The following is a 51,500-nucleotide window of genomic DNA, read 5'->3' as shown; positions in this document are numbered from 1 at the left end:
GTCCTCGCCGGCATCGGAAAACGCGTGGCACAGGTTGGGCAAATCGCACTCGGGATGCCCGGTCCGAATGCCGCTGGAGAAAGCCAGGCTCCCAATTCATCCAGCGGGTTCGGCATGCTCGATGCCATCAGCAGCATGGGCAAGAACTTGGCTCAGGCCGGTGCCGTCGCGGTTGGCATGACAGGCGCACCTGCGTCGATCGCAGTGGACAATCGGCCCCCGATCGCATCTGTGGCGCCGCAGCCCGTCGTGCAGCCAGCACCGGACCATATCGAAATCAACATTCACCCGACGCCAGGAATGGACGCGGCCGCGATCGCCCGTGCAGTTTCTGCCGAGCTGGATAAACGTCAGAACGCCAAGCGCGCACGAGCACGCAGCGCGCTGTATGACCAGGAGTAATCGACCATGATGATGGCCCTCGGCATGTTCATCTTCAGCCTTGAGACGCTGGTGTACCAGGAGCTGCAGCGGCAGACGGAATGGCGGCATGGTTCGACCTCTCGCATCGGCACAAACCCCGCACGACAGTTCCTGGGGCGCGGTGATGATTCGATAACGCTCCCCGGCGTGCTGCTACCAGCGCTGGCCGGCACGCCACTGAGTTTGGACACCCTGCGTTACATGGCAGACACAGGTAAAGCCTGGCCATTGGTCGAGGGCACAGGGCGAATCCTTGGGATATGGGTGATCGAAAGCATTAATGAGACCCGAACTTTGTTCTTCCAGGATGGCGCGGCGCGCCGGATCGAATTCACGATTGCCCTGAAACGCATTGATGACGGCCGGGTTGACTTGCTCGGGGCCGCTGTCAGCACCTCCGGCAACATCTTGAGGGCCATCCTGTGATAGATCAGGCCCTCGACCAGGTCGACCGTTATCTGAACAGCGCTCAGGATTCGATGCGCGAGGCGAAAGCTTATCCACGACCGATCTGCCGCCTGGTGGTCGACGGTCGCGACATCACCGCGGCTGTGGAAAAGCGTCTGATGGGCATTGAACTCACGGACAACCGGGGACTTGAAGCTGATCAATTGGACGTGACACTTTCCGACCATGACGGGCTTCTGGTGATTCCCCCCAAAGGGGCGATCCTTCGCCTCTGGCTGGGCTGGAGCGACACCGGATTGATCGACAAAGGGTCGTACACCGTTGATGAAACTGAGCACAGCGGTGCACCGGATCAGCTGAGCATCCGCGCGCGCAGTGTCGACCTGCGGGCAGGCCTGAAGGTCAAGCGGGAGCGGAGTTGGCACAGCCAAACGATCGGCGCAGTGATCCAGGCCATCGCCGGCGCATACGGGCTCGCTCCTGTCGTGAGTGCTGTTCTGAACGTCATCGAGCTGGTGCACCTCGACCAGGCCAACGAATCAGACGCGAATCTGCTGACGCGCCTGGGCCAGGAATACGACGCGATCGCCACCGTAAAGGCCGATAGGCTGTTATTCATGCCGATCGGGAAAGCCACAACCGCCAGCGGATTAAACCTGCCACACGTCACGTTGACGCGGCTGGACGGTGACCAGCACCGATTCCTGCAGGCGGATCGCGACAGCTACACGGGGGTGCGTGCGTTTTATTACGACGTGAACAGTGCCGAGAAAAAAAGCGCGATCTCGGGTGGCGGGGAAAACATCAAAGATCTGCGGCACTCCTACACCGATCAGAAGAGCGCCCTGGTCGCGGCGCGCGCCGAATGGAATCGACTGCAGCGCGGGACCGCCACGCTGAGTTACACGCTCGCCCGAGGGCGGCCTGAGCTGACGCCGGAGCTGACCTACTCCCTCACCGGAATCAAACAGGAAATAGCCGACATCATCTGGCTGGGGGGCAACGTCAAACACAGTTTCACCTCGGACGCGTTCACTACCAGCCTTGAACTGGAGTCGAAACTGCCTGATGGGGATGAAGTCGCAGAGCTGGCGGAAGACGGGAAAAACTACACCGGTATCGTTGCCTGGTATCGGGAATCGAAGACGGGCAAACAGCACACCATCACGGAGGGTGACCAGTCGCAACCTCGCCGGCTTACCCACCTGTACGAAAGCAAGGCAACAGCCAAGCGGGCTGTCGAACGGGAATACAAGCGGCTGCAGGCGAAAAACAGCCCATCCGCTTCCGGTGCCCCGGCGTGAACAGCCGGGGCGCGGTTTGCAGACTCGGACCTATTAAGTCCGGGTCAGCATTTCCGCCAGGCGACGCAAGTGCTCTTGGTCAGTTTCCGACATCTGCCGGTACCGGTGGAGCAGCATGCACTCCAGCTTCGTCAACTGCGGATGGGTACAGTCGCTGTTCCGAGCATCCTGCTCAAGTCTCTCCAAAACGCCTCGATCCAACATGCTTAATACTCCTGCGAAACGGAGCGCATCGACGGATCCAGCAGTTTCTGAAGCGCACTGAGTCCTTACTTTCGGCTAACTGCGATGAGTGGAATGATGGGCTGAATGTTGCATGCTTACTCGGCCAACGTCGGAGGCGGCGCGCTGAGGACATTCATTTCTGCAAGCCCCGTAGCGACACGCCGTACTACAGCCTGGTCGGCTGGGCTCAGCGAGCGAAACGCCCCCATCACCTCAGCCTCGCCTTCTGTCTGCGCGCCCATCGCGGCATCGCGCTGACCAAAAAGAACGTACATCACATCGACTCCCACTTTAGAGATCGCGAGCAAATATGCGGTGTCGGGGTTCTGCCGCCCGCGCTCGTAATTACCCTGGGAGTTACGTTTTACCCCTCCAATGTCAGCCAGCTCATTTTGATTGATGCCAAGCCGGTCGCGCTCTTCCCGGAGCCGCTCGCCCAAAGTTTTTTCCAAGGAATCTCCGCATACACAAATTTTTGGCATGCGCCGCTTTACACACACAATTTCTTGGGCATAATGATGGCACACACAACACGATTGAACACACATGAACACTATGCCCGTCCTCCTGACAACCGAGCAAGCCCGCGCAGAACTTGACCGCAACGGGGTAACCATCGCCGAGTTCTGCCGTAAACATGCATTGAACAAAAATTTGGTCAGCGATCTTTTAAACGGTCGTAAGAAGGGCGTTCGTGGTGAGGCCCGACGAGCGGCAGTGCTCCTGCGAATCAAAGACGGCGTGATATCAAACTAATTGCAGTTCTCCCGGTGAGAAACCAGAAGATGAAACGCACCGTTCTAGAAACCCGCCGGCAAGTCGTAAGCGCAGTGATCTGCGCTTACCCAGGCGGACGAGATTGCGCAGCTCCCCGCCTTGGTATGTCGGTAAAGAAATTCGACAACCACGCTTATGAGAACGCCGGCAGCCGCCCGTTGACGGACGAGCAGATCTGCCTCCTTGAAACCCAGACGGGTACCACTCACCTGCCGGATTTCGTTTGCAGCTTGTACGGAGGCGTCTTCGTTCCGGTAGCCGAGGCTGGCGAGTTGGAGAACCTCGATCTGTACGCACGTTCGATCAACACCGCGATCAAGCGCGGTCTGGTCGACGCCATCATCGCCAAGGCCCTCGAAGATGGGGTCATCAAGGATGACGAAGTGCAGGAAATTCTCGCTGCGCACCGTGCGCACGTCGCAGCCCGACATGAAGAGATCACCGCTGTGATCGTTCTGCACCGGGAAGCTCCGGGCAAGTAGGAATCGAAGTAGGCGCAGGAAGCGCCGCCAATTCTCGGCGTCAGCCGAAGGCCGCGACTAGCGGCGGGGAGAAAAAGTGAGCACTTACAAGCTGGTATGTCCGCACTGCCAGGGGCGAATGCGCATCCGAACCAGTGAAGGCACGCATATCTTTTTGCGGATTGCCTACCTGCAATGCACCAACGAAGCCTGTGGATGGTCAGTCCGGGCCCAGTTCGAGATGACTCATGAGATGAGCCCATCCGGTATGCCAAACCCCTCGGTTTGCCTACCTGTCGCGCCCGTCGCGATTCGCCGGCACGCCATGAAAAAGGAAGGCGAACACCAAATGGATCTACTTGGACTGGAGATGGCCTGATGAAAATCTCACTCAAAGCGCAAAACCCTGAACGCGAATATCGCACTACGATGCAAAGCGCGGCCCTGTGCTTTATGCAGCGTCACCAGGCAGAACACCTGGACAATGATCAGCTGCTATTCACACGTGCGGTCACCTATCTGCAGACCACTCTCGAAGTGCCGGTCTACCTCGCAGAAACCCTTGCGGGTCTGGCATATGGCGAACTGCGTTCTTCCGGAGATCAGCGCCGTCTGGATCTGGCCAGCAGCAGTGAGTCCGTGGCAGTGCTCACCGATCCTGTGAGCGGCCACTCTTTCGCGATCCCCGTTGCACTGATCTTTCTGCACCTGATTGACGCTCCCGAGCAGCGACAGACACCCCCAACCATCTGAACGAATAGCACCACCCGAAGCGTGTGGGTTTGGGCGAATTGCGCCCGAAATCAGGAATACAGCCATGAACACAGCACTTTCCATCCGAATGGACCTGAGCAATCCTGCCAGTCCTGACGCAGGCCATCAAAGGCCGGATACAGCAACAGAATACCGAGCGGGATCTGGAACCAGGTGTAAACAATCACCATGCCGTCGCAAGGAGAACAGTTTTAAGCTTTCCAGCAAATTGTAGTGGCGCAGCAGCAGCGTCAGGCAGCCGTTCAGGCCCAGCAAAATGACAAAGGCAAACGCCAGCGGGACGCCGGCGAAGTTGCTGGTCATGTTGGTAAACGACATCAAAAAGCGCTGAAAACGTCCGCTGCCCAGCTGATGCAGCGAATAACCGGCAACCAGCGCAATCAGCAAACCATAAATGCTCGACCAGATGGAGATATCCAGCGACAGGCGAAACGCCTGTAAATAGAAGGGTGAGGTCAGGATATCGGTGTAATTATCCAGCCCCCAGGCTTCATTCATGTCAGCTCCAGAAGCTGTTGATGGCGATCCACAGCAAGGGCGCGAGCTGGAATGCTACCCAAACAGGGCAAAGGGCAGCAACAAAGGTAGCGCGAGGCCTGTACCCTTCGGGACGCGGGCTCCTAGCCAGCAGACCGCTACGGACCGGTTTATCATGCTCAACGCCCAGCAGGGTGCAGACGATACCGCACAGCTCCGTTTGTTATGGTTCCGGATCTGGCTGCTGTGAGAAGCCCTCACCATACACGCACAGCGTGGGCATGAGTCTCTTCCGGCAAAATGCCGCCGTGGCGAACGGTCATCGTTCATGCCAGGATCGGCAGTGACAATCACCTGATAACCGGCGGCCAGCCAGCTCGGCATCCAGTGCGACAGATAACCGTCAGCCATGCGTGAAGCGGATGAGGTACTGTGGCGATACAGGCTATGTTTGTGCCCGGCATCATCGATGTTCATCGGGTGGATCAACAAAAAGTCAGGGTCGTGACGCAGACGCAGGCTTTCCGCGTCTTCAAACAGATGGGAATCCGGATAGCCGTCGTCCCAGTAAAAGTGCCCATATTGAATGGGCAGATCAGGCGCGACCGTATGCCGGTCGCGCGCTGCATTGAAGGGGGTTTGGTTATAGAGTTCACTCACCCAGTGGTAGGCAGCGGCAGCGGTGGTTAAACCGGCGGCGCGCGCGTAATGGAAGATGCTGCGCTCTTTACTCAACCGGCTGACACCGTTATGAATAATACCGCTGCGCACCGGCGTGATACCGGTGAGAATGCATTCATACAGCGGGCGCGACAGTGACGGCAGTTCGCAGGTCAGCGTGTAATATTGACCATTGCCCTGCGCGCATTCGGCAAACAGGTAGCCCATCGCATGTTGTGCGACCTGATTGCTCAACCCATCCAGTACCACCAGGATCGTTTTCATCCCCTTTCTCCTTACTGCTGCATATTGATGATTACGTTCTCCTGCCACAGACGCGGCAGCGCACACGACGTTTTGTCCCAGGCAGCCTGGTCTTTGATCGGGCGGGCATTTTTATATTCAGACTGCGGCAGCAATTTGGCCTGCACGTCTGCTGGCAGCGTCAGGTATTGCGCGCGAATCGGGCGTGCATAACCTTTCGCCAGGTTGGTCTGGCCAGCATCAGAGAAGATATATTCACGCGCCAGTTTGGCGGCGTTCGGGTGTTTGGCGTATTTGTTGATGATGGTGGTGTAACCAGAGGTCACGGAGCCGTCAGACGGGATCACCACTTCATAGCGGTTTTTGTCGATCTGATCGCGATAGTTCAGGCCATTAAAGTCCCACACCACAGCAACCTGGATTTCGTCTTTTTCGATGTTGGCAATCACCGGATCGGTCACGCCCAGGCGGCCCTGTTTGGCGAGATCAGCAAAGAAACCGAGTGCCGGTTTCAGGTTCTTTTCATCACCGCCCAGCGCATAGTTGGCCGCCAGCACGCCGTTGGCAGCCTGAGCAGCCACGCCTACGTCACCGATAGTGACCACATACTTACCTTTCTTCAGATCGGCCCAGCTGTGCGGCACATCTTTAACCTGCTGTTTGTCGACCAGGAAAGCGATGGTGCCGGTATAAGCCAGCATCCAGTTACCTTCTTTGTCTTTCGCCCAATCCGGGACCTGATCCCAGTGTGTTGGCTTATAAGGCTGAGCCAGACCTTTCGCGACCGCAACAGGACCGAAAGCGGCACCCACGTCACCGATATCGGCGCTGGCGTTCTCTTTCTCTGCGGCAAATTTCGCCAGTTCCTGCGCCGAAGACATATCGGTATCGCTGTGCTTCAGGCCATATTTGCTGCTGATGTCATTCCATGTGTCTTTCCAGTTGGCCCAGCTATCTGGCATGCCGACACTGTTGATTTGACCTTCGCTGCGCGCGGCTTTTTCCAGCGCGGCAAGATCGTTGTCGGCAGCTTGCGCGGCGGGCAGCGCAAGCAGTACGGCACTGGCTACTACAGAGGCGATTAACGCTTTCATCTCAGTTGCTCCCGGTGTAAGTTGAGGGACATCTTGGTCTAGTCCAGCAAGAACCGAGCCAATGTAGCCTTTGCATATGAAGGTTTTATGACTACAGCGGTGAAATGTGGTGTGGCGAGCAAATCCACATGCCATGCTGGAGCGCAATGATGTCGGGCATAGCTTGTCACTGAATTGTCATCGAACTGTCATAGTGCAGCTTCGCCCCAAAATGAGGCTTTATAGATGTCGTCGAAAACGGCGGACGTAATTGCAGCCGCGCTGCACAGTCGTATTGATGCAGGGGAGTTCGCCAGCGGGCGCTTGCCGGCTGAACGCAGCCTGAGCGAACAATATTCCACCACGCGTATTACCCTGCGTGAAGCGCTGGGATTGCTGGAGGCGCAGGGCATTATCTACCGCGAGCTGCGGCGTGGCTGGTTTCTGGCGCCGCCAAGGCTGGTATATAACCCGCTGCATCACAGCCATTTCCACGCGATGGCGGCACAGCAGGGACGTATTGCCAGCACCGAAGTGATCGAGGCGCGCCAGGTACCGGTGCTGCAATCGGTGGCGCAACAGTTGCAGCTGGCGGAGGGAGATGATGTTTATCTGATTCGTCGTCTGCGGCGCATCGATGGCCGTGCGGTGTTGTATGTGGAGCACTACCTCAATCCACATTATTTTCCCGGCCTGCTTGAAGAGGATCTCACCCGTTCCCTGACTGACCTCTATAACCAGCGCTATGGCATCCGTTACGGCGGTGCGCGCTTTACTATTTTGCCGGGGCCATTGCCCGCTCGCGCAGCGCCTGCGCTGAATGTTGCCAGTGGCACACCGGGGTTACTGATCACCCGTATCAACCGTGACCAGCATAAACGGGTGATTGACTGTGACTGTGAATACTGGCGCTACGATGCGCTCTGTGTGGATGTTGATGTTTGAGTATATTGTGAATTTGATCACACTATCGCATGATAGCGCCAGAGATAAGGCGTTCTATTAAGGCGAAGAAATGACTGAAAAATCAATGGCGGGGCAACTGATTGCCCGGGGTCTGCAATGGGTGCTGAACCTCGGGTTGGTGATCCTGGCAATCATTCTGGTGGTGTTTCTCGGTAAAGAAACCATCCATCTGGCGAATGTGCTGTTCAGCACTGGCGAACAGGCATCGTCATTCCTGCTAATCGAAGGGATTGTTATCTATTTTCTCTATTTCGAGTTTATCGCGCTGATTGTGAAGTATTTTCAGTCGGGTTATCACTTCCCGCTGCGCTACTTCGTCTATATCGGTATTACCGCGATTATTCGTTTGATTATTGTCGACCATAAAAATCCTTTCGATACGCTGTGCTATTCGGCGGCTATTCTGATTCTGGTGATTACCTTGTGGCTGGCGAACAGCAACCGCCTGAAACGCGAGTAATTCACCTGCTATAGCGGCGCGATGTTTTATTTTGCCTTCGGGTGCCGAAAACCGCGCCGTTACCAATTCGTGCAAGCACGCAGCGGCAGTGGTGCGTTACACTGAGACACTTTTTTCTGTGGAGTGTTTTTATGTCTCAGGATGCGCTGGCGCAACTGCGTGCGCTGCACTGGCTGCCCGCTTCTTCTCCTTTGCTTTCCGCTCCTTTGCTGGACTGGCTTATGGAAGAGGATTCAATGACCCGGCGCTTTGAGCAGCATTGCCAGCAGGTCACTGTCAAGGTTGTGCGTGAAGGTTTTATCCCTGCCAGTGAGCTGGAGGATGAAGGCCAGCAACTGCCAGAGGATGAACGCTTCTGGCTGCGGGAAATTATCTTGTGTGGTGACGGTACCCCCTGGCTGGCTGGGCGAACACTGGTGCCTGAAAGCACGCTAAATGGACCTGAGCAAATGCTACAGCAACTCGGCACGCGACCTCTTGGCCGATATCTTTTTGCTTCTTCAACGCTGACACGCGATTTTATCGAACCTGGCCAGGTTGATGAATTGTGGGGACGTCGTTCACGCCTACGTTTATCGGGCAAGCCGCTGTTGTTAACTGAACTGTTTTTACCTGCGTCACCGCTGTACCACGCGCAGGTTCAAGGATAAAGATTGTGCAAAAGACTCTGGGAATAAATAAATTGCAGGCGTACAGCCGCCTGATGCGTATAGATAAACCCATTGGCACCTTGCTGTTGTTGTGGCCCACACTATGGGCGCTGTGGTTATCGGGAATGGCGATCCCGCCGTTATCGGTACTGCTGGTGTTTGTGTTGGGTGTGATCGTGATGCGTGCGGCCGGTTGTGTGATCAATGACTACGCTGACCGTAAAGTCGATGGGCATGTGAAACGCACTGCCGCCCGCCCGCTAGCCAGTGGTCTGGTGTCTGAGAAAGAGGCAAAGGTGCTGTTTGTTGGCCTGGCGTTGCTGGCATTTGTGCTGGTACTGACCATGAATCTTATGACGATTCTGCTGTCGGTTGTCGGGCTGGCACTGGCCTGGGTCTATCCCTTTATGAAGCGCTATACCCATCTGCCACAGGTGGTCCTGGGTGCGGCATTTGGCTGGGCGATTCCGATGGGTTGGGCCGCAGTTAGTGAGTCCTTACCTCTGGTTTGCTGGCTGGTGTTTATTGCTAACCTGTGCTGGACCGTTGCATACGATACGCAATACGCCATGGTGGACAGGGATGATGATCTGAAGATTGGGGTGAAATCGACGGCGATTCTGTTTGGTCGGTATGACAAGCTGATCATCGGCCTGCTGCAACTGGCGACGCTGGGTCTGATGGTTGTGGTGGGATTACTGCTGAATCTGAATGGTGCATTTTACTGGTCGCTGTTGCTGGCGGCAGGCTTGTTTGTCCATCAACAGAAACTGATTGCCCGTCGCGAGCGTGATCCCTGCTTCCAGGCGTTCCTCAACAATAACTACGTTGGCCTGGTGCTGTTTATTGGCATTCTGTTGAATACCCTGCCGTTTATTGGTTTGATGTAGTCGCGGTAGATCAGATGAAAAAAAAGCCGTCATCGGTAAAGGATGACGGCTTTTTTATTTCTGGCTGGCGTTAATCGTGAACGGTGGCGCTCTCAATCGTCAGGCGCACATCGCTGGTGACCAGCTCTGCCAGCATCAGCCACATAATCTGCGTACGTTGCACATCGGCATCGCCGCTGTCGTTGAGATAGCCCTCATCTCGCAGGGTCATCACCAGTGTCGTGAATACCGCTTTATCGAAGAACTCTGGTGCATTAATGCCATGGAGCACTGACAGGCGCTGTGCCAGCGTGCGGCTCTCTTTCTCCAGCGTGCCCCGGTTGATGCTGGGTTTCGCGCTGAGGATGGAGAAGGTAATGGCAAAACGCTGTAAGGTTTCACGAATACCGGCTGCCAATAGCTGAAGGGTACGAGAGCGTGCAGCACTCAGCTTCAGCAGGCCATCCTGTTGGCTCACCAGACCCTGGCGCGCCATTTCAGCACAAAGATTCTGCAGCAAGCCGGGTAACTCATCGCTGCTCCAGCGCAGGAACAGTTCACTCTTCAGCATTGGATACACCAGACTCACCTGGCGCAGTAACTCCGCTTCACTGATTTCACGGTGCTGCTGCACAATCGCTGCAATCAATGATGGCATAACCAGCATATGCTGGATATTGTTGCGGTAATAGGTCATCAGAACCGCCTGCTCGCGCGGCAGAATGATGATGTCACCAATGTTGTCCTGCTCGGTCTCAAACTTGTTCATGCCCATGGCGTGATCAAGCAGCGCTTCAGCACTGAGGTCCGGCACTGTGGCTTCTGACGAGTAAGGGACATTGCGCAGCAACTGGGTGTAGCATTCCAGTTGCTCAATCAGTTGCTCGCGGGTAAGCGAACGCTGACGAGATGCCAGCAGTGCGGTAACGCACAGGTTCATCGCATTGGCGGCCCCGGCTTCGTTAATTCGCACCATCAGACGGTTCGCGATGTCATTCACGGCGGGGGTCATCCACGCCTGACGCGGTGGTTCAATCGGATCGATGGACTCACGCCATTCCGGCACATGTTTGTTCAGGTAATTCACCAGCGGCAGCGGTTCGCCGAAGTTGACATAACCCTGGCCCAGATTGCGCAACTTACGCAGGCCGCGCACCATCTGCATAAAGCCTTCTTTTTCTTTCACCGCCCCGCGCAGTTCTTTGGCGTAGGTCCCCACCTCCATCACATGCTCGTACCCAATGTAAATCGGCACGAAAGTAATCGGACGGCTGCTGCCACGCAACAGGGCCTGTAACGTCATCGACAGGGTGCCGGTTTTCGGGTCCAGCAGGCGGCCGGTACGTGAACGTCCACCCTCGACAAAGTATTCAACCGAGTAGCCGCGATTAAACAACTCGCCAAGATATTCACGAAAAACAGTAGAATAGAGCTTGTTGCCTTTAAAGGTACGGCGAATAAAGAACGCACCCAGGCGACGGAAAATCGGACCGGCAGGCCAGAAGTTAAGATTGATACCGGCAGCGATGTGCGGTGGTACCAGACCCTGGTGGTAAAGCACATAGGAGAGCAGCAGGTAATCCATATGGCTGCGATGGCAGGGAACATAGACAATCTCGTGACCATCCTGTGCCAGCTGACGTACGCGCTCGCCGCCATTGACGTTGATACCCTGATAGAGTCGGCTCCACATCCATCCCATGACGCGGTCAGTGACGCGGATGGCCTCATAGGAGAAGTCAGCCGCAATCTCTTCCATCATTTCAATGGCGTTCTGCTGTGCCTTCTCATGGGAAATCTTTTTGCTGCGCGCTTCATCTTCCACAGCCTTTTCAATGGCTTTCGATTGCAACAGCTTGTTAAACAGATCCTGGCGGGCGGGTAAACGCGGGCCGATGGCAGCCAGACGCTGGCGGGCGAAGTGAATACGCGCCACGCGGGCCAGTTTTTGCGCAATTGACTTGTCAGTTCCATGCTCGGTTGCCATCTGACGTAGTGACACTGTCGGCGAGAAGCGGACAAAGCTGTCGCGGCCATGCCAGAGAATGGCAAAGAACTTCTGTACACCGTTAAGAATGCGCAGATGTGGCGTCTGCTCACCCTGTACTTCACGGCCTGGTGCGCGTCCAAACATCACCGACACTGGCAGCATTTGCACATCCAGTTCGGGGTTGCTGCGATGCAAATCGAGATAGTCATGAAATAGCTTCACTGACTCCAGATTCGGCACGAAATAAGGGAAAACGCGTGGACCGTCGTGGATAAAGACATAGCGTGGCAACAACGTACCATCAATTTCCAGCGGTGTAAGCGGATCCGGCAGATCGTGTTTCAGACACTGCGAACGCAGTGTGAGTAGATCGGCCTTGGAATCGTAAGGCAGCACATATAGGATTGGCCGCGTTGAATCTAACCCATGTTCAGATACAGGATCCGACGGAATAGCCTTACTCTTTACCAAAATGGAGAGTGGTAAATTCAATAATTTATAATAAAGTTTACGCCAACCTGACATAGACAACTTTAAGCCTCTTGTTAGCAAAGCGCGGCAAGCATACCAGAAAGTGCCGCGAAGATCTGTGGCCGTGCCATTCCCGGCTGCCCAGACATTGACGTCAAAACGAGTAAAGGGTTCAACGACATGGCAAATAACGTCACCGGTATTCTCAGGATAGTGAAAGCTGCCGGTTATTCCTGGCAGGGATTGCGCGCCGCCTGGCAACATGAAGCGGCATTTCGCCAGGAGGCTATCGCCGCACTGGTGGCGATTGTGGTGGCATGCTGGCTGGATGTTGACGCGATCTCCCGCGTACTCATGATCGGTTCTGTGGTGCTGGTGGTCATCGTTGAGATTATGAATAGTGCCATTGAAGCCGTCGTCGACCGCATTGGTCAGGAGCGTCATCCGCTGGCCGGACGCGCGAAAGACATGGGGTCGGCTGCCGTATTGTTAGCTATCTTACTGGCTATTTTCGTCTGGATCGCGCTGCTTTGGTCGCATTTGCGATAAGGATTCCGGATTCATCAACTCGCTGATTTTTCCCTCAGTTTTGGTTTCCATTTCGCCAATACCTGTATATACTCACAGCGACTGTATAAACAACCAGGGGGCGGGATGAAAGCGTTAACCAGCAGGCAGCAACAGGTCTATGATCTGATTCGCGACCATATCAACCAGACGGGCATGCCGCCAACGCGTGCGGAAATTGCTGCGCAACTGGGCTTCCGCTCACCGAATGCGGCAGAAGAACATCTGAAGGCTCTGGCACGCAAAGGCGTGATTGAAATCGTCTCCGGAGCGTCGCGCGGTATTCGTTTATTAATGGAAGAAGAAGCCAGTGAGGGGCTGCCGCTGATTGGCCGTGTCGCCGCGGGTGAACCTTTACTGGCCCAGGAGCACATCGAGGCTCACTACCAGGTTGATGCCAACCTCTTCAAACCCACCGCTGATTTCCTGCTGCGCGTTAGCGGCATGTCGATGAAAGATATCGGCATTATGGATGGTGACTTACTGGCGGTACACAAGACTCAGGAAGTGCGCAATGGTCAGGTCGTGGTGGCGCGCATTGATGATGAAGTCACAGTGAAACGCTGGAAAAAGCAGGGTGCGATTGTGCAGCTGCTGCCAGAAAACAGTGACTTCCAGCCGATTGTGGTCGATACCCGTGAACAGTCACTCACCGTTGAAGGGCTGGCGGTGGGTATCGTACGCAACGGCGAATGGCTTTAATCCTTTAAATCCCCCACTACGGTAGCGCCTCTGCGCTGCCGTGGTTTGATTTGCCAAAATAACTGTAGCGCAGCACAAACCGGGACGGGCTGATGCAGCTGTTTTCCTCCTCTGATAAGACACTCTGGCGGCTGGCGCTGCCGATGATCCTTTCGAATATCACGGTGCCATTGCTCGGCGTGGTGGATACCGCGGTGATTGGCCATCTTGACAGTCCTATCTATCTCGGTGGCGTGGCAGTGGGTAGCACTGCAACCAGCTTCATTTTTATGCTGCTGCTGTTTTTACGCATGAGTACGACCGGACTGACTGCCCAGGCATTTGGTGCCAGCGATAAAACGGCGCTGGCGCGTGCGCTTACCCAACCGTTGTTTATCGCATTGATCGCAGGCGTGTTGTTTATGTTGTTGCGCACACCTGTCAGCAATCTGGCGGCTGCACTAATGGGGGGCAGCGTTGCGGTACAGCAACAGGCGCAACTGTTTATTCAGATTCGCTGGCTCAGTGCTCCCGCTACGCTGGCTAATCTGGTACTCCTGGGCTGGCTGTTGGGTGTGCAGTATGCACGTGCACCCGTTGTTTTGCTGGTGGTGGGCAACCTGGTCAATATTCTGCTGGATCTGCTGTTTGTGCTCGGCCTGCACTGGGGAGTGGCAGGCGCTGCTGCGGCTACGGCGCTGTCCGAATACGTCACCCTGGGTGTCGGGCTATTAATGGTAGCCAGGGTATTAAAGCTACGTGGTATTGATTTCACCCTGCTGAAAGAGAGCTGGCGCGGTGGTGCCGCCCGCCTGTTTCGTCTCAATCGCGACATTATGTTGCGCTCATTTCTGCTGCAAATCTGTTTTGCTTCTCTGACGATCTTTGGCGCGCGCATTGGGCCAGATGTGGTTGCAGTCAACGCGGTTCTGCTGATGTTTCTCACTTTCACAGCCTACGCACTGGATGGTTTCGCTTATGCGGTTGAAGCCTGCTCTGGTGAAGCGGTTGGTGCGAAAGATCGCAGCCAGTTGTTGCTGGTCTGGCACGCGGCATGCCGTCAGGCGGGGCTGGTGGCGTTGCTGTTCGCCATGATGTATGCCCTGTGCGGGGTGCAAATTGTCGGGTTGCTGACCTCGCTGGACGAACTCCGCACAGCCGCTGATCGTTACCTGGTATGGCAGGTGGTAATGCCCCTGGTGGGGGTATGGTGTTATCTGCTGGATGGCATGTTTATCGGCGCGACGCGTGGCAGGGAAATGCGTAACAGCATGGCGCTGGCGGCGCTGGGTTATGGTCTGTCGTTGCTCACCTTACCCTGGTTGGGAAATCATGGTTTGTGGCTGGCGGTGACGGTATTTCTGGCATTACGCGGACTCACGTTGTGGCTGGTCTGGCGCCGCCACTGGCGTCATGATAGTTGGTTTTCGTATAGTGGAATATAACTTGTTGATTACAGATTAATCCGTAAGTGTGCTGCCTGACATTCATTGTCTACTATAATTATCCTTAACAACGCAATTAAGTAGCGTGTTATATCGGTTTTTACCTTCAGGAAATGGGTATGCCGTCAACTCACTGGAAATGACATGGAGAACGGTTATGAACAAAGACGAAGCGAGTGGAAACTGGAAGCAATTCAAAGGGAAAGTGAAAGAAAAATGGGGCAAGCTGACTGATGATGATATGACCGTCATCGAAGGGAAACGTGACCAGCTTGTCGGTAAAATTCAGGAACGCTATGGCTACGCTAAAGACCAGGCCGAGCGTGAAGTGAAAGACTGGGAAAGTCACAACAAGGATCACCGCTGGTAACGGACCCGTTTAAGGACGATTCTCCTAAGCTCCGATCCTGATGATCGGGTTGGCACAAGGAGGTGCCATTTATCCCTTCCTCAACCGCTTTTTGCCTTCAACCTGATGATCATGATCGCAACTTTCATGATGGGTACAGGCTTCCACTTCGGCACAATTTTCACAGAGTCCATGGGCTTCAATCACGCTATGGCGCAACGCAAAACCCGCTTGTTCAGCCAATCCGGAGATGATCTTTTCAACGCCATGCGCATGTTTTTCACTGACGGCTGCACAGCGGTCACAAACCAGCATCACTGAGGTGTGTGCAGGTTCATCAAAATGATGGCAGACCACGTAGCTGTTGTTGGATTCAACGCGATGGATAAATCCCTGCTCCAGCAGAAAATCCAGTGCACGATAGATAGTTGGCGGTTTTGCCTGGGGTTCACTGACGCGCAATTGATCCAGTAAATCATAAGCACTGATCGATCCATTTTGCTCGGCCATCAGGCGTAGCACTTCGGCACGTTGTGTGGTCAGACGCACGCCGCGTTGCAGGCAAAGCGTTTCAGCCTGGTTCAGAAGTTGGTCTGGCGACAAATTTGACATAAGTTTTCTCCGGGTGCCGAGTGATGTTATTTTATCACACAAATTTTTACGCTGCTGTGATTGCTTTTCTCGCTGAAGATTGCCAGGAAAAATCTTGTTTTTCATAAGATTAATATCAGTGTTATTCCTCTTTTTTTCTCATATTGTCATCTGCGTTCCTTATTACGGATTTATTATCAAACCGGCTAATCAGTTTTTGCTTTGCAACTCACCGACTTAGCGTCTAAGGTTCAAAAGGGCTTAAGTAATAGCTGGCCTCAATTTAGATATCGTTTAATTTTTTGCATAAATACACGACAGATTGCTGCGCCAGCAGTCAATTCTGCGAATAGCAGTGCTATTTCCTTTTATTTCACAGCAATAAATCGTTAGCCCAGGTTCACAATAAGGGCTGGTAAATTGTTTCGTCGATGACTTAGTCACGACATTTGAAAGGTGATGGCAGGCTCATGGTGAAGACATTATTCAGGCGCAAAAAAGTTACTTATCTTGTTGTTTTGAATTCAGTATTTCTTTCCTCTTCAGCTCTGGCAGCAGGTACCTGGTACGACGCACGTAATGATGCAATGGGCGGCACAGGTGTTGCGTCTTCCACCTGGAGCTCCGCGGTACTGGCGAACCCGGCATTGATGACCAAAGCAAAACCTGATGATGACGTAAGCATCATTTTCCCTTCAGCGGGTGTGCAGGTTACCGATAAAGACAAACTGATTAATAAAGTCGATGACATTACGGATACTGTCGACCGTTATCAGGATGTCATCAATAACTTAACCTTCCAGGATTATCTCAACGGCTACCCGCAGCTTAAAGCCGCAGCAGGGGATATGGCGAATCAGTTGAGTGACCTGCGGGGCAACAAAGCAGATGGCTCGGCGGGCGTGGCGCTGGCTGTCACCGTGCCAAATGAGACGCTGCCCTTTGCGTTTATCACCAAGGCTTACGGCACTGCGCATGTTCGTGCGAATGTGGCGCAAAGCGATATAGATTATCTGAACGGCGTGGCCGACGGGACCATCATTCCGGTGCCGGGTGATGAAGATAATTTGCGCTCCAGTGCCAATGGGCTTGCGGCGTTAGTGACTGATTACGGTATTTCCGTGGCGCACCAGTTTACTATTGCGGGCCATCCAGTCTCTGTCGGCATCACGCCAAAACTGCAGAAAACCTGGTTGTATAATTACACCGCCAGCATTTACAACTACGACAAAAGCGACATCAACAACAGCCGTTATCGCAGTTCCGATACCGGTTTCAACGTGGATGCCGGTATCGCCACTGATTTTGCCGACAACTGGACTTTCGGTTTGACCGGTCAGAACCTGATTTCGCGCAACATCGATACCAAAGAAGTGGATGGCTATCGCGATACTTACCAAATCCGTCCGCTGGTCACTACCGGTCTGGCCTGGAACTACGGTCCTGTGACCCTGACTGGCGATGTCGATCTGACGCAAACTAAGCGTTTTAAATCAGAAGACAGTAGCCAGTATATCGGCGTCGGTGGCGAGTACCGTGTGCTGGACTGGTTGCAGCTGCGTGCCGGCTATCGCGCCGATATGAAGTCGAATGATACCAACGTTTTCACTGCCGGTTTTGGCCTGTCGCCGTTTAACAATACGGTACATCTGGATCTGGCCGGTTCGGTTGGCGCAGACAATACCTGGGGTGCGATGGTACAGCTCGGATTTAACTTCTGATTGATGTTCTTCACACCGACGGGCGGCTGTGTCGCCCGTCAATCCTGTGGTATGATTGCGCAGATTCTCATCACTTAACCCCGGATTTACTGCGTTTCATGACCGATACCTTCTCTTCGCAACGTTTTTCCATTGCTCCCATGCTCGACTGGACTGACCGTCACTGTCGTTATTTTCACCGCAAGTTAAGCGGCGATACGCTGCTTTACACCGAAATGGTGACCACCGGCGCAATCATTCATGGTAAGGGCGATTATCTGGCCTTTAGCGAGGATGAGCATCCGGTCGCACTGCAACTGGGTGGCAGCGATCCGGCGGCGTTAGCGCAGTGTGCGCAGCTGGCAGAAGCGCGTGGCTATGACGAGATCAACCTTAATGTAGGGTGTCCGTCCGATCGTGTGCAGAATGGTCGCTTCGGTGCCTGTCTGATGGGAGAAGCTGCGCTGGTCGCGGATGGTATTAAAGCAATGCGCGATGTGGTGAGCATTCCGGTGACGGTGAAAACCCGCATCGGCATTGATGATCAGGATAGCTACGCATTCCTGTGCGATTTCGTTGGTACTGTGGCGCAGCAGGGGGGTTGTGACACCTTCATTATACACGCGCGTAAAGCCTGGCTTTCGGGTCTGAGTCCGAAAGAAAACCGTGAGATCCCGCCACTCGACTATCCACGCGTCTACCAACTGAAGCGCGATTTCCCGCAGTTAACTATGGCTATCAATGGCGGTATCAAAACGTTGGAAGAGGCGAAAATCCACCTGCAACATATGGATGGTGTGATGATGGGACGCGAAGCCTATCAGAACCCCGGCATTCTGGCGCAGGTTGACCGTGAACTGTTTGGGCGTGATACCCCGGTGGTGGATCCTGTGGCGGTGGTGCGCAGTATGTACCCTTATATCGAAGCGGAACTGGCGAAGGGGACTTACCTTGGCCACGTCACACGCCATATGCTGGGGTTATTCCAGGGAATCCCGGGCGCACGCCAATGGCGTCGTTATCTGAGCGAAAATGCGCACAAACCGGGAGCGGATGTGCGTGTGCTGGAAGCCGCACTGGCACTGGTGGCGGATAAAATCCCACAGGAAGCCTGATTGGATTCGTAACGGCGCGATTTATCGCGCTATTACACCAGATCTATGATCTGGCATCACAGAACACGGTTTTGTTTACACCACAAGTTAGTGAATTTCACCATTTCATCTGCACGTAATTCGCACGACCTCCAACAATATCAGCGAGTTAGCGCAATTCTCATTCTGGCACGTATCTTGTAACGCCTCTCCTGTTACCAACACAGGAGAGCCTTCGTGGAAATATTATTTATTATCGGCTTTTTTCTCATGCTGCTGCTGACCGGCGTGTCATTGCTGGGTGTGATTGCGGCGCTGATTGTTGCAACGGTGCTGATGTTCCTCGGTGGGTTGTTTGCGCTTGTTATCAAATTGTTGCCGTGGCTGGTGCTGGCCGTGGTCGCCGTCTGGTTATATCGAGCCTTCACCACACCTGATGGTGAAATAAAGATGCAGCGACTGAAAAGAAAAATCAGTAAGTTAGAGAAGAATGGCTGGCGCTAAATGCGGGTGTGATCACAGAGTTAATCATTGCTTAGTACAAATACGCAATTAAACATATTTTTTACTTATGTTTTCTGCCAGGATAGCTGCCGTTGAGTCAACAATGAATTCATCGCCGCTGTCCCTACACCAGCGCGAACTATAAAAAAGAAAAAGGGGCTTCCTACGGGAAGCCCCGTTTGCTTTCTGGCGTCAGGGAATCAGCAGGCTGGATCCCAGCGTGGCGCGGCTTTCCAGCACCCGATGAGCCTCTGCCGCATCGCTCAGCGCAAATTTTTGCTGTTCCGGCACGGTGATTTTAATCGCATGGCTGGCGATCAGAGAAAACAGTTCAGCACTGGCGCTGTCGAGTTCTTCACGGTTAGTAATGTAGCCGAACAGCGAAGGGCGAGTGACAAACAGCGACCCTTTCTTATTCAGAATCCCCAAATCGACACCGGTTACTGCACCGGAAGCATTACCAAAACTCACCATAAGGCTATGACGGCGCAGGCTATCGAGTGAAGGTTCCCAGGTATCTTTACCGACTGAGTCGTACACCACCGCCACTTTTTTACCGTTCGTCAGCTCGCTAACACGCTGCGCAATATCCTCGTCGCGATAGTTAATGGTGGCCCAGGCTCCGGCATCTTTGGCCATCTGCGCTTTTTCGGCTGAGCCGACGGTGCCAATCAGGTGCGCACCTAACGCTTTCGCCCACTGGCAGGCAATCAGGCCAACGCCGCCAGCCGCCGCGTGAAACAGGAACGTCTCATCCGGTTTGACTTTATAGGTCTGGCGCAGCAGATATTGCACCGTCAGGCCTTTCAGGAACGAGGCGGCTCCCTGCTCAAAACTGATTCGTTCCGGCAAAATCACCAGACGATCTTCGTGCACATTGTGCGCCTCGCTGTACGCGCCGAGGGATGACTGGCAGTAGACCACGCGGTCGCCCGCCTTAAAACGCGTCACCGCAGAACCGACTTTTTTCACCACGCCCGCCGCTTCGGTGCCCAGCCCGGATGGCTTCGCCGCGACCGGATATAATCCGCTGCGCACGTAAGTGTCGATGTAATTGATGCCAATCGCCCGGTTTTCTACCTGCACTTCATGTTCAGCGGGATCGGCAAGATCAAAATCCACCCATTGCAACACTTCAGGGCCGCCGTGTTCGTTGAACTGAATACGCTTTGCCATTCTGACTCCTGTGATTGTTCAGCCTGTGACGTTATACTTGCGCGTCACTACTTAAGATCGGTAATGCATTCACTATGGCAGGAAATAAACCCACCAACAAATCGAACGAACCCCGCGACCGTCAGCTGGAAGGTGTGAAAATGCCGCCGCATTCCATTGAGGCGGAGCAGTCGGTACTCGGTGGGTTGATGCTGGATAACGAGCGCTGGGACAATGTGTCCGAGCGTGTGGTCGCGGATGATTTTTTCAATCGCTCACACCGGCTGATCTTCTCCGAAATGCAACGGCTGCTGGAAGCCGGCCAACCTATCGATCTAATTACGCTGTCGGAATCGCTGGAAACACGTGGTGAGCTGGATATGGCGGGGGGCTTTGCCTACCTGGCCGAACTGGCGAAAAACACCCCAAGTGCCGCGAACATTGGCGCTTATGCGGATATCGTACGTGAACGTGCGGTGGTGCGAGAAATGATCTCGGTGGCGAACCAGATCGCCGATGCCGGTTATGATCCGCAAGGGCGCAGCAGTGAAGATCTGCTCGATTTCGCCGAATCTAACGTCTTTAAAATCGCGGAACAGCGTGCCAATAAAGATGATGGCCCGAAAAACATTGAGCAAATCCTCGAAGCCACGGTATCGCGCATTGAATCGCTGGTTGCCACGCCGCACGATGGTGTTACAGGGGTGGATACCGGTTATCAGGATCTGAACAAAAAAACCGCCGGTTTACAGGGCTCGGATCTGATTATCGTTGCAGCTCGTCCGTCGATGGGTAAAACCACGTTTGCCATGAACCTGTGCGAAAACGCCGCCATGCTGCAGGAAAAACCGGTACTGATCTTCAGTCTGGAGATGCCCAGCGAACAGATCATGATGCGTATGCTGGCTTCATTATCACGCGTTGATCAGACCCGCATCCGTACCGGCCAGCTGGAAGATGAAGACTGGGCGCGTATTTCGGCCACCATGGGTATCCTGCTGGAAAAGAAGAATATGTATATCGATGATTCTTCTGGTCTGACGCCGACGGAAGTGCGCTCCCGTGCACGCCGTATCTATCGTGAAAACGATGGTCTGAGCATGATCATGATCGACTACCTGCAATTGATGCGTGTGCCATCGCTGTCCGACAACCGTACGTTGGAAATTGCGGAGATCTCGCGCTCGCTGAAGGCGCTGGCAAAAGAGTTGAATGTGCCGGTCGTGGCGTTATCGCAGCTGAACCGATCGCTGGAGCAGCGTGCTGATAAGCGCCCGGTCAACTCGGATCTGCGTGAATCCGGCTCGATCGAGCAGGATGCTGACCTGATCATGTTTATTTATCGTGATGAGGTTTATCACGAAAACAGCGATCTGAAAGGTATCGCTGAGATCATCATCGGTAAACAACGTAATGGACCGATCGGTACAGTACGTCTGACCTTCAATGGTCACTGGTCGCGTTTTGATAACTACGCAGGCCCGCAATACGACGACGAATAATCCTCTTTCCCCCTATGCATGCACGATTTGTGCATGCATTTCACGTCATCACAAAATAGTGTTGGACAACCCCGTCTTTAATCAGGTTATCTGTAGCAAAGCGCACCCTATTACGCTGTGGAAGCAGAATGACTCAGGTAGACGATTACGACCTTAAGATACTGACATTATTACAATCTAATGGCCGCCTCACGAACCAGGAACTCAGTGATTTGGTGGGCCTTTCGGCGTCCCAATGTTCACGCCGCCGCATCAATCTGGAACAGGCAAACCTGATTCTCGGCTATCACGCCCGGTTGTCGCCCGATGCTATCGGCCTCGGCATGGTGGGTTTGATTGAAGTGCGGCTGATTAATCACACCCCCGATTACGAAGAAAGTTTTCACCGGATGGTGGAGCAGGAAACCGCCATCGTCGATGCGTTTAAAACCACTGGCGACGCCGATTATCTGCTGAAAGTTGCCGTGTCTGACCTGGCTTCATTGAGTGCGTTAATCAGCCAGCTGGTGTCGGGTCATCAAAGCGTGGCCCATGTGAAAACGTCGGTGGTATTAAGCCGTTTAAAAGAGAACGGTTTGATGATAATTCCCGAGCACAAAACGCGCCAAAAAAGTGCGTGATGTGCTAGTCTGGTGCAGTTAATGCCATTCAAATGCAAAAAACGCGCACCAGATAACAGATTTGTGCATGGGTTTATGGATTAGTCATTCGTCAGTGCACAAAAACCTGCAATAAAGCGCCTTAGTTATCAATTGGATAATCACTGGCACCCATCGGCGACGAGCAGACGTCGCCGATGTGGTGCGTTTTTTGCATTTGAACCGCATCAATTGCAATGAGAAAAATCCATGGATAACGTTGTTCAACCTACCAAAATCCCCCATTCCCGCATTGAAGATGCTCTGGCGATTGTGCTGGGTACGCTGATGGTCTCCTTTGGTGTCATTATGCTGAAGCAGGCCGGTGCGCTCACCGGCAGCTCTGCCGGGATAGCTTTCTTAATTAGCTATCTGACGCCGCTTTCGTTTGGCAGCGCGTTTTTCCTGATTAACCTGCCGTTTTACTGGCTGGCAGTGCGCCGTATGGGCTGGGAATTTACCCTGAAAACCTTCTGTGCCGTGGCGCTGGTGTCACTCTTTACCCATCTGCATCCGCTGTTCATCCATTTTTCTGCGCTAAATCCGTTTTATGCGACATTGTTCGGTAACGTGGTGATGGGAATTGGGTTTATAGTGTTGTTTCGTCACAAGGCCAGCCTTGGTGGCGTCAATATTCTGGCGCTCTGGCTGCAGGACCGCATTGGTCTGCGCGCCGGAAAACTGCAAATGGCGGTTGACACCTGTGTGGTGCTGGCGTCGTTATTTGTGGTCTCTGTACCTATGTTGCTTGCCTCGATAGCGGGCGCGGTGGTCCTCAATCTGATCATCGCCATGAATCACCGCCCCGGCCGCTATATGGTTTGATGATGCATCGTTACCTGACTTTTATGACCAATCATGGAGATCTGCACCGTGTTTCAAAATGTTGATGCCTATGCCGGCGATCCGATTCTGTCGTTGATGGAAACCTTCAAACAGGATCCGCGTGACAACAAAGTGAATCTGAGCATCGGCCTCTATTACAACGAGCAGGGCATCATTCCTCAGTTGCAGGCCGTCGCCGCAGCGGAAGAACGCCTGCAGGCGGCACCGCATCAGGCTTCGCTCTACCTGCCAATGGAAGGTTTCGGTCCTTATCGTAACGCGATTGCCCCGCTGCTGTTTGGCAATGAGCACCCGATGCTGAAAGCCGGTCGCATTGCATCCATTCAGACGCTGGGTGGTTCAGGTGCGCTGAAAGTGGGTGCGGACTTCCTGAAGCGTTACTTCCCGAATTCAAATGTTTGGGTCAGCGATCCAACGTGGGAAAACCATATCGCTATCTTTAACGGCGCGGGTTTCGAGGTGAATACTTATCCCTGGTATGACGCAGAAACCAACGGCGTGAAATTTGATGCCTTTATCGCAGCGCTGAAAACCCTGCCGAAGCAAAGCATTGTGCTGCTGCATCCGTGCTGCCACAACCCGACCGGTGCCGACCTCACTGATGCACAGTGGGATCAAACCGTTGAGGTGCTGAAGGCGCAGGAACTGATTCCTTTCCTCGATATCGCTTATCAGGGCTTTGGCGCAGGCATGAACGAAGATGCCTATGCGATTCGCGCGGTTGCCGCAGCAGGTCTGCCGGCGCTGGTCAGCAACTCCTTCTCGAAAATCTTCTCACTGTATGGTGAACGCGTCGGCGGACTCTCTATTGTTTGTGATAGCGCAGAAGAAGCGGGCCGTGTGCTGGGGCAGCTGAAAGCGACCGTGCGTCGCAACTACTCCAGCCCGCCTAACTTTGGTGCGCAGGTGGTTTCCTGCGTACTGAATGATGAAGCGCTGCTGAAAAACTGGCTGGCGGAAGTTGAAGCGATGCGTGTGCGCATTATCGAAATGCGTCAGGCGTTAGTCGCGGTTCTGCGTGAGAAACTGCCGGGCCAAAACTTCGATTATCTGCTGAAGCAACGCGGTATGTTCAGCTACACCGGCCTCAGTGCACAGCAGGTTGATCGCCTGCGCGACGAATTCGGCGTGTACCTGATTGCCAGCGGTCGTATGTGTGTGGCGGGTCTGAACAGCCGCAACGTCCATCAGGTCGCAGAAGCCTTTGCTGCCGTGATGTAACGCCTGTCTCTGGCCGAATCTGAACCGCCATGCCTTCGGGCTGGCGGTTTTTTTCGCACATTTCCAGTCCGCTTTTTCCTTTACCTTTTGCCGACATGCTGCACACTTAAACGGTGTGTTTAATTCAGGATTCCAGTATGTGGCACCAGCAAACCTTAACGCTTAGCGCTAAACCCCGTGGTTTTCACCTGATCACTGACGAGGTCGTCGGGCAAATTCGTGCGCTATCAGATGTGCGTATCGGCCAGCTGCATTTGTTGCTACAACACACTTCAGCCTCGCTGACACTCAATGAAAATTGCGACCCCACGGTACGTAGCGATATGGAACAACATTTCCTGCGCCATGTGCCGGAAAATGCCCCGTATCAGCATGATTATGAAGGTGCAGATGATATGCCTGCGCACATTAAGTCATCGTTACTCGGCGTATCCTTGTTACTTCCGGTCAGCCGGGGACGGCTGGTATTGGGTACCTGGCAGGGGATTTATCTCGGTGAACATCGGGTACACGGCGGATCGAGGCGCATAGTCGCCACCTTACAAGGGGAGTCATCATGAACACTTCGGATTTACTGACGTATTGCATGAGCAAGCCGGGCGCGGAACAGAGCGTACACAGTGACTGGAAAGCCACGCAGATTAAAAGTGAGGGTATTTTGTTTGCCATGGTGCATGACGTTAAGGGGCGTCCAGCGGTATCGCTGAAAGCCACGCCTGCGCTGGCAGAGTTACTTCGCGAGGAGCATAGCGATGTGTTCCCAAGTGAGCATCTCAATAAAACCCACTGGAGTACCCTGTGGCTGGATGGTTCACTGAAGGATTCGCAGATTTACTATCTGGTGGATGCTTCCTGGCAACAGGCTGACGCCACGCGCGCGGCGGGCGTCAGCCATAACGAGGATTAAGCTGCAGCTTCCTCACGCAGGGTGTTGATATCAATTACAAAGCGGTACTTCACGTCGCTTTTCAGCATACGCTCGTAGGCTTCGTTGATTTGGTTCATGGCGATCAGTTCGATATCGGAAGTGATACCGTGCTTGCCACAGAAATCCAGCATTTCCTGGGTTTCCGCAATGCCACCAATCAGCGAGCCAGCGATGCTGCGACGCTTGAAGATCAGGTTAAACACCTGTGGTGCCGGGTGATCATGTTCCGGTGCACCCACCAGTGTCATATTGCCATCGCGTTTCAGCAGGGCAATAAACGGGTTGAGATCGTGCTGTGCTGCCACGGTGTTGAGGATGAAGTCAAAGCTGTTGAGGTGCTGTGCCATCTGATCGGCATCTTTCGAAATCACCACTTCGTCAGCGCCCAGACGTTTACCATCTTCGATTTTTGACGGTGAAGTGGTAAACAGCACCACATGCGCACCCATCGCATGTGCCAGTTTCACACCCATATGGCCCAGGCCACCCAGGCCGACAATCCCCACTTTTTTACCCGGACCGACGTTCCAGTGGCGCAGCGGCGAGTAAGTGGTGATGCCGGCACACAGCAGCGGTGCGACACCGGCCAGATCGAGGTTTTCCGGTACGCGCAGCACAAAGTTTTCATCCACGACCATGCTGGTGGAGTAGCCGCCGTAGGTGATGGCTTTGGTTTCGCGATCTTCACCGTTATAGGTGCCGACAAATCCATTTTCGCAATATTGCTCCAGTCCTTCCTGGCAGCTCGGACAGCTGCGGCAGGAGTCAACCAGACAACCTACACCTACCAAGTCACCCACTTTGTATTTGTGGGTGTGTGCGCCAACCGCAGTGACGCGACCAACGATTTCATGGCCCGGCACCACCGGGAAAATGGTGTTTTTCCATTCATTACGCGCGGTATGAAGGTCAGAGTGGCAGACGCCGCAGTACAACACTTCAAGCTGCACATCATGAGCGCGCAGTTCGCGCGGCTTATAGTCGAACGGGGCGAGTTTGGATTTCGCGTCCTGTGCGGCATAGGCATGCGTAATATTCATGGTGTCTCCAGTTACGATGTGTCGAGAGTTTTTTGCGGGATCCCGTCAACCGAAGCGGGCGGGATAAAGGCACGTTAAGCGTGCCAAAAAGGAACTGTGTAAGGATAGTCAGCCAGGTGGAAAGCGTATATGCCTGAAGTTGTCTGATTCTTGCCTGTTTCTGCATTTCGCTGCGGAATCCGGCAGAAAAAATCAGGCCCGCAATCGCGGGCCTGGGAAGGGAATTATTTAGTTAACATCGGTTTAAGGAAGCGTGCCGTGTGGGATTTTTCACACTGCGCCACGGTTTCCGGTGTCCCTGCTACCAGGATTTCACCGCCGCCGCTGCCACCTTCAGGGCCGAGATCGACAATCCAGTCCGCGGTTTTAATCACGTCAAGGTTGTGCTCAATCACCACGATGGTGTTGCCTTGGTCGCGCAGCTGATGCAGCACTTCCAGCAGTTGCTGGATATCGGCGAAGTGCAGACCGGTGGTCGGCTCATCGAGGATATAAAGCGTCTGGCCCGTACCGCGTTTCGACAGCTCGCGCGCCAGTTTAACGCGCTGCGCCTCACCACCGGACAGCGTAGTGGCAGACTGACCGAGGCGGATATAGGACAGACCCACATCCATCAGCGTTTGCAGCTTACGCGCCAGCGCAGGCACGGCATCAAAGAAGTCACGCGCTTCTTCAATGGTCATCTCCAGTACTTCGTGGATGCTTTTGCCTTTGTACTTAATTTCCAGCGTTTCGCGGTTATAGCGTTTGCCTTTGCACTGATCGCAGGGGACATAAATGTCCGGCAGGAAGTGCATTTCCACTTTGATCACGCCATCGCCCTGGCAGGCTTCACAGCGTCCGCCGCGTACGTTAAAGCTGAAACGGCCCGGGTTATAACCACGGGAACGCGCTTCCGGCACACCGGCAAACAACTCACGAACCGGGGTGAAGATGCCGGTATAGGTGGCCGGGTTAGAACGCGGAGTTCGGCCGATCGGGCTTTGATCGATATCGATCACTTTGTCGAAATGCTCAAGGCCGGCGATCTCGCGATACGGAGCCGGTTCGCCGCTGGTGGCACCATTTAACTGACGCTGAGCAATCGGGAACAAGGTATCGTTGATAAGCGTAGATTTACCGGAACCGGAGACGCCGGTGATACAGGTAAACAAGCCAACCGGCACCGTCAGCGTCACATCTTTCAGGTTATTGCCGCGTGCGCCAGTCAGCTTCAGCACTTTGGCCGGATCACCTTTGACGCGCTCCTTCGGTATGGCGATTTCACGTTTGCCGCTCAGGTACTGGCCGGTGAGGGAGTCTTCATGCGCCATGATGGCATTGACATCACCTTCCGCCACCACCTGGCCGCCGTGCACTCCGGCACCTGGGCCGATATCAATAATATGGTCGGCGGCACGGATCGCATCTTCATCGTGTTCGACCACAATCACCGTATTGCCGAGATCGCGCAGGTGAATCAGGGTGCTCAGCAGACGTTCGTTATCACGCTGATGCAGACCAATGGAGGGTTCATCCAGTACATACATCACGCCAACCAGCCCTGCACCGATCTGGCTTGCCAGGCGGATACGCTGTGCTTCACCACCGGAAAGTGTCTCGGCGGAACGCGACATGGAAAGATAATTCAAGCCCACGTTGACCAGGAAGCTCAGGCGATCGCCAATTTCTTTCAGCACTTTTTCCGCGATTTTGGCGCGCTGGCCGCTCAGTTTGAGTTCGCGGAAGAAATCCATCGCGTGACCGATGCTCATATCCGAGATGGTCGGCAGATTGGTATTTTCCACGAAGACGTGACGTGCTTCGCGGCGCAGGCGGGTACCTTCGCAGCTGGCACAGGCACGGTTGCTGATAAATTTCGCCAGTTCCTCGCGGACTGCGTTGGATTCCGTTTCTTTATAACGGCGTTCCATATTGTGCAGCACGCCTTCAAACGGATGGCGACGTACTGAGGTATCACCACGGTCGTTGATATATTTGAACTCGATGCTTTCCTTGCCGGAACCGTACAAAATCACCTGCTGTGCTTTGTCGCTCAGGCTGTTAAACGGGGCTTCGACATCGAAATCGAGATGCTCTGCGAGCGAGCGCAGCATCTGGAAATAGTAGAAATTACGGCGATCCCAGCCGCGAATCGCGCCGCCAGCCAATGAGAGTTCCGGGTTTTGTACCACGCGGTCAGGATCGAAATATTGTTGTACGCCGAGACCGTCGCAGGTCGGGCAGGCTCCCGCCGGGTTGTTAAACGAGAACAGACGCGGCTCCAGCTCGCGCATACTGTAGCCACAGATCGGGCAGGCAAAGTTGGCGGAGAACAGCAGTTCTTCGACGCTGCTGTCGTCCATATCCGCGACAATCGCCGTGCCACCGCTCAGCTCCAGCGCGGTTTCGAAGGATTCGGCCAGACGGGTGGCAAGATCGTCACGCACGCGGAAGCGGTCAATCACCACTTCGATAGTGTGCTTCTTCTGTAGTTCCAGCTTCGGCGGGTCGGAGAGATCGCAAACCTCGCCATCGATACGGGCGCGGATGTAACCCTGGGTCGCCAGGTTTTCCAGCGTTTTGGTGTGTTCGCCTTTGCGATCTTTCACCACCGGAGCCAGCAGCATCAGGCGGCGGCCCTCTTCCTGTGACAGTACCTGATCCACCATCTGGCTGACAGTCTGTGCCGCCAGCGTGACATCATGATCCGGGCAACGTGGTTCACCGACGCGGGCAAACAGCAGACGCAGGTAATCATGGATTTCCGTGATGGTACCAACCGTCGAACGCGGGTTATGGGAAGTGGATTTTTGCTCAATGGAGATGGCGGGCGAGAGACCTTCAATATGGTCAACGTCCGGTTTCTCCATTAAAGAAAGAAACTGGCGCGCATAGGCAGAGAGCGACTCCACATAGCGACGCTGACCTTCCGCGTACAGCGTATCAAACGCCAGAGAGGATTTACCGGATCCTGACAGGCCGGTAACCACAATGAGTTTGTCGCGAGGGATGATCAGGTTGATGTTTTTCAAATTATGGGTGCGGGCACCACGAACTTCGATCTTATCCATTCACCTTTCCCGGATTAGAAGCACTCGCCGCGCCTTGCCGACGGCGGCCAGAAGAAACGCGTATTATGGCACAAAAAATAGACTGAATAAATATCCAGTATTTTGTGTTTTTTTTGTCTATTATGGAAGCGCGCTCGAAAGTGGGAACAGCCGCCATGACGTGTTAGAATTGATCGTTTAGAATTGACGCATTAACTCATCGGGAGACAGCAACATGGCCAGTCGTGGCGTTAACAAAGTGATTCTTGTCGGGAATCTGGGTCAGGATCCGGAAGTGCGTTATATGCCGAATGGTGGTGCAGTTGCCAACATTACACTGGCTACGTCAGAAAGCTGGCGCGATAAGCAAACCGGTGAAAACAAAGAGATTACTGAATGGCACCGCGTTGTGCTGTTTGGCAAGCTGGCGGAAGTAGCCGGTGAATATCTGCGTAAAGGTTCGCAGGTCTATATCGAAGGTCAGCTGCGCACCCGTAAATGGCAGGACCAGGGTGGTCAGGATCGTTACACCACTGAAATCGTGGTCAACGTTGGCGGCACCATGCAGATGTTGGGTGGACGTCAGCAGGGCGCTAATACCGGTGGTGCGCCGATGGGCGGCCAGGGCGGCGGCAACAATAACGGCTGGGGCCAGCCGCAGCAACCGCAGCAGAGCAGCGGTAACCAGTTCAGCGGCGGCGCACAGCAGCGTCCGCAGCAGCAGAGCGCACCGGCAAACAATGAACCGCCGATGGATTTTGATGACGACATTCCGTTCTGATTCGATTTGCAGGCGTTATAAAACCCCGCTGGTCGGGGTTTTTTATCGCCCAAATCCCGCATACGAAAAAGGCCGCCTTGCGGCGACCTGTCCCGGTACTTCCCTGTACGACCATCCGTTATTTATACAGTTCTGCGGTCATATGAACACGATTATTGGTGTTCGCTTCGGTGATTTTGTACTGAGCACCCTGTTGCGCTGCCTGAGCGGCGATTTTGGCTTCTGCACCGTCCAGAGTTGAAGCGGAAGCGGTGATGCTCTGTGCGAAGCTGCCGAAAGAAACCAGTGACAGGGCCGCAACTGCAACGAAAGTTTTGATAGATTTCATGGTCATTTCCTCAGAGATAATTTTTAGTTGGTGGGGCGTTGTGCCCCGATGTGAGAAAGAATAGACCTGTAGCCCGGTAAGTAAAAGCTGAGGGTTTTGCTGAGAACATTCAAAAAAATTGATTAAATTCCATGTGCATCGCGACACGACAACGGAGTGCGATATATCACGAGATAGTCTTTCATTTAACCTTTTGCCACATGCCCTCTGAAGTGGCACAAAAAGCCGTTCATGCGCCATGCCGCTCCGCCATCCTGTCTGACCAATTATCCCGGCTGAATAAGGAGCGTGAGTGAACCTCAACCGCCGTACATTTTTATTAGCCCTCAGTGCGCTGGGCGTGGTGCGCAATGTTCAGGCGTTCACTGCGGAAGATCCTTTGCCACTGGATGTCGCGTTAGTTTCACCGTGGATGGCGAATCAGGTGGCACTGACGCGTAATAACCTGTTGTTTCTTGGCTTGCCGCGCTATGCCAAAGATAAGCCGACGCCGTCACTGGCGCGACGTGAATCCGATGGCACCCTGCGACCCTTTCCGGGCAATAGCTGGAATGAATGGCAACCCGGCAAGGATGGACGCAATGCGTTTGTTTACCTGAATTCCGTGCATATTTTTGCCGATGATACGGTGTGGTGTGTCGATCAGGGTTCACTCAGCGCGGGGGTATTCTCGCCAGAAGATGCGATACCGCAACCAGGGGCGCAGAAACTGGTACAGCTGGATGCCCACAGTGGCGCAATCCTGCAAATCCTGCGTTTTGACGATGAGATCCTGCCGCCAGGCGCGCAAATGAATGATTTGCGATTCCACGGCAACGCGCTGTATATCAGCGATTCCGGCCTGGGCGGCATCATCGTGCATGACATGGTCAGTGGCAAAACGCAGCGCCGCCTGTCAGGTATGCGCGTGGTGAAAGCGTCAGATAAAGCCCCGCCCGCGATGTTAGCCGGGGTCAAAGGGGGTAAAACCTTCCATCCGCCCAATAGCGATATGATCGAAATTACCGCCGATGGCCAATGGCTGTATTGGGCTGCACCGACCGGCCCGCTATATCGAGTCGAGACCCGCTGGCTGCAACAAACTGAGCTGAGTGATGAGCAACTCATCAGTCATGTTGAGCAGGTATACGACAATAATTTCTCCGGAGGTTGTTGCATGGACTCGGCGGGAAATGTCTATTTTTCCGAAACCGTGACCCACAATATTCGGGTCCTGGCTCCCTCCGGTGAGACACGGGTACTGACCAGTGATAAGCGGCTACTGCGGCCGGACGGTACCTTCATCAGTCATGACCGGCAGTTCTACATCCCGGTAAAACAACCGCTGGCAGCGCAACCCGGCGCAGCTGCGTGCTTCGCCATTTATAAGCTGTCACTGCCAGATGAGTTTCAGGGGATCAGCCTCGGCGGCGCGGTTACGGGTTAACGGCTTCCACCTGCCAGCTGGCAAGCAGTTCGGCTGTCGGGCGAACCTGTACGGGATTGCCCGGCAGAATCAGATCTGCCCAGACTTCGTTATGCTGGTTGATGAGCTGTTCGGCAGAAACAAAGGTACGATCGGCAGTGGTGTGCGCGTCGGCTGCAACGGTGATGCGATAGCCGAGGCTGGCACCCACTTTGAGCGTGGTATCGACACAATAATCGGTCGCACAGCCACAGATCACAAAAGAAGTAATGCCATGCTGTTCCAGCTTTGCCGCCAGGTCGGTCTGCCAGAAGCCGTCACAGGCGGTTTTATTGACGTAGAGAGCGTTAGCCGGTTGGTGAAGCTCCGGTACGATGCCCCAGCTTGCGCTATTGGCTTCCAGCCCGGGGCCGACGTGCTGAATGAAAATCACCTGGTCGGCGGCGGCGATTAGCTGATTAATACGTGCGCAGCGTCCGGCACGATCAAAACGCGGTGTCGCCAGCACACCGTCCTGCATGTCCACCACCATCACTACATTGTTGCCCATCATTGCCTCCTTTATATGCCTGCGTGCCAGTGTGGCGCTGAAACTCATCACAGGCAAAGCAAATCTGTTTTGCATTTCACCCGGCAGGCGGGGCATGCTGGTTATCTGATTAACGATGGAGGTGTGCTGTGTCTGTGGTCCCTGCAATTTTCCCCTGTGAGCGCGATCGGGCGCAGTTCCAGCAATTTGCTGAACTACCGGGCATTGAGCTGTATCAGGCGCACATCTCCCGCTATGCCTTTGAACCGCATACCCACGAAGCCTTTGGCATCGGTACTATTGAGTCTGGAGCGCAGCGCTTCCGTTATCGCGGTACCCACTACACCGCGCCGCAGCATTCTCTGGTGATGATGAATCCTGATGAGTTGCATACCGGCGAGTCAGCCTGTGAGGAGGGCTGGCGCTACCGGATGATCTACATTCAGCCGGATGAGATGGAGAGACTCACCGGTGACCGTAGCTGGTGGTTTAGCGACGCGTTGCGCACCGATGTACGCCTGGCGCAGCCCTTTTCTTTGCGGCTGGCGGCCTTATGCCAGGCTGGAACGGCTCTGGAGCGTGAAGGTTTGCTGATCGAGTTGCTGGAGTTGTTGCGTCCGCTGGCACGGCGCGGGCAATCCCGCCAGGCCGAGGGGGGACACCGTTTCGATCAGGTGAAAACCTATCTGCGGGATAACCTTGCTGAGCCGGTCAGGCTGGATGAACTGGCGGCGTTGGCGGGGCTATCACCGTGGCATTTTCTGCGCAGTTTCCGCCAGCAGTTTCATGTGACGCCACATCAGATGCTGATGGCATTTCGTCTTTATGACGCCAAATTGCGTCTGGCTCAGGGGGAGAGTGCGGCGGCGGTGGCTGCTGCCGTTGGCTTAACCGATCAGGCCCACCTGACGCGAGCCTTCGCCCATCGTTATGGTATTACCCCTGGCCGCTACCAGAAACAGGTCTTTCCCGCGCGCTAACAGCAATCTGCTACAAGCCTTTGCTGCGCTGTTCCGTCACACTGTGGCGGAATTGTGATAAAGGAAGAGATTATGTTAGCTGGAATATTGTTCGCGCTGGCGGCGGGATTGATGTGGGGGCTGATCTTTGTCGGCCCGCTGCTGGTGCCGGATTACCCCGGAACGTTGCAGTCCGCAGGGCGCTATGTTGCGTTTGGACTGATTGCGTTACCCCTCGCCTGGCTGGATCGGCGGCGTCTGCGTCAGCTGGCGCGCAAAGACTGGGTGGAAGCGCTGAAACTGTCGCTGGTGGGTAATCTGATGTATTACGCCTTTCTTGCCAGTGCCATTCAGCGTACCGGCGCACCGGTCTCCACCATGATTATTGGCACCTTACCGGTGGTAATGTCGGTAACCGCTAACCTCTGCTATGGGCATCTGGAAGGGCGCTTGCCATGGCGGCGTTTAACGCCCGCCTTGCTGATTATTTCTTTGGGGCTGGTATGCGTCAACGCCGCCGAGTTACAGGCGCAGGGGGCGGCGCTGGACTGGCCACGTTATCTTACCGGCCTGTTGCTGGCAGTGCTGGCGGTGGGCTGCTGGACCTGGTATCCGTTACGTAATGCTCGCTGGTTGCGCAGCCATCCTCAGCACAAACCCGGCAGCTGGGCGACAGCGCAGGGGCTGGTCACGTTACCTCTGGCGCTGGTGTTTTATCTGCTGGTGTGTGGGCAGATCCACTGGCAACAGCCGGGATTCGGGCTGCCGTTTGGCCCGCAACCCGAGGTGTTCCTGCTCCTGATGCTGGCGATTGGCCTGTTCTGTTCATGGCTTGGGACACTGTGCTGGAACGCGGCCAGTCAGCGTCTGCCTACGGTCATCATGGGGCCATTGATTGTGTTTGAAACCTTGTCCGGGCTGTTCTGGACTTTCCTGTGGCGACAAAGCTGGCCACCCGTGTTAACTGCGGTAGGGATCTGCTGTCTGATCATGGGGGTTATCGCGGCAATGCGTATCAAACCGCAGCCTGTGGTGACATCGTTGGAAATTTAAGCGCATGAGGATGCCGGCTCCGATGCTGGCATCCTGAAATACCAGCGTTTTTAAGAATAAGACCAGCCCGAAATCCTCTCTGTTTGCCAATTCTGCGCTAAAAAAACCGCGTCTTATAACAATCTCCCGCCTCTGTGTGACCATTTCTACATTTAAATGGCATATCCGTACACTGATATCAGGTTGAAATTTGTCCTGATGTTGGCTGTATTTACCCGGTAAAAGGGTTGGTGAGCGTACCCGCGCGTGCGAACCAGGGATAAAACCCGCTGTCATCAGGGGCTTTTTAGCGCCTTTTGGCACTGATATTGCGCTGCCGGAACCATCATTTCCTTAAGGCGTTGCAGATTCGTTGAGATTCTTGCGCCATCGCTGCGCGGGAAACTGTTTAAGTTTAACGATGAATAGTGAGGTGATATTAATGCTACAGGCAAAGGGGATCACTTTATTGTTTAGTATTGATAACGTTTCTCTTCAGGATAATTCCTGGCATTGAAAGCACGAATAGTTCTTTGGCAGTGGAAGGGGGTGATCGCCAGATTCTGACGTAGATCCAGTTTAAAAAAGAGTATGGTGAGAAGGATTTCACAGGGGTTGTTCATCAATGCTAAACAGAATAGTCTGCATTCAGTGCAGAGCATTAATGTTGATTAAGTAATAATGAAAGCCCCAATCTCACCGTAATGAGATTGGGTCGGGCGTAAATAGCTTGAATAGCGAGATTTTTGCTGATGTGAATCAATTTTACCGCAAAAAAAGAAGCAATTCCCTGATGAAACTCATCAGGAAAGCATGGTGCGAATTGTTATGTTACGAACACTGAATTAAATGACCTTCATCTCTTCTGGTAAGAACAAATCCCAGCATTAAATCAAATTACAACGGTCGCGATAGTGTTAGCGATTATCTGTACCTGAGGGATAGTGATAAACGCTACGGCTAATATCCAGCAAACGGCAGCTGCGACGGGTTCCAATGTCGAAGGTGGTTTGCAGAAAGTTAACCGCCTGGCGCTTTTCATTGGTGGTGAAGAAGTTTTTCAGTACGCTTTGCAGCATCTCCTTATCAGAACTGAGTGCCTGTAGTTCGCGGGTGAGTATCTGGAGCTTGTCCTCCAGTTCTTTGATTTTTCTACCTTCTTCGGAAGAGAGTCCGGAGAACTTTTTCTTCCAGCTATAGAAAGTGGCCTCGGAAATGCCAAGCTCCTCACAAATCTCCCTGACTTTCACTCCCGTTTCAGAAGCTTTAATGGCATTTGTGATTTGCTCTTCGCTATATCGTGACTTTCTCATAAATGCTATTACCTTTCTTATCAATTAGTGGATGAGAATTACTGTATTAATATCTGGTACTGCAAAAACACTATTAATTCAGTATTAAAGTGCGCGATTAGAATTGCGAGGATTAAATTAAGTTATTTGTAATAAATATCATCATGGGATAAGTCTTATTTTATTCTGATTGCTGTTGAACACCTTCCTGGTATTGGGTTTTTGATATAGATTTATTTCATCCCAACTGCGGAAAAATTCTACATTCATTGGAAAATCAGCATGACCTGCTTGCAAAAGTGACAGGATGTGCCAGTAAGCTTTTAGTCGAAATTGAGACTGAAATCGTTTACATCCGCAGGGTTTCGCGCCGGATTTAATCGGAATTTTCCTGAATTCATTCTCTGAATCCTGATGCGAGTCTCATTTTTCGGACCAGCATGGTCTGAAGTTATTAATTTAAGTCAGGCCCACTAAGACTTGTTTAATTCTTTTCAAGGACGTTGTACCGCTTGCAGTAGCAGTAAGTAATACTAAGGACGAGTTGATGAAATTAAGCGTAATGTCAAATGCCGCCTGGATGATGTCTGAGAAGATCGTCTCTGTTTTTGGCGTCATATTTGTTACCTCCTACGTGGCAAAATCCTTTGGCCCAACGGTGTTTGGTCAAATGGCGTTTTCGACCTCACTTTTCTCTATGGTGCAGACCGTAGCGATGTTTGGCACCGAAACGATACTGTTCAAAACCATCAGTAAGAGTGCGCCAAAAGGCGTACGTCTGATGAACGTGGCACGTACGTTGCGGTTAGCGTTATTGGTGCTGACCTCGCTGCCGGTATTGATTTGGGTCTGGTACAACATGCAGGAAAACTTCCTTGCGTTTGCGCTGGCCTCGTTCATCGCCTCGGTATTTGTCACCCAGGACACCTTCAGCGTGTATAACAATGCGCGTCTGGCTTCACGTCTCAATACCATTGCGAACTCTGTCGGTCTGCTCCTCGGCTTCGCGCTAAGTTTCGGCATTGCCTGGTTCCGGCTGAGCCCGTTATGGCTGACCCTGTCGATCGTGGCCGTGACGCTGGTTCCCTATGCTATCAAGCGCTACAACTTTTACCGCGAGAACCAGGAGCAATCACCGTCGCGCGTGAAACGTGGCCCTTATCTGCGTTATCTGCTGTATGCCGGCCTGCCATTGGCGATCTCCAGCATCTTTATTTCGGTACAGGTGAAAACCGCGCAGATGTTTCTGGTCGGTATCGCTTCAGCACGCGATCTGGGGTTGTTCGCTGCGGCCAATACCATTTCGGCCTCGTGGACCTTTATTCCACTGGCCATCATCACTTCCAGCTTTTCGGAAATATTCAGAGAGCGCGGCGAAGCGGCAATTAAGCTCACGGCGCGTCTGAATGGGTATGTGTTGGGTGTCTCACTGATTCTGTTATTTGTCATCGCCTTATATGGTGAAAAAATAATCATTGCTTTATATGGTCACGATTACACGCAGTCAGGAAGTCTCATTACGTTGCTGTCGATAGCCTCCAGTTTTTCGGCGATGGGGACCGTCGCGTACCGCTATATCGTTAAAGAAGGTGGATTTAATTATCTGCTCAGGAAAATTCTCTGCCTGGTCGCCATCGGCCTTCCGCTGTCGTGGTGGCTGATTCAGGGGTACGGCATTATGGGCGCTGCCTGGAGCGTTTTCCTGACGGAACTTCTGTCCCTCACCGTAATGAATTACTTCTTCAGAAACGGCGTCATTTACAAGATTCAGGTTTCCTCACTCAACTACAAAACCTACAAATGAGGTCAGATATGCTTAAGTTGAAAGATGAACTGAGAAAAAGTGTGCGGTATTTCATCAGGAAAATGCCCTGGGCTTATCAGGATCGGATTTTTTACTTTCGTAAATTCCGGCGCTTACCCAATCTGCGCGAACCGAAAGTATTTAACGAGAAGATCCTGTACCGTAAGTTTGTTTATGGCGATTACCAGAATTATGGGCGCCTGTCGGATAAATATTCGGTACGTGACTACGTCGCCGAGAAGGTCGGCAGTGAATATTTGATTCCATTGCTATATGAAACCAGCGATCCGCATTCACTGCATACGCTGCCGAGCTGGAAGAACACGGTGATCAAGCCGAATCACGGCTCCAATATGGTGGAAATCCTGTTGGAAGAACCGGATGCGCTGAAAAAGCAGCAGATCATCAGCAACTGCCAGCGCTGGCTGAAAAAAGACTATGCCGATGAGGCGCGTGAGATTCATTACCGTTACATCAAGCCGCGCATTCTGGTGGAGAAATACATTGGTGATGGCAAAACCGCGCCGGTTGATTACAAGTTCCATATGTTTAATAAACGCGATGGCAACTTCGAGTTTGTGTTGCAGGTGATTTATAATCGATGCAATCCACTGATATCAATGAATTTTTATGTGAATAACTTGAATGAGGCCTATCATAAAATTCGTGATACCGGATTGGATATCTCATCGCAGTTGGCAGCACTGCAACATGCCTTAGCGTTGAGTAAGAAACTGGCGAGTGACTTCGATTATGTTCGTGTTGACTGGTATATCCACGAACATCAGGTTTATTTTGGCGAGCTGACTTTTACGCCTGGCGCTGGGATGGTTACCGGACTGGATCGTGGGCTTAATCAGATGATGGGTGATATGTGGATTCAGGACCGTCTCGGTGCGAAGACGCCGGGCGGTACGGTGGGGGATGTCAAGATCCCGGCCGTGTTGAAGAAAATTTGAAATCACACAGCAAAATAAAAAACCCCGCGATGCGGGGTTTTTTATTGGCGGAAATCAGGGCATTGGCCAATCGGCAGGGGTCTGGCTCATCACCTCGACGAAGGCGTTTTTGGTGATTTCCATAAAGTTATGCAGATTTTCCATGCTCAGGGTGATTCCCAGCAGGCCGGTGACAAACCAGCAGGACATGCCCAGGCCGATTCCGCCGCACATCAGCGCCATCACATGGTGGCTGTTCTGACGAAAACGAATTTTCAGGGTGCTGGCGAAAAACATCATTATTGCGCTCAGCAATTCCCAGCGCATAACGATAAGACTGGTGGTTAAAGTAGCCATCTGCAACGAACCTCTATGAATCAGTAACATCCCTGACATTCATCGGACATCACTGGCGGCAAAGAAGGAAGGTCAGGGAGGCCCTTCAGGCCGTCGTATTACGCATTATTTTGTGACTTGGGTCACATTATATCATTCGATTTGAAATTTTGAACAAAATTTATACCTGGTATGGTAGAAAAAATTTTATCGAAGTCAGATGCGGCATTTATGCGGATTGTGCAAATAATTGCACGGGTGGGTAGCGGCGCGATTTATCGCGCGCCTGGCAGGCAGGGTGCGCCCGCAGGGGGGCGCGCAGACAGGATTAGCGGATCGGGCAACACTCGCCGGTGGTTCGCTGGGTAAAGCTGGCCAGGTTTTCGTTGCAATCAAAGCTCACCAGGCGTGGACGCTGGATCATCGCCTGACGACGCATGGTGTGGCGATAGGCAGTCGGTGTTTGCGAGAACTGACGACGAAACACGCGGGAAAAAGTCTGTTGCGAGTCATAGCCGTACTGCATCGCGATATCAAATACCGGGCGTTGCGTCTGGCGCAGCGCTTCTGCTGCCAGCGTTAAACGCCGCTCGCGGATATAGCCGCCCAATGTTTGTTTCGTCACGGTACGGAACATACGTTGCAGGTGCCATTTTGAATAACCTGATTTGGCCGCTACTTCATCAATTGACAGGGTTTTATCCAGATTCTGATCGATCCAGTGCGTCAGTGAATGAATGATTTCCTCTTGCATCATAACCACATCCTTCTGAGTAGAGATTCGAAGTTTCAATGGGGAGCGAGTATAATTCCTCAAGTTAACTTGAGGTAAAGAGCCAAATGAAAAAAGAACGCAACTACCCGAAGCCGGTGCTGACGCCGGGCGAAGTAGCGAAACGCAGCGGCGTGGCCGTCTCGGCGCTGCACTTTTATGAGACCAAAGGATTGATCTCCAGTACGCGCAATAACGGCAATCAGCGGCGTTACAGCCGCGATGTGCTGCGTCGCGTGGCGATCATTAAAATTGCGCAACGTATCGGCATTCCTCTCGCCACGGTAAGCGATAGCCTGATGCATGTACCCGCCAACAAACGTATGTCGACCCAGGAATGGGATGCGCTGACCCAGCACTGGCGCGAGGAGCTGGATAAACGCATCGAAACACTTACGCGGCTGCGTAACGATCTCGACGGGTGTATTGGTTGCGGCTGTCTGTCGATGCGCGATTGTCCGCTGCGTAACCCCGGTGACCGTTTGGCAGAGCAGGGGTCGGGTGCTGTGTTACTCGATCCGCAACAGGACGAGCAGAAACGCTGAGACGCCATCATCTATACTTGCCGGGTCAATCCATTGGTCAGGAAGCCATGATGATCACCGTTCACCATCTTGAAAATTCCCGTTCACATCGGGTGCTGTGGCTGCTGGAAGAGTTATCGGTGCCTTATCAAATCAAACGCTACCAACGTGAAGGCACCTTGCTGGCACCGGAGTCGCTGAAAAAAGTCCATCCGCTGGGCAAATCCCCGGTGATCACCGATGGCAATCGGGTGGTGGCGGAGTCCGGGGCCATCCTCGAATATCTGGCAGAAAAATATGACGCCGAGTATCGGCTGAAACCTGCCGATGAGGATGCGCAGATTCAGGCCCGCTACTGGCTGCATTACGCCGAGGGGTCGCTGATGCCGTTGCTGGTGATGAAACTGGTGTTCGGCCAGTTGGGCAAAAAGCCGGTGCCCTGGCTGCTGCGTCCGGCGGGCAGGGTACTCAGCGCGGGTATCCAGAAAGCCTGGCTGAACAAGCAGCTGGCGCTGCATGGCGGCGTGATTGAGCAACATCTCAGCCAGCATCCTTACTTTGCCGGTCATCGTTTCACCATCGCCGATATCCAGATGAGTTTCCCGTTGCTGGCAATGCGCGCGCGTACCGGTCTGCGCGATATGCCCGCCAGTCTGCGCTGGCTGGAAGGGATGGAACAGCGGGCAGCCTGGCAGCGGGCGCTGGAGCAGGGCGGCCCGATAAATTTCAGCGGTTAAATCCGTTATGCCAGATTATCAGTTGAAAACCGCCGGTCATTCACCGGATAATCGTTTGCCTTTTTTCTGAGTTTCCCCTTTTACGACCAGAAATACGCGGCTACGTAAACGTTTGCTTTGTTTCTTCACCGGAGAGACGTGCACCAGGACGGCAGGCAAACGGTAGCCGTGCGGCCACTCACAACACAAAAAATGCAGAGGATTAATTATGTCTGGCGATTCTCGCCCGGCCAGTGGAAAACTGGACGCCTGGTTTACTATTTCAGCACGCGGTAGCAGCGTGCGTCAGGAAGTGCTGGCAGGGTTAACCACCTTCCTGGCAATGGTTTATTCCGTCATTGTGGTGCCGGGGATGCTCGGTAAAGCAGGTTTTTCTCCGACGGCGGTCTTCGTCGCGACCTGCCTGGTGGCAAGCTTCGGTTCCATCCTGATGGGGTTGTGGGCCAACCTGCCCATGGCTATCGGTTGTGCTATCTCGCTGACCGCCTTCACCGCCTTCAGCCTGGTGCTGGGGCAGCATATCAGTGTGCCGGTTGCCCTTGGGGCAGTGTTCCTGATGGGGCTGCTGTTTACCGTGATCTCTGCCACCGGCATTCGTGCGTGGATTCTGCGTAACCTGCCGATGGGTGTCGCGCATGGCACGGGCATCGGTATCGGCCTGTTTCTGCTGCTGATCGCTGCCGATAGCATTGGCCTGGTGGTGAAAAATCCGGCGGCGGGCTTACCGGTAGAGCTGGGGCACTTCGCCTCCTTCCCGGTGATCATGGCGCTGGTCGGGCTGGCAGCCATCTTCGGTCTGGAAAAACGCCGTGTACCGGGCGGCATCCTGCTGACCATTGTTGGGATCTCGATTGTCGGATTGATTTTCGACCCGGCGGTGAAGTACCAGGGGCTGTTTGCCATGCCGAGCCTGAAAGATGCCAGCGGCCAGTCGCTGGTGTTTAGCCTCGACATCATGGGCGCGCTGAAACCGGCAGTGTTGCCAACGGTGCTGGCGCTGGTAATGACCGCCGTGTTTGATGCCACTGGCACCATTCGTGCGGTGGCCGGGCAGGCCAATTTGCTGGATAAAGACGGGCAGATCATTAACGGCGGTCGTGCTCTGACCACCGACTCGGTCAGCAGCTTGTTTGCCGGCCTGGTGGGCGCATCTCCGGCAGCGGTGTACATCGAATCGGCGGCAGGTACGGCGGCGGGTGGCAAAACCGGTCTGACGGCGATTGTGGTTGGCCTGCTGTTCCTGGTGATTCTGTTTATGTCGCCGCTGGCGTATCTGGTCCCTGCTTACGCCACCGCGCCTGCGCTGATGTACGTGGGTTTGCTGATGCTGAGCAACGTGGCGAAGATCGATTTCAACGATTTTGTTGATGCCATGTCCGGCCTGCTGACGGCGGTGTTTATCGTGCTGACCTGCAACATCGTTACCGGCATCATGCTTGGCTTTGCTGCGCTGGTGATTGGTCGCCTGTTTGCCGGTGAGTGGCGTAAGCTGAATTTCGGCACCGTGGTGATTGCTGTGGCGCTGGTGGCTTTCTACGCCGGTGGCTGGGCCATCTGATCTGAAAATCTCCTGAAGTCCGAATTATTATCTTTCCTTGCTGTGCCGCACGTCGGGTTTTCCTGTCGTACGGCATTTTGTTTTACACTTTCCGTTGCTACAACATCGCTTTAACGATTACGATTCGCCTAAGGAAAGCATGGAAATCTTCTTTACTATTCTCATCATGACGCTGGTGGTGTCGCTCTCCGGCGTCGCGGCACGAATTTTACCGTTTCAAATCCCACTGCCGCTGGTGCAGATTGCTGCCGGTGCGATGCTCGCCTGGCCCACCTTTGGTCTGCATGTCGATTTTGATCCCGAACTGTTTCTGGTGCTGTTCATTCCGCCCTTGCTGTTCGCAGACGGCTGGAAAACGCCGATCAACGAATTCCTGCACCACGGGCGCGAGATCATCGGCCTGGCACTGGTGCTGGTGCTGATCACCGTCGTCGGGATCGGTTACCTGATTTACTGGCTGGTGCCGGGCATCCCGCTTATTCCCGCCTTCGCCCTGGCGGCGGTACTGTCACCCACCGATGCGGTGGCGCTCTCCGGTATCGTCGGTGAAGGGCGTATCCCGAAGAAAATTATGTCGATTGTGCAGGGCGAAGCCCTGATGAACGATGCATCCGGCCTGGTGTCACTGAAATTTGCCGTCGCCGTGGCGATGGGCACCATGGTGTTCACCTGGGGCGGAGCCAGCGTTGAGTTCCTCAAAGTGGCGGTGGGCGGCCTGGTGGCGGGTGTCGCAGTCTGCTGGTTGTATGGCCGTTCGCTGCGTCTGCTGAGCCGCTGGAGTGGTGATGACCCGGCGACCCAGACCGTGTTGCTGCTGTTGCTGCCGTTTGCCTCATATCTGATTGCTGAACATCTCGGCGTGTCGGGCATCCTCGCGGCGGTGGCGGCGGGTATGACCATCACCCGTTCCGGCATTATCCGCCAGGCTCCGCTGGCGATGCGTCTGCGTGCCAACAGCGTCTGGCAGATGCTGGAGTTCGTGTTTAACGGCATGGTGTTCCTGATGCTGGGCCTGCAATTGCCGGACATCCTCGAAACCTCCGTGGCACAGGCCAACGCCGATCCCAATGTTCAGCTGTGGATGCTGTTCACCGACATCGTGCTGGTGTATGGCGCGCTGATGGTGGTGCGTTTTGGCTGGCTGTGGCTGATGAAACGCGGCAGTCAGCGTTTCCTGAAGAAAAAGCCGCTGGAGTTTGCCAGCTATTCGCTGCGTGAGCTGCTGATTGCCTCTTTCGCCGGGGTACGCGGTGCGATCACCCTCGCCGGTGTGCTGTCAATTCCACTGTTTCTCACTAACGGCGATGCTTTTCCGGCGCGTTACGAGCTGGTGTTTCTCGCCACGGGTGTGATTCTGTTCTCGCTGCTGGTGGGTGTGGTAGTGCTGCCGCTACTGCTACGCGGTATTCAGGGCACTGACAAAGTGGGACATCGTCGCGAGGTGCAAAGCGCGCGTGCGGCAATGGCCACGGTGGCAATTGATAGCCTGCATAAGATGGAAGAACGGCTGGAAAAAGACACCGAAGAGAACATCGACCCGGAGCTGTTGAAAGAGGTGAGCCTGCGGGTGATTGGTAACCTGCGTCGTCGCGTCGTCGGGAAAGACGAGCTGGAGCAGGCGCTGTTTGCCGAAAATCTGGAACGCCGCTTCCGTCTCACGGCCATCAGGGCAGAACGCGCCGAGGTATACCATCTGCGCGCGACCCAGCAAATCTCCAATGAAACCATGCAGAAATTGCTGCGCGATCTCGACCTGCTGGAAGCCCTGCTGATCGAGAAAGAGGAGTAACGGAGGGGCCGCGCATCACACTGAGATGCGCGGTGCATTATCCGGCCAGTGCTCACGGCAGCAGGCAATCCACGCCTGGGCACTGCGTGACAAATAGCTGCCTTCCCGCCAGATCAATCCCAGGCTCCACTTCAGCTCCGATTCCAGCGGTAGCCACAGTAACGATTGTTTATCCAGACGCTGACAAATCGGCTCCGGCAGAATCGCCAGCCCCATTTCTGCCTGTACCATCGCCGCCAGAAAATCCCACTGACCGCTGCGCACCGCGATATTCGGGGCTAGTCCCAGGCGATGAAACGCCTTCATCAGCTGCCGATTCAGGGAAAACTCTTCGTTGAAAATCAGCAGCGGATGTTCCGCCAGTTCGCCTAAGCCAAGGTGGGTACGATTAAGCCAGGGCGCGGTGCGGGGCAGCAGTACACACAAGGGATGGTGCATCAATTCCAGCGTGTTGAGAGGGAGGTCGGGGTCAACCGGCAGAGCGGTCAGCGCGATATCGAGGCTGCCATCCAGCACTGCCTGCTGCACAGTAAGACCACCAAATTCGGCGATCTTCAGTTCAACACCCGGATAGCGGCGGCGAAACGCCGAGATGGAACCGGCAATCTGCATCCCGACCATCGGCGGAATGCCAAGGCGCAGCTCGCCGGTCTTCAACTGGTTGATGTCACCAATTTCGGCTTCCAGCTGATGAAATTCCTGCAAAATTGCCAGCCCACGCTGATACACCGCCTGGCCGCTATCGGTAAGGTGCAGTTTGCGCCCGTCGCGCAGCAGCAGGGTGCAGCCCAGTTCCTCTTCGAGCTGGCGCAGCATTTTGCTGATGGTCGGCTGGGTTACGTAGAGCTTCTGCGCAGCGCGGGTGAAACTTTGCTGGCGCACCACTTCGGTAAAGTAGCGCAGAGCGCGGACGTCCATAAAGTATTCCTTATTGGCATAGATTGAATAATATTAATTCATTTTTTTCACACTCTGTCTGCGATTTATACTGAACACCTGATTTATTTACCGGGGAGAGGGGAAGATGGCGTTCGCATTGAGTCCGCGCAGAACGGACATGCTGCAGCGTATTTTCGTCCCGCTACAGCTGGTGCTGTATGTGGGATTGTTTATGGCCAGCGACAAACTGGTGGGCTGGTTGCATTTGCCGCTGCCTGCCAACGTCGTCGGTATGGTGTTGTTGTTGGTATTAATCATGACGCACGTAATACCACTGCGTTGGGTGAAAGCCGGGGCGAACTGGCTGCTGGCCGAGATGCTGCTGTTCTTTGTTCCGGCGGTGGTGGCGGTGGTGAACTACAGCGATCTGCTGCGTAGCGAGGGCTGGCGTATCTGTGTGGTGATCGCGCTCAGTACCCTGATGGTGCTGGCTGCCACCTCGCTGGTGGTCGACCGTGTTTACCGCTTTGAAATGGCGCGCGCTGCGCGTAAGCAGGCACGTCATGAATGACCTGATTATCAGCCTGATCTGTCTGGTGCTGACGCTGCTGGTGTATTACCTCAACAAACGGCTCTACCGTCGCTGGCGTACCCTGATGCTGATGCCGCTGGTGATGACGCCGCTGGTATTGGTGGTGTTGCTGCTGGTAACCCATGTGAGCTGGAAAGACTACATCGCCGAAAGCCACTGGTTGCTGTGGTTGCTCGGCCCGGCAACTCTCGCCTTTGCCGTGCCGGTGTATGAAAACCAGGAGATTATTAAACGCCACTGGTTATCGCTCAGCCTGGGTGTGGCGACGGCGACGCTGGTTTCCGTTTGTAGCTCGGTGTGGCTGGCACGGCTGCTGACCTTGCCGGAATCCATCCAGCGCAGCCTGGCGGTACGCTCCATCACCACGCCGTTTGCACTGGCGGCGGCCAAACCCATCGGTGGCCAACCGGACCTGGTGGCGTTATTTGTGGTGATCACCGGGGTGTTTGGCATGGCGGTCGGGGATTTTCTGTTCCTGCGTATCGCGATTAAGCAGGGTGTGGCGAAAGGGGCGGGTTTTGGTGCCGCGTCGCACGGTGCCGGTACGGCACGTGCTTACCAAATCGGCCAGCAGGAAGGTGTCGTTTCCAGTCTGGTGATGATGCTTTCTGGTGTGGTGACGGTGATCCTCGCGCCACTGCTCGGCCACCTGATGTGGCAGGCTTAACGGCCCGTAAGGGCCGTTTTACTTGCCATCGACATCCTTGTTTACGTAAAGCTTGCCAAATAAAGTTGTTTCCTGCCGCCTGGCTGTTTACCCTTTCCGCCGAATTGATTGTCCTTCATGGAGTGGAATTACATGTTAAAGCAACTTGTTACAGGAAGCGTACTGGGTCTGGCACTGCTGAGCAGCGGCGCGCAGGCGATTGAGGGCAGTGTTGACGTGGGTGAGCACACCACCAACCTCAACCTTGGCCTCGGTACGACCTCACCGGGTCTGTTCCTCAATGGCAACTGGCTGCGCAGCGATCACGACGGCAGTAGCTACGGTCTGGGACTGGGTTATAACGTCGATTTCGGCGGCCTGCGTCTGGCACCGACAGCGAAAGCGCTGTTCACTCACCCGGAAGATGGTAAAGACGGCTTTACTGTGGCAGTGGGTGCGGGTGCGCAATATAACTTCAACCGTATGTGGGGCCTGTATGGCGGCTACTACTACGCACCAGAAGCGTTTTCTGATCACCTCGACAGCTACAAGGAAATGTCTGGTGGCCTGAGCTTCACCCCGATCTCGCTGCTGAACGTGCGTGTCGGTTATCAGTACATCGAGCTGAACAACAAGGGCAGCCGTAAAGACAACGTACTGGCCGATGGTCCGTATGTGGGCGCGTCACTGCGTTTCTGATGTGCAAACCTGGCCGCGATGCGGCCAGGCTTTCGTTTTGATTAGTGCGATTTTCCCTGCTGAATCCCCACCCCAGTCTGCGAACGAATAAACTGCCCGCGGAAACGTCGCCGTTCAGCGGCTCCCTGCTCTGAACTGTCGGTGATGGAAAACAGCCAGGTACCGATAAAGGCCGCCAGCATCGAGAACAACGCCGGATACTCATAGGGATAAATGGGTGTCGCATGTCCCAGCACCTGGACCCAAATGGTCGGGCCAAGGATCATCAGCACCACCGCCGTCAGCAGACCCAGCCAGCCACCGATCATGGCACCGCGCGTGGTCAGTTTTGACCAGTACATCGATAGCAGGATAATCGGGAAGTTACAGCTGGCCGCAATCGAGAACGCCAGGCCGACCATAAAGGCGATGTTTTGCTTTTCGAACAAAATCCCCAGTGCAATCGCGACCACACCGAGCACCAGCACCGTAATTTTCGATACGCGCAGTTCCTCCCGCTCGGTGGCCTGACCCTTACGGATCACACTGGCGTACAGGTCATGGGAAACCGCAGAGGCACCTGCCAGGGTCAGACCGGCCACCACCGCCAGAATGGTGGCGAAGGCCACCGCAGAGATAAAGCCGAGGAACAGGCTGCCGCCTACCGCATCCGCCAGATGTACCGCCGCCATATTGGTGCCGCCAATCAGCGCACCGCTGGCATCTTTAAATGCCGGGTTGGCCCCCACCAGCAGGATCGCGCCAAAGCCGATAATAAAGGTGAGGAAGTAGAAATAGCCCATAAAGCCAGTGGCCCAGAACACACTTTTACGCGCTTCGCGTGCATCTGCCACGGTGAAGAAGCGCATCAGGATATGCGGTAAACCGGCGGTACCAAACATCAGCCCCAACCCCAGCGATAGTGCGGAGATCGGATCTTTCACCAGCCCGCCAGGCTGCATAATCGCCGCGCCTTTCGGGTGCACCGCCATTGCCTCAGTAAACAGCGTATTGAAACTGAAGTTGGTGGCCTTCATCACCATAATCGCCATAAAACTGGCCCCGAACAGCAGCAGCACCGCTTTGATGATTTGTACCCATGTAGTCGCCAGCATGCCGCCGAACAACACATACATCACCATCAGGATGCCCACCAGCACCACCGCGATATGGTAGTTAAGGCCGAACAGCAGCTGAATCAGCTTACCGGCACCGACCATCTGCGCGATCAGATACAGCGCAACCACCACCAGCGAGCCGCAGGCGGAGAGGGTACGAATCGGTTTCTGTGCCAGACGATAAGAGGCAACGTCGGCAAAAGTAAAACGGCCCAGGTTACGCAGGCGCTCGGCAATCAGAAACAGGATCATCGGCCAACCCACCAGGAAGCCGAGTGAATAAATCAGGCCGTCATAGCCTGAGGTATACACCAGCGCCGAAATACCGAGGAAAGACGCGGCGGACATAAAATCCCCCGCCATCGCCAGCCCATTTTGGAAGCCGGTAATGTTGCCGCCTGCGGTATAGTAGTCACTGCGTGAACGGGTACGTTTCGAGGCCCAATACGTGATGCCCAGCGTCGCGGCAACAAACACCACGAACATGATGATGGCTTCATAGTTGGTGGCCTGTTTCTGTACTTCACCGGTGATGGCATCGGCAAAGGCGCTGAGTGGCGCAGCGGCGAGGAGCAGCGGGAGCAGGCGCTTCATTGTTTCACCTCGCGCAGAATCTGTTGGGTCAGGCGGTCAAATTCGCCGTTGGCGCGCCACACATAGACGCCGGTCAGCACGAAGGAGATGACAATCAGGCCCACGCCGATGGGGATACCCCGCGTCACATTGGTGCCGGGATGGAGTGGCGTGCCAAGCCAGGCGGGGGCAAAGGCGATCAGCAGGATAAAACCAACGTACAGCACCAGCATGATCAGGCTGAGCAGCAGCGCAAAGGCCTGACGTTTATGCACCAGTTCCTGAAAGCGCGGATTGCTCTCGATTTGCTGCCACACAGCTTCCTGAGGGTTTACGGCTTCGTTCATCACAGTTTCTCCAGAGGCAAGGCAGGCAGTAACCTCACCAAAATGTGATGTTAACTGCCTGAGTGTTATAATTATTTAATAAATGTGATGTTGTGTAGCGGCGCGATTTATCGCGCGCCGTTGACGTTATTGCTGCTGATGAAATGCGCGATAAATCGCGCCGCTACGAATATATTCGAAGACTATTTACGGCATTTTGATGGATTGTTTCTCTTCCAGCAGCTTCTCTACTACGCCAGGATCGGCCAGAGTGGAGGTATCGCCCAGATTGCTGGTATCGCCCGCGGCGATCTTGCGCAGAATACGGCGCATGATTTTGCCGGAGCGGGTTTTCGGCAGTGAATCGGTCCAGTGCAATACATCCGGGGTGGCAATCGGGCCAATCTCTTTGCGTACCCAGTTGCGCACTTCGGTATAAAGCTCGGGCGACGGTTCCTCACCGTGGTTCAGCGTGATGTAAGCATAGATCGCTTGACCTTTGATGCTGTGCGGAATGCCCACCACCGCCGCTTCGGCAATCTTCGGATGAGACACCAGCGCGGATTCAATCTCCGCCGTACCGAGGCGGTGACCGGAAACGTTCAGCACGTCATCCACACGACCGGTAATCCAGTAGTAACCATCTTCATCACGGCGGGCACCGTCACCGCTGAAGTAGCGATTTTTGAAGGTGGAGAAGTAGGTCTGCTCGAAACGCTCGTGATCGCCAAACAGGGTGCGCGCCTGCCCCGGCCATGAATCGACAATCACCAGGTTGCCTTCGGTTGCGCCTTCCTGGGTATTGCCTTCGTTGTCCACCAGCGCGGGCTGCACACCAAAGAAGGGTTTGGTGGCGGAACCGGCTTTCAGCTCAATGGCCCCCGGCAATGGGGTGATCATGAAGCCACCGGTTTCGGTCTGCCACCAGGTATCAACAATCGGGCAACGTCCGTCGCCAATCTTGTTGTAGTACCACTCCCAGGCTTCCGGATTAATCGGCTCGCCCACCGAGCCCATAATGCGCAGGCTGGTACGATGGGTGCCCTCGATGGCTTTGTCACCTTCGGCCATCAGTGCACGAATCGCCGTCGGGGCGGTGTAGAGCAGCGTGACCTTATGTTTATCCACCACCTCCGCCATACGGCTCGGCTTCGGCCAGTTCGGTACGCCTTCAAACATCAGCGTGGTGGCGCCACAAGCCAGCGGGCCATAAATCAGGTAGCTGTGACCGGTGATCCAGCCGACATCGGCGGTACACCAGTAAACATCATCAGGATGATAATCAAACACATACTTAAAGGTGGTTGCGGCATACACCAGGTAACCGCCGGTGGTATGCAGCACGCCTTTCGGCTTGCCGGTGGAACCGGAGGTATAAAGGATAAACAACGGATCTTCCGCGTTCACCGCCACCGGTTGATGCTGATCGGAGGCGTCAGCCATTAGATCATGCCACCACAGGTCACGACCTTCGCGCCAGCCGGTGTCTTTCCCGGTGCGCTGAAACACCACCACGTTCTTCACGCTGGTGACGCTGGGGTTGCTCAGGGCATCGTCGACATTTTTCTTCAGCGGAATGCCACGTCCGGCGCGCACCCCTTCATCGGCGGTAATCACCAGCCTGGCGCTGGAATCGACAATGCGGCCAGCCACCGCTTCAGGCGAGAAACCGCCGAAAATCACCGAATGCACCGCGCCGATACGGGCGCAGGCCAGCATGGCAATCGCGGCTTCCGGCACCATTGGCATATAGATAGCGACTACGTCGCCTTTCTTCACGCCGAGGCCGCTCAGTACGTTGGCAAAACGGCACACTTCCCCGTGCAGCTGGCGGAAGGTCAGGGTTTTGCTTTCTCTGGCGTCATCACCTTCCCAGATAATGGCGGGATGGTCACCACGGGTTTGCAAATGGCGATCAAGGCAGTTGGCCGCGAGATTCAGCGTGCCATCTTCATACCAGCGAATGGAAATATTGCCTGGGGCAAAGGAGGTGTTCTTCACTTTGCTGTAGGGCGTCATCCAGTCGAGAATTTTGCCTTGCTCGCCCCAAAAGGTTTCGGGATCGTCAACCGACTGTTGATACATCTCTGCATATTGCCCGGCATTGATCAGGGCATTTTCTGCAATCGCAGCAGGAACGGGATGTTTGTGAATTTGGCTCATGGCTGACCTCCTTGAAGATGTTAATCATATGTCAATCAATAGTTAATTGAAGCCCGGTGCGAGAGCTTTGTTTCGGTTTTGCAGTCTGGATCACGGCCTAAGCGTGTGGCTATTCATGCGGTAAATTTCGTTGTGTGATCAGTAAGGATGGCAGGGCGTTGCACGCGAAGTCTGAGAAAGTTCTGAACAAAATAGC

General features: G+C 54.3%; 52 protein-coding genes and 3 pseudogenes. 37 read left to right on the top strand and 18 right to left on the bottom strand.

From position 1 onward, the window contains the following. The 3 genes and pseudogenes from PW844_RS26655 to PW844_RS26645 all read left to right on the top strand — a co-directional run. A pseudogene (locus PW844_RS26655) lies at nucleotides 1-402 on the top strand (hypothetical protein); the annotation flags it as partial. Between the two features lie 6 nt (nucleotides 403-408). Next, a complete protein-coding gene (locus tag PW844_RS26650) occupies nucleotides 409-849 on the top strand; it encodes a phage tail protein (RefSeq protein ID WP_299458284.1) in 441 nt (146 codons plus the stop codon). Further along, the gene (locus PW844_RS26645) at nucleotides 846-2,135 is read left to right on the top strand and encodes a phage late control D family protein (protein ID WP_299458282.1); all 1,290 of its coding nucleotides are present in this window, start codon (nucleotides 846-848) and stop codon (nucleotides 2,133-2,135) included. Before PW844_RS26650 ends, PW844_RS26645 begins: the two co-directional genes overlap by 4 nt. Nucleotides 2,136-2,455: 320 nt before the next feature. On the opposite strand, the gene PW844_RS26640 is transcribed toward PW844_RS26645, so the two are convergent. Beyond that, nucleotides 2,456-2,812 carry a helix-turn-helix transcriptional regulator gene (locus PW844_RS26640; RefSeq protein WP_299458280.1) on the bottom strand — a complete coding sequence of 119 codons (357 nt, stop codon included), beginning with the start codon at nucleotides 2,810-2,812 and terminating at the stop codon, nucleotides 2,456-2,458. A gap of 94 nt (nucleotides 2,813-2,906) precedes the next feature. On the opposite strand from PW844_RS26640, the gene PW844_RS26635 reads away from it, so the two are divergent. From PW844_RS26635 to PW844_RS26625, 4 genes are all read left to right on the top strand, one after another. Beyond that, the gene (locus PW844_RS26635; protein WP_299458278.1) at nucleotides 2,907-3,116 is read left to right on the top strand and encodes a DNA-binding protein; all 210 of its coding nucleotides are present in this window, start codon (nucleotides 2,907-2,909) and stop codon (nucleotides 3,114-3,116) included. A gap of 29 nt (nucleotides 3,117-3,145) precedes the next feature. Continuing rightward, nucleotides 3,146-3,619 (top strand): YmfL family putative regulatory protein, encoded by a 474-nt coding sequence (locus PW844_RS26630; RefSeq protein ID WP_299458277.1) that lies wholly within the window; start codon nucleotides 3,146-3,148, stop codon nucleotides 3,617-3,619. Nucleotides 3,620-3,695: 76 nt separating this feature from the next. Continuing rightward, entirely contained in the window at nucleotides 3,696-3,977 is a 282-nt protein-coding gene (locus PW844_RS29510; RefSeq protein WP_367187772.1) for an ogr/Delta-like zinc finger family protein, read from the top strand. Continuing rightward, entirely contained in the window at nucleotides 3,977-4,351 is a 375-nt protein-coding gene (locus PW844_RS26625; RefSeq protein WP_299458275.1) for a hypothetical protein, read from the top strand. Before PW844_RS29510 ends, PW844_RS26625 begins: the two co-directional genes overlap by 1 nt. 101 nt (nucleotides 4,352-4,452) lie before the next feature. Here PW844_RS26625 and PW844_RS26620 read toward each other — a convergent pair. The 3 genes and pseudogenes from PW844_RS26620 to PW844_RS26610 all read right to left on the bottom strand — a co-directional run. Then, nucleotides 4,453-5,026 (bottom strand): annotated as a pseudogene (locus tag PW844_RS26620) (ABC transporter permease); the annotation flags it as partial. Further along, a pseudogene (locus PW844_RS26615) lies at nucleotides 4,989-5,794 on the bottom strand (alkaline phosphatase family protein); the annotation flags it as partial. The pseudogenes PW844_RS26615 and PW844_RS26620, both read right to left, overlap by 38 nt. Before the next feature lie 11 nt (nucleotides 5,795-5,805). Then, nucleotides 5,806-6,867 carry an ABC transporter substrate-binding protein gene (locus tag PW844_RS26610; protein ID WP_299458273.1) on the bottom strand — a complete coding sequence of 354 codons (1,062 nt, stop codon included), beginning with the start codon at nucleotides 6,865-6,867 and terminating at the stop codon, nucleotides 5,806-5,808. A 225-nt stretch (nucleotides 6,868-7,092) separates the two neighbouring features. On the opposite strand from PW844_RS26610, the gene PW844_RS26605 reads away from it, so the two are divergent. From PW844_RS26605 to ubiA, 4 genes are all read left to right on the top strand, one after another. Further along, nucleotides 7,093-7,791 carry a UTRA domain-containing protein gene (locus PW844_RS26605; protein WP_299458270.1) on the top strand — a complete coding sequence of 233 codons (699 nt, stop codon included), beginning with the start codon at nucleotides 7,093-7,095 and terminating at the stop codon, nucleotides 7,789-7,791. Nucleotides 7,792-7,861: 70 nt separating this feature from the next. Next, nucleotides 7,862-8,272: a phosphate-starvation-inducible protein PsiE gene (gene psiE / locus PW844_RS26600; protein WP_084871824.1), complete on the top strand. Its 411-nt coding sequence runs from the start codon at nucleotides 7,862-7,864 to the stop codon at nucleotides 8,270-8,272. A gap of 131 nt (nucleotides 8,273-8,403) precedes the next feature. Beyond that, nucleotides 8,404-8,922 (top strand): chorismate lyase, encoded by a 519-nt coding sequence (gene ubiC, locus PW844_RS26595; RefSeq protein ID WP_299458267.1) that lies wholly within the window; start codon nucleotides 8,404-8,406, stop codon nucleotides 8,920-8,922. A gap of 5 nt (nucleotides 8,923-8,927) precedes the next feature. Beyond that, a complete protein-coding gene (gene ubiA, locus PW844_RS26590; protein ID WP_299458264.1) occupies nucleotides 8,928-9,812 on the top strand; it encodes a 4-hydroxybenzoate octaprenyltransferase in 885 nt (294 codons plus the stop codon). A 70-nt stretch (nucleotides 9,813-9,882) separates the two neighbouring features. Here the strand turns inward: ubiA and plsB are convergent, their stop codons facing one another. Further along, entirely contained in the window at nucleotides 9,883-12,306 is a 2,424-nt protein-coding gene (plsB, locus tag PW844_RS26585; RefSeq protein ID WP_299458341.1) for a glycerol-3-phosphate 1-O-acyltransferase PlsB, read from the bottom strand. Nucleotides 12,307-12,432: 126 nt separating this feature from the next. On the opposite strand from plsB, the gene PW844_RS26580 reads away from it, so the two are divergent. The 4 genes from PW844_RS26580 to PW844_RS26565 all read left to right on the top strand — a co-directional run bounded on the left by PW844_RS26580 (nucleotide 12,433) and on the right by PW844_RS26565 (nucleotide 15,315). After that, a complete protein-coding gene (locus tag PW844_RS26580) occupies nucleotides 12,433-12,801 on the top strand; it encodes a diacylglycerol kinase (protein WP_299458262.1) in 369 nt (122 codons plus the stop codon). 105 nt (nucleotides 12,802-12,906) lie between these two features. Then, a complete protein-coding gene (gene lexA / locus PW844_RS26575) occupies nucleotides 12,907-13,521 on the top strand; it encodes a transcriptional repressor LexA (protein WP_013507486.1) in 615 nt (204 codons plus the stop codon). Between the two features lie 92 nt (nucleotides 13,522-13,613). After that, nucleotides 13,614-14,945: an MATE family efflux transporter DinF gene (gene dinF, locus PW844_RS26570; protein WP_299458258.1), complete on the top strand. Its 1,332-nt coding sequence runs from the start codon at nucleotides 13,614-13,616 to the stop codon at nucleotides 14,943-14,945. A 157-nt stretch (nucleotides 14,946-15,102) separates the two neighbouring features. Further along, complete coding sequence (locus PW844_RS26565) at nucleotides 15,103-15,315, top strand: CsbD family protein (RefSeq protein WP_299458256.1); 213 nt, start codon at nucleotides 15,103-15,105, stop codon at nucleotides 15,313-15,315. A 69-nt stretch (nucleotides 15,316-15,384) separates the two neighbouring features. Here the strand turns inward: PW844_RS26565 and zur are convergent, their stop codons facing one another. Further along, complete coding sequence (gene zur / locus PW844_RS26560; protein WP_299458254.1) at nucleotides 15,385-15,906, bottom strand: zinc uptake transcriptional repressor Zur; 522 nt, start codon at nucleotides 15,904-15,906, stop codon at nucleotides 15,385-15,387. Between the two features lie 449 nt (nucleotides 15,907-16,355). Here zur and PW844_RS26555 point away from each other — a divergent pair, with 449 nt between their 5' ends. The 3 genes from PW844_RS26555 to pspG all read left to right on the top strand — a co-directional run bounded on the left by PW844_RS26555 (nucleotide 16,356) and on the right by pspG (nucleotide 19,183). Then, nucleotides 16,356-17,606 carry a conjugal transfer protein TraF gene (locus tag PW844_RS26555; protein ID WP_299458252.1) on the top strand — a complete coding sequence of 417 codons (1,251 nt, stop codon included), beginning with the start codon at nucleotides 16,356-16,358 and terminating at the stop codon, nucleotides 17,604-17,606. 98 nt (nucleotides 17,607-17,704) lie between these two features. Continuing rightward, entirely contained in the window at nucleotides 17,705-18,700 is a 996-nt protein-coding gene (gene dusA, locus PW844_RS26550; RefSeq protein ID WP_299458250.1) for a tRNA dihydrouridine(20/20a) synthase DusA, read from the top strand. A gap of 216 nt (nucleotides 18,701-18,916) precedes the next feature. Continuing rightward, the gene (gene pspG / locus PW844_RS26545; protein ID WP_299458248.1) at nucleotides 18,917-19,183 is read left to right on the top strand and encodes an envelope stress response protein PspG; all 267 of its coding nucleotides are present in this window, start codon (nucleotides 18,917-18,919) and stop codon (nucleotides 19,181-19,183) included. Between the two features lie 192 nt (nucleotides 19,184-19,375). Here pspG and PW844_RS26540 read toward each other — a convergent pair whose 3' ends face one another. After that, nucleotides 19,376-20,359 carry a quinone oxidoreductase gene (locus tag PW844_RS26540; RefSeq protein ID WP_299458245.1) on the bottom strand — a complete coding sequence of 328 codons (984 nt, stop codon included), beginning with the start codon at nucleotides 20,357-20,359 and terminating at the stop codon, nucleotides 19,376-19,378. A 74-nt stretch (nucleotides 20,360-20,433) separates the two neighbouring features. Between PW844_RS26540 and dnaB the strand changes: the two genes are divergently transcribed. The 6 genes from dnaB to PW844_RS26510 all read left to right on the top strand — a co-directional run bounded on the left by dnaB (nucleotide 20,434) and on the right by PW844_RS26510 (nucleotide 25,452). After that, nucleotides 20,434-21,840, top strand: coding sequence for a replicative DNA helicase (gene dnaB, locus PW844_RS26535; protein WP_084871836.1), 1,407 nt, complete (start codon nucleotides 20,434-20,436; stop codon nucleotides 21,838-21,840). 128 nt (nucleotides 21,841-21,968) lie between these two features. After that, entirely contained in the window at nucleotides 21,969-22,460 is a 492-nt protein-coding gene (locus PW844_RS26530; protein WP_084871837.1) for an Lrp/AsnC family transcriptional regulator, read from the top strand. Nucleotides 22,461-22,688: 228 nt separating this feature from the next. Then, on the top strand, nucleotides 22,689-23,303 hold the full coding sequence (locus tag PW844_RS26525; protein WP_299458239.1) for a YitT family protein: 615 nt from the start codon (nucleotides 22,689-22,691) through the stop codon (nucleotides 23,301-23,303). A 48-nt stretch (nucleotides 23,304-23,351) separates the two neighbouring features. Then, a complete protein-coding gene (locus PW844_RS26520) occupies nucleotides 23,352-24,545 on the top strand; it encodes an amino acid aminotransferase (protein ID WP_299458237.1) in 1,194 nt (397 codons plus the stop codon). Between the two features lie 137 nt (nucleotides 24,546-24,682). Continuing rightward, nucleotides 24,683-25,105 (top strand): secondary thiamine-phosphate synthase enzyme YjbQ, encoded by a 423-nt coding sequence (locus PW844_RS26515; RefSeq protein ID WP_084871840.1) that lies wholly within the window; start codon nucleotides 24,683-24,685, stop codon nucleotides 25,103-25,105. Next, nucleotides 25,102-25,452: an MmcQ/YjbR family DNA-binding protein gene (locus PW844_RS26510; protein WP_299458235.1), complete on the top strand. Its 351-nt coding sequence runs from the start codon at nucleotides 25,102-25,104 to the stop codon at nucleotides 25,450-25,452. The genes PW844_RS26515 and PW844_RS26510 overlap by 4 nt, the downstream gene beginning before the upstream one ends. Here the strand turns inward: PW844_RS26510 and PW844_RS26505 are convergent. Both PW844_RS26505 and uvrA read right to left on the bottom strand, forming a co-directional pair. Beyond that, a complete protein-coding gene (locus tag PW844_RS26505; RefSeq protein ID WP_299458232.1) occupies nucleotides 25,449-26,513 on the bottom strand; it encodes an NAD(P)-dependent alcohol dehydrogenase in 1,065 nt (354 codons plus the stop codon). The two genes, PW844_RS26510 and PW844_RS26505, sit on opposite strands and share 4 nt — an antisense overlap. 224 nt (nucleotides 26,514-26,737) lie before the next feature. Then, entirely contained in the window at nucleotides 26,738-29,566 is a 2,829-nt protein-coding gene (gene uvrA, locus PW844_RS26500) for an excinuclease ABC subunit UvrA (protein ID WP_299458230.1), read from the bottom strand. 214 nt (nucleotides 29,567-29,780) lie between these two features. Between uvrA and ssb1 the strand changes: the two genes are divergently transcribed. After that, nucleotides 29,781-30,326 carry a single-stranded DNA-binding protein SSB1 gene (gene ssb1, locus PW844_RS26495; protein ID WP_299458228.1) on the top strand — a complete coding sequence of 182 codons (546 nt, stop codon included), beginning with the start codon at nucleotides 29,781-29,783 and terminating at the stop codon, nucleotides 30,324-30,326. Nucleotides 30,327-30,444: 118 nt separating this feature from the next. Here ssb1 and PW844_RS26490 read toward each other — a convergent pair whose 3' ends face one another. Continuing rightward, the gene (locus PW844_RS26490; RefSeq protein WP_013512484.1) at nucleotides 30,445-30,654 is read right to left on the bottom strand and encodes a YdgH/BhsA/McbA-like domain containing protein; all 210 of its coding nucleotides are present in this window, start codon (nucleotides 30,652-30,654) and stop codon (nucleotides 30,445-30,447) included. A 292-nt stretch (nucleotides 30,655-30,946) separates the two neighbouring features. Here PW844_RS26490 and PW844_RS26485 point away from each other — a divergent pair, with 292 nt between their 5' ends. Further along, a complete protein-coding gene (locus tag PW844_RS26485; protein ID WP_299458220.1) occupies nucleotides 30,947-32,080 on the top strand; it encodes an L-dopachrome tautomerase-related protein in 1,134 nt (377 codons plus the stop codon). Here PW844_RS26485 and PW844_RS26480 read toward each other — a convergent pair. Beyond that, on the bottom strand, nucleotides 32,070-32,609 hold the full coding sequence (locus tag PW844_RS26480; RefSeq protein WP_299458339.1) for an isochorismatase family protein: 540 nt from the start codon (nucleotides 32,607-32,609) through the stop codon (nucleotides 32,070-32,072). The two genes, PW844_RS26485 and PW844_RS26480, sit on opposite strands and share 11 nt — an antisense overlap. Nucleotides 32,610-32,737: 128 nt before the next feature. Between PW844_RS26480 and PW844_RS26475 the strand changes: the two genes are divergently transcribed. Together PW844_RS26475 and PW844_RS26470 are read left to right on the top strand one after the other, a co-directional pair. Continuing rightward, nucleotides 32,738-33,568: an AraC family transcriptional regulator gene (locus PW844_RS26475; RefSeq protein WP_299458219.1), complete on the top strand. Its 831-nt coding sequence runs from the start codon at nucleotides 32,738-32,740 to the stop codon at nucleotides 33,566-33,568. Nucleotides 33,569-33,640: 72 nt separating this feature from the next. Continuing rightward, nucleotides 33,641-34,600: a DMT family transporter gene (locus PW844_RS26470; RefSeq protein WP_299458218.1), complete on the top strand. Its 960-nt coding sequence runs from the start codon at nucleotides 33,641-33,643 to the stop codon at nucleotides 34,598-34,600. Between the two features lie 896 nt (nucleotides 34,601-35,496). Here PW844_RS26470 and PW844_RS26465 read toward each other — a convergent pair. Beyond that, on the bottom strand, nucleotides 35,497-35,892 hold the full coding sequence (locus PW844_RS26465) for a transposase (protein ID WP_084871852.1): 396 nt from the start codon (nucleotides 35,890-35,892) through the stop codon (nucleotides 35,497-35,499). 526 nt (nucleotides 35,893-36,418) lie between these two features. Between PW844_RS26465 and PW844_RS26460 the strand changes: the two genes are divergently transcribed. After that, a complete protein-coding gene (locus PW844_RS26460; RefSeq protein ID WP_299458213.1) occupies nucleotides 36,419-37,675 on the top strand; it encodes an oligosaccharide flippase family protein in 1,257 nt (418 codons plus the stop codon). Nucleotides 37,676-37,683: 8 nt separating this feature from the next. Then, a complete protein-coding gene (locus tag PW844_RS26455) occupies nucleotides 37,684-38,634 on the top strand; it encodes an ATP-grasp fold amidoligase family protein (RefSeq protein ID WP_299458211.1) in 951 nt (316 codons plus the stop codon). A 54-nt stretch (nucleotides 38,635-38,688) separates the two neighbouring features. On the opposite strand, the gene PW844_RS26450 is transcribed toward PW844_RS26455, so the two are convergent. Beyond that, complete coding sequence (locus PW844_RS26450) at nucleotides 38,689-38,970, bottom strand: YjcB family protein (RefSeq protein ID WP_084871855.1); 282 nt, start codon at nucleotides 38,968-38,970, stop codon at nucleotides 38,689-38,691. Between the two features lie 307 nt (nucleotides 38,971-39,277). After that, nucleotides 39,278-39,706, bottom strand: a complete 429-nt coding sequence (gene soxS / locus PW844_RS26445) for a superoxide response transcriptional regulator SoxS (protein WP_084871856.1) — start codon at nucleotides 39,704-39,706, stop codon at nucleotides 39,278-39,280. Nucleotides 39,707-39,789: 83 nt separating this feature from the next. Between soxS and soxR the strand changes: the two genes are divergently transcribed. The 4 genes from soxR (at nucleotide 39,790) to PW844_RS26425 (ending at nucleotide 44,329) form a co-directional block, all read left to right on the top strand. Next, complete coding sequence (gene soxR / locus PW844_RS26440; protein ID WP_084871857.1) at nucleotides 39,790-40,266, top strand: redox-sensitive transcriptional activator SoxR; 477 nt, start codon at nucleotides 39,790-39,792, stop codon at nucleotides 40,264-40,266. A 50-nt stretch (nucleotides 40,267-40,316) separates the two neighbouring features. Beyond that, a complete protein-coding gene (locus PW844_RS26435) occupies nucleotides 40,317-40,982 on the top strand; it encodes a glutathione S-transferase (RefSeq protein ID WP_299458337.1) in 666 nt (221 codons plus the stop codon). A gap of 208 nt (nucleotides 40,983-41,190) precedes the next feature. Next, nucleotides 41,191-42,540 carry an NCS2 family permease gene (locus PW844_RS26430; protein ID WP_299458203.1) on the top strand — a complete coding sequence of 450 codons (1,350 nt, stop codon included), beginning with the start codon at nucleotides 41,191-41,193 and terminating at the stop codon, nucleotides 42,538-42,540. A 139-nt stretch (nucleotides 42,541-42,679) separates the two neighbouring features. After that, a complete protein-coding gene (locus PW844_RS26425) occupies nucleotides 42,680-44,329 on the top strand; it encodes a Na+/H+ antiporter (RefSeq protein WP_299458201.1) in 1,650 nt (549 codons plus the stop codon). 15 nt (nucleotides 44,330-44,344) lie between these two features. Here PW844_RS26425 and PW844_RS26420 read toward each other — a convergent pair whose 3' ends face one another. Then, nucleotides 44,345-45,247: a LysR family transcriptional regulator gene (locus PW844_RS26420; protein ID WP_299458199.1), complete on the bottom strand. Its 903-nt coding sequence runs from the start codon at nucleotides 45,245-45,247 to the stop codon at nucleotides 44,345-44,347. Between the two features lie 106 nt (nucleotides 45,248-45,353). Between PW844_RS26420 and PW844_RS26415 the strand changes: the two genes are divergently transcribed. From PW844_RS26415 to PW844_RS26405, 3 genes are all read left to right on the top strand, one after another. Further along, nucleotides 45,354-45,779 carry a CidA/LrgA family protein gene (locus PW844_RS26415; RefSeq protein WP_299458197.1) on the top strand — a complete coding sequence of 142 codons (426 nt, stop codon included), beginning with the start codon at nucleotides 45,354-45,356 and terminating at the stop codon, nucleotides 45,777-45,779. Next, nucleotides 45,772-46,467 (top strand): LrgB family protein, encoded by a 696-nt coding sequence (locus PW844_RS26410; protein ID WP_299458194.1) that lies wholly within the window; start codon nucleotides 45,772-45,774, stop codon nucleotides 46,465-46,467. The genes PW844_RS26415 and PW844_RS26410 overlap by 8 nt, the downstream gene beginning before the upstream one ends. A gap of 132 nt (nucleotides 46,468-46,599) precedes the next feature. After that, nucleotides 46,600-47,145 (top strand): YfaZ family outer membrane protein, encoded by a 546-nt coding sequence (locus PW844_RS26405; protein WP_084871864.1) that lies wholly within the window; start codon nucleotides 46,600-46,602, stop codon nucleotides 47,143-47,145. A gap of 41 nt (nucleotides 47,146-47,186) precedes the next feature. Here PW844_RS26405 and PW844_RS26400 read toward each other — a convergent pair whose 3' ends face one another. The 3 genes from PW844_RS26400 to acs form a co-directional block, all read right to left on the bottom strand. Next, nucleotides 47,187-48,836: a cation acetate symporter gene (locus PW844_RS26400; protein WP_299458192.1), complete on the bottom strand. Its 1,650-nt coding sequence runs from the start codon at nucleotides 48,834-48,836 to the stop codon at nucleotides 47,187-47,189. Next, on the bottom strand, nucleotides 48,833-49,162 hold the full coding sequence (locus PW844_RS26395) for a DUF485 domain-containing protein (RefSeq protein WP_084871866.1): 330 nt from the start codon (nucleotides 49,160-49,162) through the stop codon (nucleotides 48,833-48,835). Before PW844_RS26395 ends, PW844_RS26400 begins: the two co-directional genes overlap by 4 nt. A gap of 186 nt (nucleotides 49,163-49,348) precedes the next feature. After that, nucleotides 49,349-51,304, bottom strand: coding sequence for an acetate--CoA ligase (gene acs, locus PW844_RS26390; protein WP_299458189.1), 1,956 nt, complete (start codon nucleotides 51,302-51,304; stop codon nucleotides 49,349-49,351). Nucleotides 51,305-51,500: the final 196 nt, after the last annotated feature.

This window comes from Pantoea sp. (assembly GCF_028283705.1).
GTDB lineage: Bacteria > Pseudomonadota > Gammaproteobacteria > Enterobacterales > Enterobacteriaceae > Pantoea.
Note: the sequence above shows the minus strand (reverse complement) of the source record. Positions and strands in the feature narration are given on the sequence as shown.

Bases quoted from the DNA above. Each gene is read 5' to 3' on its own strand.
- PW844_RS26435 (WP_299458337.1), top strand. From the start codon at position 40,317: ATGATCACCGTTCACCATCTTGAAAATTCCCGTTCACATCGGGTGCTG.
- PW844_RS26430 (WP_299458203.1), top strand. From the start codon at position 41,191: ATGTCTGGCGATTCTCGCCCGGCCAGTGGAAAACTGGACGCCTGGTTT.
- dusA (WP_299458250.1), top strand. From the start codon at position 17,705: ATGACCGATACCTTCTCTTCGCAACGTTTTTCCATTGCTCCCATGCTC.
- PW844_RS26605 (WP_299458270.1), top strand. From the start codon at position 7,093: ATGTCGTCGAAAACGGCGGACGTAATTGCAGCCGCGCTGCACAGTCGT.
- PW844_RS26395 (WP_084871866.1), bottom strand. From the start codon at position 49,162: ATGAACGAAGCCGTAAACCCTCAGGAAGCTGTGTGGCAGCAAATCGAG.
- soxS (WP_084871856.1), bottom strand. From the start codon at position 39,706: ATGATGCAAGAGGAAATCATTCATTCACTGACGCACTGGATCGATCAG.
- dnaB (WP_084871836.1), top strand. From the start codon at position 20,434: ATGGCAGGAAATAAACCCACCAACAAATCGAACGAACCCCGCGACCGT.
- PW844_RS26565 (WP_299458256.1), top strand. From the start codon at position 15,103: ATGAACAAAGACGAAGCGAGTGGAAACTGGAAGCAATTCAAAGGGAAA.
- PW844_RS26490 (WP_013512484.1), bottom strand. From the start codon at position 30,654: ATGAAATCTATCAAAACTTTCGTTGCAGTTGCGGCCCTGTCACTGGTT.
- PW844_RS26635 (WP_299458278.1), top strand. From the start codon at position 2,907: ATGAACACTATGCCCGTCCTCCTGACAACCGAGCAAGCCCGCGCAGAA.
- dinF (WP_299458258.1), top strand. From the start codon at position 13,614: ATGCAGCTGTTTTCCTCCTCTGATAAGACACTCTGGCGGCTGGCGCTG.
- PW844_RS26405 (WP_084871864.1), top strand. From the start codon at position 46,600: ATGTTAAAGCAACTTGTTACAGGAAGCGTACTGGGTCTGGCACTGCTG.
- PW844_RS26515 (WP_084871840.1), top strand. From the start codon at position 24,683: ATGTGGCACCAGCAAACCTTAACGCTTAGCGCTAAACCCCGTGGTTTT.
- psiE (WP_084871824.1), top strand. From the start codon at position 7,862: ATGACTGAAAAATCAATGGCGGGGCAACTGATTGCCCGGGGTCTGCAA.
- PW844_RS26420 (WP_299458199.1), bottom strand. From the start codon at position 45,247: ATGGACGTCCGCGCTCTGCGCTACTTTACCGAAGTGGTGCGCCAGCAA.
- PW844_RS26465 (WP_084871852.1), bottom strand. From the start codon at position 35,892: ATGAGAAAGTCACGATATAGCGAAGAGCAAATCACAAATGCCATTAAA.
- PW844_RS26400 (WP_299458192.1), bottom strand. From the start codon at position 48,836: ATGAAGCGCCTGCTCCCGCTGCTCCTCGCCGCTGCGCCACTCAGCGCC.
- zur (WP_299458254.1), bottom strand. From the start codon at position 15,906: ATGTCAAATTTGTCGCCAGACCAACTTCTGAACCAGGCTGAAACGCTT.
- PW844_RS26470 (WP_299458218.1), top strand. From the start codon at position 33,641: ATGTTAGCTGGAATATTGTTCGCGCTGGCGGCGGGATTGATGTGGGGG.
- PW844_RS26425 (WP_299458201.1), top strand. From the start codon at position 42,680: ATGGAAATCTTCTTTACTATTCTCATCATGACGCTGGTGGTGTCGCTC.
- PW844_RS26525 (WP_299458239.1), top strand. From the start codon at position 22,689: ATGGATAACGTTGTTCAACCTACCAAAATCCCCCATTCCCGCATTGAA.
- PW844_RS26450 (WP_084871855.1), bottom strand. From the start codon at position 38,970: ATGGCTACTTTAACCACCAGTCTTATCGTTATGCGCTGGGAATTGCTG.
- PW844_RS26415 (WP_299458197.1), top strand. From the start codon at position 45,354: ATGGCGTTCGCATTGAGTCCGCGCAGAACGGACATGCTGCAGCGTATT.
- acs (WP_299458189.1), bottom strand. From the start codon at position 51,304: ATGAGCCAAATTCACAAACATCCCGTTCCTGCTGCGATTGCAGAAAAT.
- PW844_RS26580 (WP_299458262.1), top strand. From the start codon at position 12,433: ATGGCAAATAACGTCACCGGTATTCTCAGGATAGTGAAAGCTGCCGGT.
- PW844_RS26460 (WP_299458213.1), top strand. From the start codon at position 36,419: ATGAAATTAAGCGTAATGTCAAATGCCGCCTGGATGATGTCTGAGAAG.
- PW844_RS26610 (WP_299458273.1), bottom strand. From the start codon at position 6,867: ATGAAAGCGTTAATCGCCTCTGTAGTAGCCAGTGCCGTACTGCTTGCG.
- PW844_RS26650 (WP_299458284.1), top strand. From the start codon at position 409: ATGATGATGGCCCTCGGCATGTTCATCTTCAGCCTTGAGACGCTGGTG.
- PW844_RS26505 (WP_299458232.1), bottom strand. From the start codon at position 26,513: ATGAATATTACGCATGCCTATGCCGCACAGGACGCGAAATCCAAACTC.
- PW844_RS26510 (WP_299458235.1), top strand. From the start codon at position 25,102: ATGAACACTTCGGATTTACTGACGTATTGCATGAGCAAGCCGGGCGCG.
- lexA (WP_013507486.1), top strand. From the start codon at position 12,907: ATGAAAGCGTTAACCAGCAGGCAGCAACAGGTCTATGATCTGATTCGC.
- PW844_RS26540 (WP_299458245.1), bottom strand. From the start codon at position 20,359: ATGGCAAAGCGTATTCAGTTCAACGAACACGGCGGCCCTGAAGTGTTG.
- PW844_RS26625 (WP_299458275.1), top strand. From the start codon at position 3,977: ATGAAAATCTCACTCAAAGCGCAAAACCCTGAACGCGAATATCGCACT.
- PW844_RS26410 (WP_299458194.1), top strand. From the start codon at position 45,772: ATGAATGACCTGATTATCAGCCTGATCTGTCTGGTGCTGACGCTGCTG.
- PW844_RS26530 (WP_084871837.1), top strand. From the start codon at position 21,969: ATGACTCAGGTAGACGATTACGACCTTAAGATACTGACATTATTACAA.
- soxR (WP_084871857.1), top strand. From the start codon at position 39,790: ATGAAAAAAGAACGCAACTACCCGAAGCCGGTGCTGACGCCGGGCGAA.
- PW844_RS26480 (WP_299458339.1), bottom strand. From the start codon at position 32,609: ATGGGCAACAATGTAGTGATGGTGGTGGACATGCAGGACGGTGTGCTG.
- PW844_RS26455 (WP_299458211.1), top strand. From the start codon at position 37,684: ATGCTTAAGTTGAAAGATGAACTGAGAAAAAGTGTGCGGTATTTCATC.
- PW844_RS26555 (WP_299458252.1), top strand. From the start codon at position 16,356: ATGGTGAAGACATTATTCAGGCGCAAAAAAGTTACTTATCTTGTTGTT.
- ubiC (WP_299458267.1), top strand. From the start codon at position 8,404: ATGTCTCAGGATGCGCTGGCGCAACTGCGTGCGCTGCACTGGCTGCCC.
- ssb1 (WP_299458228.1), top strand. From the start codon at position 29,781: ATGGCCAGTCGTGGCGTTAACAAAGTGATTCTTGTCGGGAATCTGGGT.
- uvrA (WP_299458230.1), bottom strand. From the start codon at position 29,566: ATGGATAAGATCGAAGTTCGTGGTGCCCGCACCCATAATTTGAAAAAC.
- PW844_RS26630 (WP_299458277.1), top strand. From the start codon at position 3,146: ATGAAACGCACCGTTCTAGAAACCCGCCGGCAAGTCGTAAGCGCAGTG.
- plsB (WP_299458341.1), bottom strand. From the start codon at position 12,306: ATGTCAGGTTGGCGTAAACTTTATTATAAATTATTGAATTTACCACTC.